Source organism: Micromonospora sp. WMMD1102 (assembly GCF_029626265.1).
In the GTDB taxonomy this organism is placed as follows: Bacteria; Actinomycetota; Actinomycetes; order Mycobacteriales; family Micromonosporaceae; genus Plantactinospora.
This window is the reverse complement of sequence record NZ_JARUBN010000001.1, coordinates 1,892,409-1,950,079: the sequence shown is the minus strand read 5'-3', so window position 1 is coordinate 1,950,079 and position 57,671 is coordinate 1,892,409. Positions and strand designations below refer to the sequence as shown.

The following is a 57,671-nucleotide window of genomic DNA, read 5'->3' as shown; positions in this document are numbered from 1 at the left end:
CGCGACGGTCGGCGAGCCGTCCGGCGGCCAACGTCGCCGCACCGCCGACGGCCAGCTGTTCGGGCCAGCGCCGACTGTGTTCGAGGTACCCGGTCAGGACCCAGGCGAGCTGCCAGGCGTGCCGGTCGTACCCGGCAGCGGCGGCCAACTCCACCGCCGCGAGCAGCACCGGAAGTTCGGCGGCGAGCCAGTCCCGGGCCGCGGCCGGACTGCCCAGCGGTTCCAGCGCGGCGCCCGGCCGGGGCGGTTCGAGGGTGACCGCGTCCCGGTTCGGATGCAGCAGCCGGTCGGCGACGGCGGCGGTGTGCAGGTAGTGGTCGAGGATGCGGCCTGTCCCGGCCTCGCGGTCCGGCTCGGACTCCAGGGCGCCGGCCAGGTGGGTGGCGTAGCCGCGCAGCAGGTCGTGGCAGGCGTACCGACCGGGGGCGGGTTCGCCGAGCAGGTTGGCGCGGGTCAGTTCGGCCAGCAGCGGCGGCACGTCCGGCAACGGCAGTGCGGCGAGGCTGGCGACGGCGGGCGCGGTGGTGTCCGGCCCGGGATGCAGGCCCAGCAGCCGGAACACCCGCGCCGCGGCCGGGGCCAGCGCCCGGTACGACCAGGCGAACACCGCGTGCACGTCGGTGCCCGGATCGCCGGTGTTGAGCAGCCCGACCGCGTACCTGCCGTCGCGGAGCTGTCCGGCCAGCTCGGCCAGTGGAACCCGGCGGGTCGCGGCGTGCGCGGCGACGATCGCCAGTGGCAGCGGCAGCCGGGCGCAGCGTGTGATGATCTCGTCCACCGCGTGCGGCTCGGCGGCGATCCGCGCACTGCCGAGCCGGCGGGCCAGCAACTGCCCGGCCTCGTCGCGGCTGAGCAGGTCGACGGTGACGGGTTGGGCGCCCTCGGCGGCGACCAGGCCGGTGAGCGGATCGCGGCTGGTGACCAGGACCAGGCAGCCCGCGGCCCCGGGCAGCAACGGCCGGACCTGCGCGCCGTCGCGGGCGTTGTCCAGCAGGATCAGCAGTCGCCGACCGGCGAGTTCGCTCCGGTACACCGTGGCAAGCGCGTCCGGCTCCGGTGGGATCCGCCGGAGCGGCACGCCGAGGGCGTCGAGGAAGCGGCGGATCGCCTCGCCCGGCTCCATCGCCGGCTCGGTCGGCCCGAAGCCGCGCAGGTTGACGTAGAGCTGCCCATCCGGGAAGCGGTCGGCGACCCGGTGCGCCCAGTACACGGCTAGGGCCGTCTTGCCCACGCCGGCGGTACCCCCGATCGCCGAGATCACCGCGGTGTTCGCGGTGGCGGCGTCGGCCAGCAGCGCGTCCAGCGCGGCGAGCGGACCGGCCCGCCCGGCGAAGTGCCGGGTGGCGGCCGGCAACTGCCGGGGTACCGGCGCCGGCCGCGTCGGCGGTGCCGGCGCCGCTGGCCGCTGCCGCGGGGCCTGCTGCAACGCGTGCTCCACCAGGGCGTACCTCGGGCGCCAGAACTCCTCGATGCCGGTGGCCACCGACAGCCGGTCCAACCGGCCGTGGTCCTGGGCGTACTGGCGGCAGCCGTCGACGACACCCCGGACGACCTCCCAGTCGGGCAGCCGTCCGATCCGGCCGTTGAAGATCGAACCCACCTGGCTCTTGCCCAGGCGTACCCGCGCCGCCAGGCCGCGCAGGCTCGGGCCGCCCGCCTGGAGTCGGAGCAGCCGCAGGTCGTCGCAGAGCTGCCGCAGCAGCAGGCGGCCGTCGTCAGCGCTCACCCGGTGATCCCCGGTCTTGTCCGGCGCTGCGCAAACCCCGGCGTTGTCCGGCGCTGTCCAGCGCACCGGACGGCTGCACCGTCGCTACCTGCCACGTCGGCCCCGGTCGTCCGCACCTGTCCGCACCATCCGCCGCCCACGCTATCCATTGAGGAGGATGCCCTCAAGCACCCGACCGGAGTGCCCCGAGAAAGGACGGTCGCGCGTTGACGGCTACTGGAAGACTGCGGCGAATCACGGCCACCCTCGGCCTGCTGGCGACGACCACGGTGGCGGCGCTATCCGTCGCGCCGCCGCCGGCCGCGGCCGACGCTACCCGGATCATCAGCGGGAGTACGACCTGCAGCACGTCCGGGGTCCCCCCGGTCGGGCCGTACGTGAGCCTGGGCGCCGGAGGTTGGCCCGGCTCACCCGGCTCCGGATGGCTTCCGGTGGACACCGTCTCCCCGTTCAATCCCGCCTCCTCGACCAGGCTGTGGACCAAGGCGATCCCCGCCAGCGCGACCACCATCGCGCTGGACGTGCGCTGCTACCAGAGCTGGAGCGAGTACTACGGGTACGTCTTCTTCCCGGAGGGGACCTGGCAGGGGTCGTACCACAGCCTGACCCCGGGCACCTCGACGGTCAGCTCGACCTGGTCCTGTGCCCGCCAGCCGGTCGCCCCCGGCCCCTGGATCCGCACCTGCAACCTGACCTCGATGTCGACCGGCTGACAGGTCGCGACCCGTCAGCCGGCGGCTCGGCAGACCGTGGGGGTCACGGCTTTCCCGCCGGGCGGGGCTGGTTCGCGTGCCGGGGAAGCCACCCGGGCGAACCGGCCACCGCCCGGCGGGGAAGCCGGGCCGGCGTCAGGTGCGGGACAGGGCACGGTCGGCGACGAAGGACTGCAGGCCGAACTGGCGGGCCCGGCGTTCGGCGAAGTCGGCCAGTCCCGGGCTGTCGGCGTAGTCGAGACTGTAGAGGTCCAGTTCCAGTTGCAGCAGCTGCTCGGCGATCTGGGCGTGGAACTCCAGCACGTCGGGCGGCCACGGGGCGTAGTAGCCGTCCTCGGTCCACCGGGCCGAGAACGACTCGAAGACGATCCCGTCGACGATCTCGGCCAGCCGGGGCAGCATGCCGAAGCCCCGGTTGGCCAGCAGGTACGCGGGGTTCGCCTCCTCGCGTACCGCCGCGACCAGGGTGAGCAGGTGCGGCACGTCCTCGGGAAAGGTCAGCTCGACGTTGAGGGTGTCCAGGAAGAGCCCGGCGAAGCCGCGGGCGATCGCCTCCTTCGCCGCCCCGACCACGTGCGCCACCCAGAGCGGGTGGTCGACGTGCACGAACGCGCCACCCCAGTCCGGGTTGCGTTCCCGGCGCTGCCAGGGGGCGGGTGGACCCTGGTCCTCCGACAACGACAGGTAGCCGAGGGTCTGGACGTTCCGCTCCGCCAGGTAGCGCAGCTCGGCGGGCTGGTAGAAGTCCGGCTGGAGCACCACCCGCAGATATCCGGTGAGCTCGTCCAGCCGCCCGTCACCGTAGTAGAAGCAGATCGGCCGGCGGCTCATCGCGGCCACCCGTGCTCGCGGTACCAGGAGAACGTGCCGCGTACGCCCTCCTCCAGGCTGACGGTGGGTTCGTAGCCGGTCAGTTCGCGCAGCCGGGACAGGTCCGGGCAGCGGCGGGCGACCGAACCTGGCGGCGCCGCCTCCGCCTCGATGGCGGGGCTCGCCCCGGCCACCCGCAGGACCAGCTTGGCCAGGTCGCCGATGTTCGTCTCCTCGCGGTCGTTGCCGATGTGCACGATCTGCCCGGTGGCGGCCGGGGTGGCCATCAGCCGCAGCATGGCCTCGACCGCGTCGTCGACGTGGCAGAACGCCCGGAACTGGTCGGCACCGGGCACCCGGAACGGGTCGACTCCGCTGATGGCGCGCAGGGACATCTCCGGGATGACGTGGTCGGCACCCATCCGCGGCCCGTACACGTTGTGGAAGCGGCCGACCACCGTCTCGAAGCCCCGGGCGCGGGCCGTGTGCAGGAGGGCGGCCTCGCCGAGCAGCTTGCTGACCGCGTACGCGAACCGGGGCTCGGTGATGTCGGAGATCATGGTCGGCACGGTCTCGGGCGTCGGCACCGGGACCACCCCGGCCGTCACGCCGCCGGCGTAGACCTCGCTGGTGGAGGCGAAGAAGACCCGCTCGCCGGGGCTGACCCAGTCGAGCAGGTGCAGTGCGGCGAGGGTGTTGACCCGGACCACCCGGGCCGGGTCCTGCTGCACGTTGCGGACGCCGACGACGGCTGCAAGCAGGTAGACCTGGTCCCAACCCGACGGCAGGGCGGCCCAGGTCGACGGTGCGGTCAGGTCTCCGGAGACCACCCGCACCGCCGGGTCGCTCCGGAGCCGGTCGAGGTCGGCGTCGTCGCGGCCGCGCGAGAAGTCGTCCACGATCGTCACCTGGTGGCCGTCGTCCACCAGCCGGCGGGCGAGATGCAGGCCGATGAAACCGGCCCCGCCGAGCAGCAGCGCCCTCATGCCGGCACCACCCCTCCGGCGGAAGCGGGCGACCCGGCGGAAGCGGGCGACGAGTTGGCGGGGGCTGGCGACGAGTTGGCGGGGGCCGGTGACGCGGCGCCCGGTTCGGGGGCCGGCGGCAGGTAGCCGAGGCCCGCGTAGCGGATGCCGGCACCGGTCACCGCGTCGGCGTCCAGCACCCGCCACGAGTCGTAGACGAAGGCCGGTCGGACCGTGTCGAGTACCTCCGAGATCCGGATCGCCCGGTAGTCCGGGTGGTCGTTGATGATCAGTACGCCGTCGACGTCGGTGAACGCCTTGTCCAGGCTGATCGGCTCGCCGCCGTACTGCCGGATCACGTCGTCGGTGACCATCGGGTCGTGCCCGAGCACGATGACCCCGGCGGCGGAGAAGACCCGCATCATGGTGGCGATCGGGGTGCCCCGCATATCGTCGGTGGGCGGCCAGCCCTTGTACGCCCAGCCGAGCACCGCCAGGCGGCTGCCCAGACTGCCGCCGCGCGCCTCGGCGAGCATCCGGACCACGGTCTCCCCCACGTGGATCGGCAGGTACTCGTTGAGTTCCCGGGCCTTGCCGACCAGGAACGGCCGCCGGTCCCCGGCGCTGTCGACCATGATGTACGGGTCCTTGGAGAGGCAGCCGCCGCCGACGTACCCGGGCTTGGCGAGGTCCGGCCGCGGATAGTCGACGTTCGCCGCCCTGATCACCTCCAGCGGGTCGAGGCCGTGCCGCTCGGCGATCAGCGCGATCTCGTTGCCGAAGGAGTAGATCAGGTCGGTGTGGCAGTTGTTGGAGAGCTTCACCAACTCGGCGGTCTCCAGCCCGCTGACCGGCACGATGGTCTGGGCCAGCCCGGTGAAGAACTCGACCCCGGCGGCCAGGCTCTCGGCGTCCAGCCCGCCGACCACCTGGGGCAGCTCGACCAGTTCGCGCAGCGCCTGGCCCTGGATGGTCCGTTCCGGCGCCATCACCAGCCGTACCCGGCCGCCCCAGGCGGCCCGTAGCTCGGGCAGTACCACCCGGCGGCTGGCGCCGACCGGCACGGTGCTGCGGACCACGACCAGGGTGTCCGGGCGGCAGGTGGCGGCGACCGCCCGGGCGGCGGCGGCCAGGTTCGCCAGGTTCGGCCGGCGGGTGATGTCGTCGACCGGCGTCGACACGCTGATCACCGCCACGTCGACGGTGTCCCGGGGCAGTTCGGCGCCCACCTGGATGTCGCGGCCGATCCGGGCGGCGAAGATCTCCTCGACGCCGGGCTCGAAGATGTGCGGCCGACCACGGGACAGCGACGCCAGAACCGTCGGCGACACGTCCGCGCCGTACACCGTGAAGCCCTTGTCGGCGAGCGCCGCGCTAAGTGTGAGCCCCACGTAGCCCATCCCCACGACCCCGACTTTGCAGCCCATGCTGTTTCCTTTCCGTGCCACGGATGTCCTGTCCGGAGGGCGGAGGGTCCGCTGGGCGGACCGCCCGATGCCTGGTGCTCGCCGTCGCGACGGTGCGACCGCGCCGAAGGGGGTACGACTCAGCCGCAGGGCGCGGTGAGCCGGTCGAGTTCCCGGACGGTGACCGTGCCGGCGAACCGTTCCGCGCGATAGCGGTCGCAGGCCGCCCGCACGTGGTCGGCCCGTACGGCGTAGTCGACGGCGAGCACGAACTTGCCCGCGTCCCGCAGCGCCCGGGTGTGTGCCAGGTTCTCCGCGCACCAGTCCCGGGTGCACGGCTCGTCCATGGCGAGATAAAAGAGTTCCTCCATCGCGATGCCGTCGATGGCGGCGGTGTAACCCGACTGCCTGCGCAGTTCCGGGGAGTTCTGCGGGACGATCAGGAAGCCGGGCCGGCGGGCCTTGGCGTACGCACTGATCCGGACGACCAGGGCGGCCATCTCGACGGCGAGCCGCGCCCGGTCCCGGCCCCCGGCGGCGTCGAGGGCGATCTCCTCGTACGCCAGCGGCGTGTCCAGGTAGACCCCGTCGAAGCCGGCCCGCAGCGCCCGGTCCACCCGGGGCCGCACCACCCGCTCCCACCAGCGGCCGTCCCAGTAGTGCACGAAGTACTCGCCGGGCCAGTCCGGCCACTCGTTGGCCAACAGGTCGGGGGCGTCGCGCCGGAGCACCGGGTACTCCGGACGAAAGTCCTCGATGCTGCCGATCTCGAAGTACGCCAGCACCCGCTTGCCGCTGCGCCGCAGCGCGCCGATCTCGGCCCGGCTGAAGTAGCCGGTGTGTGCGTCCCGGGCCAGGTCGACGACGGCGAGCTGGTACCGGCCCCGGGTCAGCGCGTCGAGACCGCCGCCGGAGTACCCCTGGAGTTGGTACGCCCAGTTCTTGATCGTCCGGGGTGCGGGCGGCCTGGCCGGGGCGGCGCCGGGTGTGCTGGTGGCCGGTCGGTCCGGCCGCGGCGTGGGGCTGGCGGTGCCGCTCGGCGCGGGGCGGTCACCGCCCGGCCCCGGCGTCGTGCCGGTGGCGTCTGCCGGCGCCGACGTCGGTGTGGGACCGGACCGGCCGGTGACCAGCGCCCAGCCGGCGGCCACCGCCAGCACCGTCACCCCGGCGAGGCCGGCCACCAGCCATCGCCGCCGGCCCGTGCCGAGCCACCGCCGCCGGCCGGCCACGAGCCGTCGCCGCCCGGTGCCGAGCCACCGGCGCCGGCCGGTGCCGGCGTGCGCCGCCTCGCCCGGCCGGCCGCCCGGGTTCCGGTGGCTCACCTCGCCTCCCCGGCGGCCCAGACGTCCTTGACCGACGTCGCCAGGTCGCGCACCGGCGACCAGCCCAGTTCGCGACCCGCCCGGCTGACGTCGGCCCTGATCCAGCCGACCGCCGTCGAGCGCGGCGGCCCGGCACCGGCCTCCCGGATCCGGCCGTGGTAGCCGGCCGTGGCGGCCAGCAGCTCGACCGCCTCCCGAGCGGTGACCGACCGGCCGCTGCCCGCGTTGAAGACCCGGTGCCGCAGCTCGGGCGCGAGCACCAGGGCGACGATCAGCGCGGCGAGGTCCCGCACGTCGACGAAGTCCCGGTACGCGGAGAGCGGCCCCAGGGTGATCTCGGGTGCACCGCCGGCCAGCGCGGCGCGGATCCGGGCGGCGGCCCGGCCCAGCAGGTTCTCCTCCGACATGCCGGGGCCGATCGGGTTGAAGACCCGCACCGACACCGCGTCGGCCTGCCCGGATTCGCCGGCGAGCTGGAACAGCCGGGTCCCGGCCAGGTGGCTGACGCCGTACTCGCTGACCGGGTGCGCCGGATCGGTCTCGCTGACCGAAACACCGGACGGCACGACGCCGTACTCGCCGGCCGAGCCCAGCCGGACCAGCCGGGCCCGCGGCGCCGCCGTGCCGACGGCTTCGAGCAGCTTCACCGCGACAAGCGTATTCGCCCTGAGCAGCTGGTTGGCGGAACCGGTGAGCGCGCCGACACAGTTGACCACCGCGTCCGGGGCGACCTCGCGCAGCTTCCCCACCAGCAGCTCCGGTGCGCCGTCGAGCAGGTCGTAGGTCGTCCGGTCCGGACAGATCACCTCGGTGATCCTCGGGTCCGACTCCAGCGCGGCACGGGTGTGCCGGCCGATGAAGCCGGACGCCCCAAAGAGGAGTACCCGGGTCACCCGCGCTCCCCCGAGCGCACGGCCTCGACCCGCTCGCCGACGGCCGGCCCCGGCACGACGGGCGCCGGCACGGCCGACCCCGACCCGACCGGCGCCGGCACGGCCGACCCGGGCACCGCCGGACCGGGTTCCGGACGGCCCGGCAGCAACAGTGGCTTGAGCTGTGCGAACGTCAGGTTCGCCTCGTCGTAGTCCTCCGGCCGGCCGATGTCCAGCCAGAAGCCGTCGAACGGGTACGTCGCCGGGTGCTCGCCGGCCGCGAGCAGGTCCAGCACCAACTGGTCGAAGCCGAGCGGAAGTCCCGGCGGGTACGGCCCGAGCGTCTTCCGCGACATCCCGTACACGCCCATGCTGACCGGGTAGCGCAGTGCCGGCTTCTCCCGGAACCCGACGATCCGGCCGGCGTCCACGTCCAGCACGCCGAAGTCGATCTGGTGCACCCGCTCGGAGGTCGCCAGCGTCAGCCCGGCGCCGGAGACCCGGTGGGTGTGCAGCAGGTCGGCGTAGTCCAGGTCGGTGAGGATGTCTCCGTTCATCACCAGGAACTCGTCGGGCAGCCGGTCCTTCAACGCGAAGAGCGGGCCGACCGTGGAGAGCGGACGGTCCTCCTCCACGTAGTCGATGTCCAGCCCCCACCGGCGGCCGTCCCCGACGAACGCCTGGATCAACGGGCCGAGATAGTTGATCGCCAGGGTCACCGAGGTGAACCCGCGCGACGCGAGCTGGTCGAGCACGATCTGCAGGATCGAGTGGCTGTCGCCGATCGGCATCAGGGGTTTGGGTAGCGTCGTCGTATACGGCCGCAACCGCACTCCCTTGCCGCCTGCGAGAATCACCGCATGCAACCTGACCTCCCCATAGGCCGAGTGAACTACCGGTAGTGCCGGACCTGCCCGATCACCGGAAGCAGACCGAGCGCGAACAGCGCCTGGAGCAGCACGATGCTGCCCAGGTAGAGCGAGGTGTCGACGAACACGGAGCCGTGCTGGCCGAGCAGCGGAGCGGCACCGAGCAGCGCTCCGACCCCGACGTGCAGGGCCACCACGAGCGCGATGGACAGGCACAGCCAGCCGTACCGCCCCCGGCCGGTCAGCAGGAACGCCAGGTAGTAGGCGCCGGCGAGCGCGACGTGCGCGACCGTCATCACCGTGCCGGCCGCCGACAGCATCTTCGCGTGGGCGAGGCCGGCCAGCAGTGCCGCCCCGAGCACCGCCGGCACCGCGAGGCAGGCCGCGACGTCCCGGCCGACCGTGCGCCAGACCTCGGCGACGAACTCGTCCGGCCGGCGCGCCCGCCGGGTCGCCGCGATCGCCGCCGCCGGGAACCGGCTGGTCCGCCACTCCACGAATCCCATCGAGAGGAACAGCGGTACGGCACCCACCACGACGTCCAACCGGTCCAGGTACGGCGCCTGTGCGTGGAAGAGCAGCCCGGCCGAGCAGAGCCCGTAGCCGGCGACGCCGAGCAGCATGGACGCCTCCGGCCACAGCGGGTGCCGGGGCGCCGGTTCCTCGGCACCGGCGGCGGGCCGGGCGGCCCACAGGGCGGCGGCGAGCGTCGCCAGTACGCAGACCGCCGCCACCGTCACCGCCGACCGGCGCAGGGCCGGGCCGCCGACGACCAGGTAGGCCACGCCGGACAGCAGGGCGGGCAGCATCGCCACGGCCAGCCACGACTCGCGCCGGTAGAAGACCAGCAGCGTACTGGCCATCTGGTACGCGAGCTGGCAGACCATCATCACGGCCAGCGGCAGGCCGTGGTGCGGCAACATCACCGCGCCGAGGAGTACGCCGAGCAGTGGACCGGTCAGCGCCGCCATCCGGAGTACCCGGCTCGCCGAGCCCGGCCGGCGCAGGCCGAGCAGCCGGTACGCCGAGTACGCGGCCACGCCCGAGTAGACCCAGCCGAGCGTTCCGGCCATGACCAGTCCGAGTACCAGACCCGGCCGCCCGACGACCGCCAGCACGGCCGGGAACGCCGCGCCCGGCAGCAGGTAGAGCGGCCCGTGTGCGATCGTGCGCAGGCCGTCCCACCGGTGCGTGCCGGTCGCCTCCGAGGGGCCTGCCTGGTCGTCGACCGGTGACGGCGGCCCCATCCGCCAGAACACCTCGGAGGCGAGCCGGAAGACGTCCGAGTAGCCGTACTCGACCTGCGCCGTCCGGTCTGTGTGCCCGTCGGCCTCCAGCGCGGCGGCGACCTGCAACGCGTCCACCGCCCGGCCCAGCCGGGGCCGGACCCGTTCGACCAGGTCGTCGACCGGGTCGGTGGAGATCCTCGGCAGCAGGATCGTGCGTTCGGTCTCGCCCGGCTGGTCGGCATCCTGCTCCGGTGCCGCCTCGGCGGTCACCGTGCCGCCGCGCTGCCGTGCCGGCTCGGCGTCGTCGTCCGGGGAGGGCGGCACGCTGCGGTCGCCGGGGGTCATCGCGGCTCGCCGACGAGTCGCGGAGTCTCGTCCGTCGGTCCGTCGGCCGGGCCGGCCGGCGCCGCCCGCCGCAGCCAGCCGGACGGGTTCGGTTCACGACGCGGCACCTGCGCCGCGTTGGACCGGGCGTACTCCTCCGGGTCGCGCTGCCGGGGTATCCGGGTGTTGACGGCGGCCACCCCGGGCTGGATCTTGTGGTCCGGCACCCTGACCCGGCCCTGCGCCTGGCCGCGCGGCTGGATCTGCGGCACCGACACCGTCGGTCGCGCGACGAGCCCCTGGTAGATGTCGCGGTACGCCTGGAGCGAGCGCCGCAGCGTGAACCGCTCCAGGACCCGGGCCCGGGCGACGGCACCGAGCCGCAGCCGCAGTTCCCGGTCCCGCAGCAGCTTCACGCAGGCGGCGGCGACGGCGGGCACGTCCCGGGGCGCGACGACGATTCCGGTGTCGCCGACCGCCTCGGCGACGCCACCGACGTTCGTGCACACGGTCGGGCGCCCGCACGCCATCGCCTCCACCACCGTGTACGGGAAGCCCTCGGAGATGCTCGTCAGCGCGACCAGGTTGCCGGCGTGGTACGCCTCGACCGCGCTGCCGACCCGCCCCTCCAGGGTGGCCTGCCCGGTCAGCCCGAGTTCGTCGATCAGTGCCTGGCAGCTGGCGTGGTAGACCTGGTTGGCGGCCGGCGTACCGCCGAAGACGCGCAGCCGGGCGTTCGGGATCTCCGCGCGGACCAGCGCGAACGCCCGGATCAGGGTGTGCAGGTCCTTCAGCGGGTCGATGCGGCCCATGAACGAGATGGTCGGCGTCTCCGGTTCGCTGGCCGCCGGCGGGAACTCGTCCGGGTCGACGCCGTTGTACATCGTCCACATCCGCTCGGGGTCGGCCCCGTTGTGCAACTGCCAGCGCCGGTTGTACTGCGAGTGCGGCGCCAGCGCGTGGCTGATCAGGTAGGCCGCGCCGGCCAGCGACCGGAAGAAGCTCAGCACCAGTACCCGGACCGGGTGCGGCGCCTTGTCGTTCAGGTACGAGATGTAGCGTTCGCGCAGGTAGATGCCGTGTTCGGAGAGGACCAGCGGGGTTCCGTGTGCCCAGGTCGAGGCCATTCCGACGAGCATCGCGAGGCCGTTCATCGACGAGTGCACGATGTCGGCCCGGACCGGCGGCGCGCTCAGCGGCCGCATCATGTGCGAGATGAGCCAGGCCGCCTCCAGGGCGTCGGCGACGGTGAGCGCGGGTTCGGCCTCGTCGACCCGGAGGGAACGCCAGGCGTCCAGCATCATCCCCAGGGCCTGGTTGGAGAGCAGGCCCGCGCTCAGGTCGCCGCCGTCGGCGGCGTACTCGAACATGCCGCGCAGGGCGAGCAGGAAGGTGCTCCGGTTGACCGCGCCCGCCTGGGAGCGGGTCGACTCCAGCGGGGTGACGAGCGCACGCAGGAACACCTCGTAGGACTCGATGAACCCGACGCCGGGCCGGCCGGCCCGGACCGGCAACCCCCGCTGGGGGCGGCGGCCCGGCGGCCGTCCGCCCCACAGCGGTATCGAGTGCACCCGGTCCAGGTTCGCCGGCCGGTCGAACACCGGCTGCTCGGTCCCGTCCACGGTGAGTGCCACGACCTCCCAGCGGTGGTCCGGCATGCCCCGGATGAGCTGCTCGCACCAGACGCTCACGCCGCCCATGGCGTACGGGTACGTGCCTTCCGAGACCAGTGCGATCCTCACCGAGTGCTCCCGTTGGAGTTGCGCGTCACCGGATTTCCCGCTCCGTTGTCAGGGGCGGGGGGCGGCGTTGAACGTCACGGCGGTGTTGGCCGTGAGGGTCACCGGGACGGTGACGTCGGTGCCATAGCTGGTGGCGCCCGCGGTGGCCGCGGTCACCCCGCCCAGTTGGACCGTGCCGGCGGCCGGCGAGGTCACCGTGATGGTGCCGGTGCTCCGGTCGTAGACCGCGCCGGCCCCGGCGTCGAGCGCGGCGAAGTGCGCCGTCCGCGCCCGGCCGTAGGCGGCGATGTCCACCCACGACGAGTTCAGCAGGGGCACCGAGTAGTAGGAGTCGTACTTGGTCAGTACCGCGTCGACCCAGTCGGTGAGCAGGGTGTCCCCGGCCCCGTAGTCGCGCACGTTGGCGATGTGGAACGTGTGCGCGTAGATCGAGCCGGACGCCACGTGCTGGAGCGCCATCCCGGCCTCGTAGTCCAGGAGCTGGGCGTAGGTGCGGTCGGAGGGCCAGTACGGGAAGTGTCCGTTCGGGCCGTAGAAGGAGTTGTAGAAGACCGTCTGCTCGGCCGGGGTGGTGGTGTGGTAGGCGATGTCCGTCGGCCAGGCCGGCACCATCAGGATGCTCGGCTCCAGCGGGTGCACGATGCCGGCGTTGAAGTTCGCCGGCTTGTGGCTGGTGAACGACATGTTGCCCACCACGGTGGTGACGCCGAGATCCTCCGCGGCCTGTAGCAGCGCCGGGTTGGACCCTTCGAGCCCGTGGTCGGTCGGCGGGCCGGTGTCGTTCTCCGGGTCGTCGTTGTAGACGCCGAGGCCGGAGTATTCGGGAGTCTTCAGCACGCTGTCCGGTGCGTTGAGCCCGATCGCGTTGCCCGCGGTCCGGTTGTCGTTGATCTCGGCGTACGAGGTGGCGTAGTTCGTCGCGTTCAGTTCGGGGTGGTTCAACGTGTGGTTGATCCACCGGAAGTTGCCCTTGAGGCACTTGGTGGTGGCGGTCAGCGTGCTGGCGTCGCCGTTGGGGCTGCACGTGCTGCCGGCGAACGGGTCGATGTCGGCGCCGTTGTACGCGATGTTGAAGGTGAACCCGGCCGCCAGCGGGTGCGCGGTGCGCAGCGCGGTCTGCTGCGCGTCGAGGTTGACCGTGTCGTGTCCGGTGACCTGGAATCCGGGGGTGTACTCGACGGTCCCGTTCTCCAGGTAGTGGTCGGAGGTGTTGAACCAGTCGTCGACGTCGACGTTCAGGTGGTGCTTCTGCTCGCCGAAGTACAGCCCCTTGGTCGCCCACCGGACCAGGCCGTAGACCAGCAGGTCGGAGTGGAGCAGGAACTGGTTCGAGGTGAACGTCAGCGCGATCCGCTCCCGGCCGTCGGTCGAGGTGGTGAGCACGCCGAGCACGTCGGAACCGTTCGTCATCAGGGCCTGGGCGGCGCAGCCGGGCCGGATGGCGGTGCGGTAGACGTACGACTGGGTCAGGGGGATCTGGGCGGCGCTGTCGAGGTAGTCGAAGACCGCGGCGCCGCTGGTGGTCAGCGAGGCCGGCAGGGGTGTGTCGCCGACCCCGCCCTCGCTGACGCCGGTGAGGCAGTGGTCCTCGGGCCAGGTCCCGTAGCTGGTGTACAGGGACGCCTGCCGGACCCCGAAGTTGCGCTCGTACGCCCAGAGGGTGTTCCACTCGGTGCTGGTCAGCCCGCTCAGGTAGCTGCCGCCCGACTCGTACAGCAGCATGCTGTTGGTGAGCAGGATCGCGTTGTAGTTGCCGACCCCGTCGGGCCGGACCAGCGTGCTCGGCGAGAGCGGGTCGGTGGCGGAGTAGAGGACGTCGTAGGAGGCACCGAGCCGGTCGAGGGTGGTGGTGAGGGTGGGTACGCCGAAGTCGGCGGTGTTGGTCGCCACGATCAGCGCGCGGAGCGCGACCTGGTCGTTGAGCCCCTGGACGCCGATACCGCGGCTTTGGGCGGCCGCCTTGGACGGGTCGTTCCGGACCGTGCCGGACTTCCTGGGCAGCGGGCCGGGGCGGGCCGGCTTCGGGCTCGCGACCTCGCCGAAGCCGGGAACGGAGGGCGGCTGGGCTGGCGTGGTCGTCGGTCGGGCGAACCCGGGAGTCTGGCCGCCGAGGACTACCGCGAGCGCGGTCATCCCGGCGAGGGCGAGTCGTGTCAGGCGCTGGCGACTAGGCCCGGTGTGGACCATGTACTGACCTCCGATGAGGAGAAGACCGGTGAGCAGTCCATCGAGGACTATTGAGGTGCCAGCGAAGGCTATCAATGACGGCTGCGACCACCAAGAATTGCGGGTGTCGTCTCTCCAATTGACGCACGCGCGCCCGAATGCTAAAGCCACACCTTTTCAAAGGTCGCTTGCTGCGATATGTCCCAGTAGGAGTTTGAGCGCCTTTCGAGAGCTTCAACCGCAACTATTCAGATCCGATCAGCCAACAGCATGCAGCTGACCTGCTCTTATTCGACGACCACCGAAAGTTGATCCAGATCGGAAGCCCAGTTTGGCGGGATTTTTCCCACGCCCAAGGTCCACATTACAATTGTTAATTGGCGATCAAGCTATGGCCTGCAAAACCTCATCCGTTCGCAGGGCTCCTGATAACCATGAGTTCCCCGATATGCGCTGTCCAGCCTTCGCCGTCACGCGGCAGTTCCGACATATTGAGCCGTTGGGGCTGGGGATCGCGACGTTGTGCGGCCGGGAGGTGGTCCTGCCGGCTGTGCCGGCACCTCTACCTGGTCTACCTGAGCCCTCCGACGGAGAGTCCGCCGCGCCAGTACCGCTGGAGGCTGAAGAACGCGATGATGAGCGGGATCACCGACACCAGCGCGCCGAGGATGATCAGGCTCCAGAGCGAGGTACTGCCCGCGTTGTTCGCGGAGGCGACCCCCTGCCAGAGCCCGAGCCCGACCGTGACCGGGAAGAGGCGGTTGTCGGAGAGCATGGCCAGCGGCAGGAAGTAGTTGTTCCACGACGCCACCGCCGACAGCAGCAGCACGGTCACCACCGCCGGGCGCATCAGCGGTAGTGCGATCTGGAGGAACGTACGCACCTCTCCGGCCCCGTCGACCCGGGCCGCGTCCAGGATCTCGTCGGGTACGGCGTCGCGGGCGTACACGTGCATCAGGTAGACGCCGAACGGGTTGAGCAGGGACGGCAGGATGACCGCCCAGATCGTGTTCGTCATGCCGAGTTCGGAGAACATGATGAACGTCGGGATGACCAGGGCGGTGGCGGGCACCATCAGCGCGCCGAGCACGACGGCGAAGCTGAAGCGGCGGGCGGCGAACCGGTACTTCGCGAAGCCGTAGCCCGCCATCACGGCCAGGACGGTGGCGCCGATTCCACCGGCGAGCGCGTAGAGGGTGGAGTTGAGGATCCACCTGCCGTAGATGCCGCCGTCGTAGGTGAACAGTTGCCGCAGGTTGCCGAGGTAGTCGACCTGGTCGGCGAACCACAGCGTGTTTCCGCCGCCGAAGAGGCCGGGGGCGTCCTTGGAACTGTTGACGATCACCCACCAGAACGGCACCAGGAAGTAGACCACCAGGAAGCCGAGGAGCACCTGTAGCGGCAGGTGGCGTTGCGGCCGGCGCTGTGCGGTGGAGCTGTTGCGGTCGGACATCAGAGGAAGCTCCTCCGCTTGCGGGTGAAGAACAGGAAGGCGTACACGCAGACGAAGACCAGCCCGCCGAGCGCGAAGGAGATCGCCGACCCGTAGTTGAAGTTGGCCAGCGAGAAGGCCTGCTGGTACGCGTACATGTTGGGGGTGAAGTCCGCTCCGATCGTCCCGGCGGCGAGATAGCGGAGGATCTGCGGTTCGTTGAAGAACTGGAGGGTGCCGATGAGCGAGAAGACCAGGATCAGGATCAGCGCCGGAGCGATGAGCGGGATCTTGATCCGGACCGCGACCTGCCACCGTCCGGCGCCGTCCATCCGGGCGGCCTCGTAGAGCGTCGGGTCGATGCCCTGCAATGCCGCGTACAGAATGATCATGTAATAGCCGGCCCACTGCCAGGTGACGATGTTGAGGAGGCCGTAGAAGATCAGGTTACCGCTCAGGAAGTCGGGCGCGGTCGCGCCGAACAGCCCGAAGACGTCGGTGAGCGGCCCGAAGCTCCTGCTGTAGAGGAAGCCCCACATCACCGCACCGATCACCGTCGGGATCGCGTACGGAAGGAAGATCATCAGGCGGGAGAAGCGGGCGAACCGGGTCGTCACCGCGTCCAGGATCAGGGCCATCGCCAGCGCGACGGCGATCTGCAGCGGGATGGAGACCAGCGAGAAGCGGAGCACGAACCACGAGCCGGAGAGGAAGCTCGGGTCGGTGAACGCCTTCACGTAGTTGTCGAGGAAGACGAAGCTGGTGCCGCCGATCAGCTTCTTCTGGAACAGGCTGAGATAGAGCGCGTACCCCAGCGGCGCGATGAGGAACGCGAGGAAGACGATTGCGAACGGCCCGACGAAGAACCACCCCATCAGGTGCTCACGGAGGTGTGCCTTGCCGCGGATCTTCGGCGTCTTCTCTTCGGCGCGCGGTGCGCGCTCTTCGGTCAGGAGGGTCATCTTGGGCTCCGGGACGTGGACGCTGCGGGTCGGGGGTGGGCCGGCCGGGGACGGCGCGGCCCACCCGGCCGGTCACTGAACGGTGAAACCTTGCTCCTTGGCGTACTTCGCCACGTCCTCCTGGAGCCGGTCGGCAGCCTGGGAGCCGGTGATCGAGCCCTTGTGGATCTCGCTGACCTGCTCCGTCATCGCGTCGAAGTAGTACTGGCCGAAGGGGCTGTAGACCATGCCCTTGTAGGCGTTCGCCGCCGGCACGTACACCTCCTTGTTCGCCTGCTGGCCGTTGAAGAACGCCACCTTCAGGTCCTTGAACGCGGGGTCGTCGAGCGCCGTCAGGTTCAGCGGGAAGATGATCTGGTTGGTCCAGCCGTCGGTGAGCGACTCCTTGTCGGCGTAGAGGCCGTACGCGGCCTTCGCCGCCAACTCCTGCTTCTTGGACTGGCTCGTCACCGAGAAGGCCGAACCGCCCCAGTTCACCTGGACCGGGTTGTTCGGGTCCCACTGCGGCAGCGGGGCCACCGCGAACTTGCCGGTGTCCTGGCCCTTGCCGACCCCGGCACCGGTGAGATAGCCGGGTGCCCAGGCCGCCGAGATGTACGTCGCGTACTGCCCGTTGATGACGCCGGCGATGTACTCCGGGGTGAACTGGTCCTGCTTGCCGACCAGCCCCTTCCGGACGAGGCCGCCCCAGTAGTCGAGCACGTCCTTGGATGCCTGGTCGTTCAGCTTCACCCCGATCGTCGTCGGCTGGGCCGAGTCGTAGGCGAACGGGGAGGCGCCCTTCTGGATCTGGAGCGCCATGGTGAGCGCCGAGACGTTCGCGCCGAAGTCGCCGAAGAGCGGGCCGCCGGCATCCTTCACCTTCTGCGCCGCCTGCTCGTACTCGGCCCAGGTCTTCGGCGGCGTGATGCCGTACTTGTCGAAGATGTCCTTCCGGTAGATCATCGCGAGCGGACCGCCGTCGACAGGTACGCCGTAGACCGCGTCACCGATCGAGACGTCCTTCCATGCGCCCTCGCCGTAGTTCGCCTTGACGGCGTCGAAGCCGTACTTCTTGATGTCGACGAGCGCCTTCTGGATCTGGAAGGTCGGGATCCGGTCCATCTCGATCATGACGACGTCGGGTGCCCCGGTACCGGCCGAGATGGCCGTCTGGAACTTGTCGTACTGGTCGCTGCCCTGGCCGACGTTGGTCCAGCAGACCTGCACCTCGCTGCTCTGCTTGTTGAAGTTGTCGACCACGAGCTGCATGTTCGGGTACCAGCCCCACATCGTGACGACCGGCAGCTCCTTCTTGGTGATGGTGTTCGTGCAGTTGCTCGCGTCACTGCCGCCGCCGGAGTCCGAGGAACAGGCGACGAGGCCACTCGCGGCCGCGAGCACGGCTGCGGTGACGAATATGCGTTTCGTCTTCATTGACGTGACTTCCCTTCGGGATCACCGCGCCCGGGGTCGGGCGCCGTCGCTGAGGGCTGACGGCCGGGCGGCGACGGCCGGGGTGGGACGTCCACCGCCGGTCCGCCGTCCGACCGTCCTTGCGCGGATGCGCGACACACTCCCGCGGGCTGCGGAGCGCTGCCCGGGGCGGGGAACTCCCCCGCCCCGGTCACCCCGCCGTCAGCGGGCCCTGCCTAGCGCCGGAACAGCCGCGGCGCCAGGTCGATGAGGTTCTTCTGCCACACGTCCCAACCGTGCGGCCCGGGGGTGACCCCGTCGAACTCGTAACGGATACCGAGGTCGTCCAACGTGGTCAGCGAGGCCATGAAGGACGGGTAGACGAAGTCGGTCCGGTCGCCGACGTACAGCCGCAGCATCCTGGTGCCGGCGTTTATCGCCGCGGCGTCGACGCCCGCGCCGCTGCCGAAGCCGGCCGAGAACGCCGCGACGTAGGCGAACTCGCCAGGGTGTGCCTTGAGCACCCCGAACGCGTGCCCGCCACCCATCGACAGGCCGGCGACGGCCTGTTGCGCCGGGTCGGCCGAGATGTGGTAGCGGGCCCGGGCCGCCGGCACGATGTTCCCCAGCAGTTCCTGGTTGAAGTTCGAGACGTTCCCGTTGCCCATCACGACCACCATGGGCACCAGGTCGCCGTCGAGGAACTGGTGGTCGAGGATCTGCTTGGCCCGCCCCATCTCCAGCCAGTCCGTGTAGCTCTGGCCGCCGCCGTGCTGGAGGTAGAGGACGGGGTACGGCTGCGCGCGCTCCGGGTCGTAGTCGGGCGGTGTCCACACCAGGGCGGTCCGGTCCTGGTTCGCCACGGTGCTCCGGTAGGTCATGCTGGTGACCTCGCCGCCCTGCCCGGCCGGCACGTCGGTGAGCAGCCGGGCCTGCTTGCCCGGCACGAGGAAGGTGCTCCACACCGGCTCGGTGGTCACCTTCGTCGGGTTGGACGCGTCCTTGACCGGGACCCGGTCCACGATGAACCGGTAGTAGTAGAACCACGGGTCCAGCGGACCCACGGTGGCCCGCCACCGGTCGCCGTCCCGGGACAGCGGAACGCGCAGCCAGCTTCCGCCGGGTGCCACGTTCGCCCACACGGTGACGTGCTGGGCGTCGGTGAACTCCGTCGTGGTCTCGAAGGTGACGAATCCGTCCCTGGTCACGAAGGGCGTCGGGGTGGTGCCCGCCGGTGGCGGGGTGAACTCCCGCCGCAACGGTAGGTGGCCGTCGCTCGGACCGTGGTCCGACACCCTGCGGAACAGTCGCGGCACGAAGTCGACGAGGTTCTCCTGCCAGGCGGTCCAGTTCGCGCCGCCGTCCGGGTTGACGCCGTCGAACTCGTACCTGACACCGGCCCGGTCGAGCATCTTCGTCAGCCGGTAGGTGGCGTTGTGGCCGGGGTCGGTGACGTTTCCGGTGTACAGCCGCAGCAGCCTGAGGTTACGGTTGGCCGCCGCCGCACTCTTCCGGTCGACGGTACGGGTCGGCGGACCCGAGAACGAGCCGACGTAGCCGTACCGGGTCGGGTTGGTGAACGCGGCCCGCAGCGCCTGGGTACCGCCCTCGGAAATGCCGGCGATGGCCTGGTGCGCCGGGTCCCGGTGCACGCGGTAGTTGTCGGCGACCGCCCTGCCGAGGTCCTTCAGCTCCCGGTCGTCGCCCGACCCGTTGCCGTCCCCGATCACCACCACCATCGGCTCCATGGCATCCTCGGCCGACAGGTTGTCGAGGATCTGCCTGGTCCGACCGAGGTCGAGCCAGTCGGTGGCGGCCGCGCCGTCGGCGGACCGCAGGAACAGCACCGGATAACGTCCGGCGCCCTTGGCCCGGTAACCCGGCGGCGTCCAGACCAGGGCCGTCCGTTCTTCCCGGCCGCTCCGGTAGGTGAGCGGCGCGACCGCACCGCCCGTTCCCGGTGGTGCGTCCGCCAGCAGGCGCGCCGACTCGCCGGGGACGAAGAAGGTGCTCAGGAGCGGCTCGGACGCCACCCGGGTACCGTTCGTCGGATCCTTGAGGCTCTTGGTGTCGTCGCCGGTGACCTGGTAGTAATACAGCCCCGGTTCGAGTGGACCGAGAACTCCCGACCACGCGTCACCGCGGCGGGTCAGGCCGAATTCCGCCCAGGCGGCGGAGGGGCCGAAGTTTCCCTCGATGACAACCTGTGACACCTGGCCGACCTGTTCCTGGACGTAGGCCGCCGGGACACTGAACGAGGCGTACCGGTCCTCGGAAACATCCAGCCACGGGGTGTCCGCCGCCGCCGGTTGCGGTGCGACCAGGGCCGCCGCGATCGCCAGAAGTCCGGCGGCGAAGACCGCCGACAGTCGACGCGCGCCGATACGGTGCAGGCGCCCGTGATACGGTGTTGTCGTCACGCTCCACTCCTTTCGTGCGTTGGCACGGATGCGAGCCGTTGGCAGCTCGACTCATCGGTGGACATCGCCGAAGTCTCTTCGGCTCACCTCCTTCCGGCTACCTCAGTTGCGCGTTCGAGCTGACTGCTCGGGTGTTCGGACTGGCTGCTCTCGTGTTCGAACTGACTGCGCGGGTCAGCCCGGAACTCGTCACCACTGGGCCTGGTTTCACAGATCCGGGATGCTCTTCGGTGCCGCGGTGGAACCGCGGACCTGGAGACTGGTCGGAAGCACTATCTGGCGCGGGCCCTCCCAATCACCGATCACCAGGGACTTCAGCATGCGCGCCGCCTCGTATCCGAGCTGGCACATCGACTGGTCCACCGTGGTCAGCGCCGGCTCGGCCAGCGCCGACTCCGGGATGTTGTCGAATCCGACGACCGACAGATCGCCGGGGACCTCCAACCCCAGCTTTCTCGCGACCTCCAGGACCTTCAGGGCCATCCCGTCGCTGGCCGCGAAGATCGCCGTCGGCGGGTCGGCTCGTTCCAGCAGGTCCCGCGCCAACGGAGCCGCGGACTCGGGGTTGAAACTCCCCCGGCAGACCAGTGTCGGGTCGACCGGTACGCCGGCCGCGGCCAGCGCCTTCCGGTAGCCCTCCTCCCGCGACCAGGCAGCCGCCAGCCTGGACCGGCCCCCGATGAACCCGATCCGCCGGTGGCCGAGCCGCAACAGGTGTTCGACCGCCGTGATGGCACCCGAGAGGTTGTCCGCGGTCACCGACGGCGTCGTCGAGTCCCTGGCCGGATCGATGACCACGACCGGGGCACGACTCGCCACCTCGCCCCAGGGGGTGACGACGATGCACCCGTCGGTGAGCGTGCCGGACAGCCGGTTCAGGTGCCGCTGCTCCCAACCCTCCGAGTACGTCTCGTAGAGATCGCTGTTGGCGTAGACGATCAGGTCGAAGCCCGAGCGGCCGAGGGCCCGCATCACGCCCTTGAGGACCTCGGCGGTGTAGGACTGGAAGCTGTGGGTCACCAGGCCCAGCACGTTGGTGCGGTTGCGGCGCAGGCTGCTGGCGACCAGGCTCGACTCGTAGCCGAGCCGCTCGATGGCCGAACGGACCTGGGCCGTGGTGCTGGCACTGACGCCGTATTGCCCGTTGACAACCCTCGACACGGTGGCGGTGGAGACGCCCGCCGCACGAGCGACGTCACTCATGGTGATTGGCGCGCTGCCCTCGACCATGTCGCCTCTCGGACTGCAATCGTTATCGGTTACGTTTCCAAGGTGTTGCCAAAGTAGTTCACGAAGATCACGAGGACAAGAGTCCGGGACGCCCCGACCGGGACGCGGCATCCAGACAGGGGCTTCCGCAGGCCACACCGCCTTTGGTGGCAGCGCCGCCCGGATCACGCGGGCCGACACGGCGCGGGTGGGTGCGGTCGCGGCCCACCGTGCACCGGTGACCGCGACGGATTCCGGGACCGGTCAGGCCGGGCCGGTGACCAGCGGGTCGTGGACCCGGCCGAGGAACAGCGGTACGCCGGTGAACCGGTCGTGGATGACGTACAGGAACGGCCGGTTGACGAAGAACTGCGGCCCCTGCGGGATCGACGGCGGCCGGACGATGACGGCCGACGCGGCTGCCGCCTCGGTGCCCTTCTCGTCCACCGCGATGAACGTCTCGTGCACCACGTCGTCGATGCGCAGGGCCGGTTCGGTGCTCATCGCGGCGAAGTCGGCACGCGAGCTGAACGCGGTGGGCATACCGAGGTCAGTCAGCAGGGCGCCCAGTTCGGCCGGCAGCCGGAACGTCCACTTGGGCAGGCGCAGCTGGACGTCGGTGAAGCGGAACCCGGTCAACAGCGCACCCAGCCACGTCGCGTCGAGATTCGCCTCGACCGCGGCGAGGTCGGCCCGGGTCGGCATGACGACGGCCATGGACAGCCCGCCGCCCGCGTACGGCACGTCGACCGCACGCCACCCGTCCCCTTCGAGGTAGCCCATCGGGTCGAACGGCCCGCGCATCGTCGGCACGTCGACGACACTGCCGTCGTCCCGGATGAACGGTGCCGCCGCCGTGGCCGTCGCGCTGAAGGGGTAGGTCCAGGCGGCCTTCAGGTAGGTCGTGTTGGTCAGCATCAGGCTGGTGTCGGGACTCAGGACGCCGGACCGCAACAGCTCCGGGATCTTCGCGTTGGTCCGATCGGAGACCCAGGTGTTGATCTCCTGACGGGCCGCCTCGGTCGCGCCCCGGAAGTCGACCGGGTGCGGGGCGGCACCGTAGTAGCCGGCCAGGGTGTCCCGGAACCCGGGTCGCAGGTCCAGATCGAGTCGGGTCCACAGGGCGTTGGCGGTGGTCAGCCGGGGCTGCTTGATGCCGTCGCCGTCCCGGTAGCGGGTGGCGAGCATCTGGTCGACGGTGTTCAGTCCGGCGTCGAGCGCGCCGGGGCGCGGATGCGGCGCGTGCAGCACGGCATCCATCTCGTCAGCGGTGGTCGAGCCGGCGCCCGCCCTGGTCATCGCGAGCGCGAGCCCGACCGAGTACGGCGCGCACACCACGTTGCCGCCCGGCTGGGTCGACGCCAGCGTGCGGTAGAGGTCGGCCGTGAAGCCGCGCACCGCGGTCGCGGCGGCCTGCGTCGTGGCCGGATCGGGCGGGATGCGCACCGGATCGGCGGACGTGGACGACCCGCCGGGCGAACGGAAGCCTCCGGGGCCGGCGGTGAAGGCAGCGGCCGTGAGCGGCACCGCCCGCAGGACAGATCGACGCGAGACCATGTTCCGACGTTAGAGCAGTCCCACCCGGACACGCCAGGTCGAGTGGTCGAATTGATTGAAGTTCGACAATACTTATTCGGTCACGGCTGCGGGCCGTCGGTCACGACTGCGGAACGTCGGTCACGGCCAGCCGGACCGCCAGTGGACCTCGACGTCCCAGCGCCCACACGGTGAGCGCGCAGCAGCAGAGCGACACCCCCGCGAGCGTCACCGCCGTCCAGCCGGCCGCGGACCAGAGCACCGTCGCGGTGCCGGACCCCACCGCACCGCCGGCGAAGTTGGCGGTGCCCAGCGCCGTGTTGAGCCGGCTCCGCGCCTCGGACGAGAGGGCGAACAGCCGCGCCCGGTTCAGCAGGGCCTGCCCCTGTACGGCGATGTCGACCATGACGATCACGACGACGACGAGTACGACGGACCGGCCGACGAACGCCGCGCCGACGAAGGCGCCGAGCGCCAGTAGCCAGGCCGCGCCGGTGGCCGGAACCGACCAACCGCGGTCGTGCAACCGACCGGCGTGCTGGACGACCAGGGCACCGGCCAGGCCGGCCAACCCGAACAGCCCGATCACCGACACCGGATATCCGAACGGCGGCCCGCTGAGCAGAAACGTCAACGCCGTCCAGAACAACGAGAACACGGCGAATCCGATGGCCGCGAGGACAAGCGTCCAACGGACCGCCCGCTCGCGTACGACCACCACGCCGACCGAACCGATCAGCGCCGGGTACGACATTTTCGTTCGCGGGGCCAGCGGCGGGATCGCGCGGTGCAGCAGGACCGCGAGCAGCACCGCGACGACCGCGGCGAGGACGAATACCGCACGCCATCCGGCGGCACCGGCGACGAATCCACTTATGGTGCGGGAGGCGAGGATACCGGTCAGGGTCCCGGACCCGACGGCGCCGACGACCCGGCCACGGTGGGCGTCGCCGGCCAGGTCCCCGGCCAGCGGTGTGAGCGCCTGCCCGGAAACCGTCGTCACGCCGAGCGCGCCGAGCGCGAGGAGAAGCGGTCCGATCGACGGCGCGAACGCGCACAGCAGCAGCGCGACGGCCGAGGCCGACAGCAGCACCGGGACGAACAACCGGCGGTCGAGGACGTCGCCGAGCGGGACCAGCAGGAGTACGCCGAGGGCGTACCCGAGCTGGGTCGCGGTGACGAGCCAACCGGCTGTCCCGGTGCCGACACGCAGGTCGGCCGCGATGAAACCGAGTATCGGCTGCGCCCAGTACAGGTTGCCGATCGACGCTCCCGCGGCGACCGCGAACAGGAACGTCAGCCGGGGGCTCAGCTCCGGCAGCGGCGCCACACGGGGTGCTGTCACCCGGTCACGCTAGGACGCGGACGCAAGGTGCCCAGACCACGGACGAACCACGGCGGGGGCGCCGTGCGGGCATGTCCGGCACAAGCCGCCTGCCTGTCAGGTACAACTCGCGGGCATGTCGGGTACAAATGGACGGGTGCTCATGCGCTTCGACCTTCTCGGCCCGCTGGTGGTCCGGCGTGCGGGCCGACCGGTCCCGCTGGGCTCGGTGAAGCAGCGCCTGCTGCTGGCCGCCCTGCTGATGCGCCCGAACGAGGTCGTCGGCACCGACGAGCTGGCCGCAGTGTTGTGGGTCGACGAGTCACCGCCGTCGGCGGCGGCCAACCTGCGTACCTACGTGCGGGGATTGCGGCGGTCGCTCGGCGGCGGCGAGTCGTGGCCGGGGATCTCCGCCGCGGCCGGCGGCTACCGGCTCCGGGTGGAGCCCGACGAGCGGGATCTGGACCGGTTCGACGCGGCCGCGGCCCGGGGCAGGGACGCCCTGACCGCCGGAGACGCGGCCCGGGCCGAGCGTGAACTCTCCACCGCCGTCGGCATTTGGCGCGGGGCGGCGCTGTCCGACCTGCCGGCACATCCCCTGCTGGCCCGGCGGGTCCGGCAGCTCGAGGAGCGGCGGATGGTCGCCGAGGAGGACCTGGCCGAGGCGATGTTGGCGCTCGGCTCTTCGGCCGAGGTGGTCCAGCGGCTACGGACCCTGCTCGACCGGCATCCACTGCGGCAGCGCGCGTGGGGCCAGCTGATGCTCGGTCTGTACCGCATCGGCGACGTGGCCGCCGCACTCGACGCGTTCCGGCAGGCCCGGGAGGTACTCGCCGAGCAGACCGGTCTGGACCCGGCGCCGCAGCTGACCCGGTTGCACGACGACATCCTGCACCACCGCCCGCACCTGGCCGCCGAGCCGGGCACCGGCCCGAGCCGGCCGGTGCCCGACGTCGCACCGCGCGACCCGCTCAGCGGCCGCCCCGAGCAACTGCCGCTCGCGGTGTCCGGATTCGTCGGCCGCAGCACCGAACTCGCCAGCCTCGACGCGCTCCTCGACGCAGCGGCGCAGGGGTCGACGACGGTGGCCATCTCCGCGCTCTACCGAGGCCTGCTGGCCTCCCGCCGGATGCTCGTGATCCTCGACAACGCACGCGACTCCGTCCAGGTACGTCCCCTGCTGCCCGGCGCCGGCAGCTGCGTGGTGGTGGTCACCAGCCGCGACCAGCTCGGCGGCCTGGTCGCCGCCGAGTGCGCCGTGCCGCTGACGCTTGACGTACTCACCCCCGAGGAGTCGATGAGCCTGCTGGCCAGCCGACTCGGCGCCAACCGGCTCGTCGCCGAGCCGGCCGCGGCCGCCGGCATCATCGCCGCCACCGGCCGGCTTCCCCTCGCCCTGTCGATGGTGGCCGCCCGCATCGCCACGCACCCCTCGTTCCCGCTCGACGCCTTCGCCGCCGAACTGCACGGGGCCGAGGCGAGACTCGACGCCCTGGCCAACGGGGACGCCCGGCGCGTCTTCTCGTGGTCGTACCTGGCGCTGAGCCGCGACTCCGCACGACTGTTCAGGCTGCTCGGGTTGCATCCCGGCCCCGACCTGACGGCCGACACCGCCGCGGCCCTCGCCGGAGTGCCCGTACCGGCCGTCGTACCGGCACTGCGTGAGCTGACCCGGCTCCACCTGCTTACCGAACACGTGCCGGGCCGGTACGCCTTCCACGATCTCCTGCGCGGCTACGCGGCCGAACTCGCGGAGTCGTCGGAGCACACCGACGAGCGGGTGGCCACCAGACACCGGTTGTACGACCACTACCTGCACAACGCCTATCCCGCCGCCCTGCTGTTCCAGCCGCAGTGGGCGGCCATCGAGCCGGTGCCACCGCTGCCGACGTACGCGGGCCGGCCCGCGACCGAGCACGACACCGCGCTCGCCTGGTTCGCGGCGGAGCAACACGTGCTGTTCCGCCTGGTCGGCCAGGCCGCCGAGACGGGATTCGAGGCGTACGCCTGGCAGCTCGCCTGGACGCTCAACACGTTCCTCGCCCCGCGCGGCCTCTGGCAGGAGCAACTCGCCACCCAGCAGGTCGCGCTGGTGGCGCGGAGAAGATCGACGACGTCGCCGGGCAGGCCGCGACCAACCGGCTGCTGGCCCGCGCGTTCACCCGGCTCGGTCAGCACGACACCGCCGAGTACCGGCTCCAGCGCGCCCTCGAACTGCACGAACGCCTCGGCGATCCGACCGGCCAGGCGCAGACCCTGCACAACTACTGCGAACTCTGCTATCTGTGCGGTCGACCGGACGAGGCACTCGCGCACGGTCGCGAGGCGCTGCGGCTCTACCGGCTGGCCGGCAACACGGCCGGGGAGGCGCGCACCCTCAACGCGATCGGCTGGTTGCACGCCAGCGCGGGCGACTATGCCCAGGCCATCGCGAGCTGCACGGAGGCGCTCGCCCAGCAGCGGCGCAGTGGCGACCGTAACGGCCAGGCGGCGACGCTGGACAGTCTCGGCTTCGCGTACGACCGGCTCGGCGAACACGACCGGGCGGTGAGCTGCTACGAACAGGCGGTGCAGCTCTTCCGCGACTCCGCGGACCGGTACCACGAGGCCGAGACCCTCATCCGGCTCGGCGAGACCCGGGAGGCGTTGGCCGACCTGCCCGGGGCGGCGGCCGCCTGGCGGCGAGCGGCGCAAATTTACGACGATCTGGGCGACCCGGCCGCCGAGGAGACCCGCCGCCGTCTCGAACGCACCGGCTGATCCTCCGGCCAGCCGTGCACGGGCGGGTGACCGGCCGCCCTGTACGCCAGTTGTGCCCGGGATGTACGCACCGCACCGTACGGTTGCCCAGGCCGCACCGCCCCACCGGAGGGCACTCTGTGCACTGGTGACACGACGACGCGCAGAGCTCGGCCGGCGGGGCGCCCGGCGGCCCGACCCTCACCATGCAGGACCAGCCCTACCTGGAGGAACTTCACCCATGCGTAAATCCATCGTGGCCACCGCGACAGCGCTGAGCGTTGTCGCGACCGGTCTCGCCGTGGCCGGAGTCGTCGGGCCTGTCGGGCCGGCGACCGCGGCCCTCAGCGACGTTCCGGCGGACTGCGGTGTCTCCACGGCGGCGTACCGATCCGACGGTCAGCGGCTCAGCTACGCCTACCGGGACAGGACGACCAGCACCAGTGCCTACGTCAACGACAATCTCGGCTGGGTGCCGTCGGCGCACCAGCAGATCGGCGGTTCCGGCGACGACAGATTCTTCCGCAGCACCGAATACGCGGCGCACCCGACCGACGGCTGGGTCTACAAGGTGAGCCGTCAGGGCGAGCTGGTCGACGGCACCTGGGAGATCACGGCGCAGACCGCAAGCCGGCTCAAGAGCGGGTTCGCCAACACCCGCGTCCTCGCCACGGCGTCGCCGTACCTCTACCGGGTGGCGGGCACATCGCTCTACCGTTACACCGAAACCTACGTGGACGACGTGTTCACCCTGTCGTCGCCGGTGAAGCTGGCCGGCACCGGCTGGGACACGGTCAACACACTGACCTACGAGCGCAGCGAGGGCACCGGCAGTGCCGCCGTGGACGTGCTGATCGGCACCAAGACCAACGGGCAGCTCAAGGAGTGGCGGATCAACCGGGCCACCCCGACGACGATCAGCTCGAAGGTGCTGCGGTCGAGCGGCTGGGCAGGCTTCACCAGCCTCAGCACGGGCTACTGCTCCGCGCATCCCGACGGTCGGGTGCTGCTCGGGATCAAGGCGACGTCCGGCGCGGCCTCCGTGCACTTCGACGCGAATGCGAAGGACGGGGTCGGCACGGACATCGCGGGCGGCTCTCTCGGCTCGCTCGGCTGGACCGCAAAGGCCTACGGTCAGTAAGGGCCCACGGTCAGTAATGCCTAGGCGCAGTTGAGCCTACGGTCGGTAAGTAGCGAGAGCACCCGACGAGTCCGGCCCGACACTGTCAGGCCCACGGACTCGTCGGGTGCTTCTCTGATCCGATGCCGTCCCTGCCGCTAGTCGAACACCTCGAACCGGTCCAGGAGTACGCCGGTCTCGTCGGAGAGGACGGCGGCCTCCAGTTCGAGCAGCGGGATCGCGTCGTTCCCGTCGTCCTGTTCGACGAACGGCCGGCCCACGTACGGGTTCCTGCTGGTGCCGGTGGGGTCGGGGGTGTACCGCCAGCGCGCGCCGCGGTGGCGCCTGGCGATCTCGCCGAGGTACCAGATCGCTCCCTGGACGAAGTCGTCGTGCACCGGCTCGTGCAGCGCCTCCCTGGCCGGGATCCGACGTCGCACGATCTGCTCCAGGGTCAGCAACGACTCAGGGCTGAAGTCCAGGTCGTCGGCCCGGCCGGTGGCCGCGGACCACTCGGGGAACCCGTGCGCACGGCTCGCCAGCCAGTTCGTGAGCCACGGATCCGCTGGCGCGGCAGCGGTGCGGAACGCCGACCGGCCGGTGCGGCGCGGTTGCCACGAGGAATCCTCGGACCGACGCTCCGCGAGCATCGGCTCCCGCCGCCCGAGCCGGTCGTCGAGCCTGGCCTCGTACCCGTCGTGCATGAGCGACACCGTAGCGACGAATCCTCCGCACGGTCGTCGCGGCCCCGCCCCGGCTGACCGGCTGCCCCGGCCGAGCAGCTGCCCCGGCCGAGCAGCCGCCCCGGCTGACCGGCTGACCCGGGGGCCGGAAAAATCCGCCGCTGGCCGTCAACGTTTCCGCCCCCGCCAGGGTCGTGTTGGTTAGCCGACAGAGGTGGAGAGCAGATGGCATCGGACGACGGCGGCTTCCGGGAGTTCGTCGAAGCGCGCTACCCGGACCTGCTGCGGGTGGCCTATCACCTGACCGGGTCGGCGGACGATGCGGAGGACCTTGTCCAGGGCGCCCTGGTGAAGGTGCTGCGCCGGTGGCGGCGGGTCGACGAGCCGATGGCGTACCTGCGGCGGGTCATGGTCAACCAGCACATCACCGGGTGGCGTCGCCACCGGGCCCGGGAGGTGGTGACCGCCCTGCTGCCGGAACGGCAGGTCCGGGACGTGGCGGACCGGGTCACCGAACGGGAGGCGCTCTGGCAAGCGATGCGGACGCTGGCGCCGCGGACCAGGGCGGTGATCGTACTCCGGTATGTCGCGGACCTGCCCGAGGCGGAGGTCGCCGAGACCCTGGGCTGCTCGGTCGGCTCGGTGAAGAGCCGCGCCTCCCGGGGACTGGCCCGGCTGCGGACGGCCCTGGAATCCCGACCACGATCGGCCGCGCCCGGCGCGGTGACACCGGCAAGGGGGCACCATGCGTTCTGACGAGCGGATCGGCCAGATCCTGGCCGAACTGACCGAGGACCTGCGACCGCGGCCCGACCCGTACGGCCGGGTGCTCGCCCGGCGGCGGCGGGGCCGGCGGCGGGCACTCACCGCGACCCTGTGTGCGATCGCCCTGCTGGCCGCCGTCGGGGTCGGCGTCAGCGCTCTCCGGCCGGGTGGCGGGGCCGTTCCGGAACCGGCGGCCAGCCGGGAGGCCGGAGCGGCGATGCTGGCCTGGGCGGACCGACTGGCCCGGTCCGAACCACGCGGCCGGATCGGCGCCGACCACGGGTACGTGACCTCCCTGGCCGATGCCCTGCTGGCCGATGCACAGGCCGGCCGGCTGCCGAGGCTGACCACACCGGTCCGGGAGGTACGGGTGTTGTTCGTCGACGACCTGGGCCCGCACCGGATCGCGTTCGCCGCGTTCGTACTCACCGGACGCGACTCCCGGGGCTGGCCGAACGCCCGGGCCTGGATGGTGGCGGACAAGGGGGCCGGTCCGCAGGAGCTGGCCCGTACCGCCGTCGACGGGTTCGGCGACGGGTTGGAGCCGTACGACAGCCTGACCGTAGGGTCCCTCGACGAGCCGCACCAGCTCGGCTACGTCGGCATCGCTCCGGATGGCTGCGAGTTCAGCACCGCCGCGATGCCCGTGCCGCAGGTCTGGACGCCGGAACCGACCGGCTCCTACCTGCTCCGCCCGCCGGGCGCCCTGCGGCCACAGTGGTTCCAGGTGAGCTGCGCGGGTGAGGTGCGGAAGCGGCTGCCCGGCCCCGGTTCGTGGGCGCCCGAGGGTGTCACGGACGCCCAGTTCGACGCCGCGATGGCGCAGGCAAGGGGTCGGTCGCAGCCGACCGAGTCCCGCCGCGCGGTCAACACCGCGGCCGGCGGCTGGGGATACACCGTGACCGAACTGCCGACGGTGCTCTGGAGCGGCGAGACGACCGGCACGGGTGTCGGATTCGACGGACTGGCCACCGTGCTCACCGCACCGGCCGTCGACGGCGGATGGCTGGGCGAGGTGGCGGTCACCTACCCCGGGCAACGGGCCGACGGGACCGTGGGGACGGCGAGTCAGTTCCTGACCCGTACCGACCCGGCGGCACCGGAGCGGCTGCTGGCGATCCCGCTCGGCCCGGTCGACGGCGCCGCCAGCCCACCGAGCCACCCGCTGCTGGTGGTCGCCCCCGCCGGTGCCGTCCAGGTGCGCGCGCTGCTCGGCGACCGTCCGGTGGCCCAGGGACAGGTCCGGGACTCCGCTCTCGTGCTGACGGTGCCGGCCACCGAGGACCTGCGCCTGCAGGCACTGGACCCGACGGGCGCGGTGCTCGCGACCGACAGGGTCGCCGAGCGCGTCGGAGCCGGCTATCAGCTCGACTCCTGGGACGTGGACTGACGAGAACGCCCGGGTCCGGCCGGCGCGGCCGTACCGCGCCGGCCGGCGCGACGCCTCACCCGTCGCTGTCGGCCCGGTTCCGTCCGGGGTTCCGGGGGGCCACTACCGTGGCCACGCGCAGTGGATGTGCGTGGCGTGGTCGGCATCGTCTCCCGGGCCGAGCACCTCGGTCGCCCCGTACGCCCGGCAGGCGTCCTTGAACGCCTGGTTGAACGGGTTGCTCGAGTTGACCCGGGCGCCGTTGACGGTGTCGACGTCGAACGCCTTCCCGACGTAGTGCCGGGAGGTCGCACCGTGCCTGCTGCCGGCGATCGCGGTCACCCGGAAGTTGAAGCCGTTCTGCAGGTGCAAACTGAGGATGCCGCGCAACATGTCGAGGTCGAGGTTCACGCTGGTCCGGCCCACGTGGCTGAAGTCGCTGGTCTGGGCGGGCAGCCCGGCCGCGGTGTCCACGATGTTCTGCCGGGCCGTCGACGCCGGGTCGGACTGGCCACCCACGTGGAAGGTGAGCAGGTCGATGGCCGGAATGTCCCGGATCGCCGCCGCCGGGTTGTACGCCGGCAGCCCGGTGCTGAACACTCCCGACCCGATCGAGACGGACAGGTACGAGGTGCCCAGGCCGTAACACGGGGTCAGGTAACGCTGCGGGGCGGGCAGCGCGAAGCAGCCGCCCCACGGCGTCCCGTTCAGGGTCTGCAACGCCAGGTCGAACCCGATCTCCAACTGGCGACCGCCGTCGTAGACGCGACCGTCGATGAGCACCGCACCGATGCTGTACCCGTAGTAGTGGGAGGAGAAGTAGAAGGGGGCGGCCGCGGCGATGACGGCACCGTTGTACCGGGAACCGCCCGTCCGCTCGATCAGGTACGCCTGGCCGGCGCCCGCGAGATAGAAGTTGCACACGATCTCGGCCAGGTAGTCGACCCGGGCCAGCGCGGTACCGTTCCGGGTCACCTGACCGCTGATGTACGGCACGCAGGTCGGCGGATCGTTCGGATCCTCGACCATCCGGGGCGCCGGGCCGGCCTTCGGCTTGCCCAACGTGATCCCGGTGCCCGGCGGCACGGACGCCGTCCGGCGGCCTTCGGCGGGGCGCAGACCGGCATCCGGTGCCAGCCCGGACACGCCGGTCACGGCCTCGGCCGCCCGGCCGGGCAGGCTCGGCGTGGGCTCCTTCGACACCTCCGCCTGCGCCGGCACCGCCTGCCCCAGCACCCCGACCAGCGCCAGCGCCGACGCCAGTACCCCGGCCGTCAACCGCCGGCGACGTGCTCCGACCGACCCCCGTCGGCGTGATCCCACCGGCCTCCGCCCGGCACTGTCGGTCCCGTCCCCCGGACCGGCGGGCGCGGCCAGCCCGGACGTCGAGGCCGGCGACGGAGCGACCGAAAGCATGCCCTCCGGCATCGGCAACTCGTCGCGGGCCCTGCCTGTTCCTGTCATGTTCCCCTCCATCGGCGAGGCAGCTGTGCGGCCACGTTTTCAATCCGGACTGAACGGCAACTGGACGCTCGTTGGACGCGCCCGGCCGGTACGGTTCCGGGTCTCGCCGGAGGCTCGCGACCCGCTCGACCTCTCGGCCCCGGTGCGGGGCCGCAGGGAACGGATCGAGTTACTTCAGGGCTGCCAGACCATCGTCTGCTGGTGCAGCGGCCTGCCGCCCCGCCTGGCACCGGGGACCAGCGGCGTCGGACCGTGTCTGGTGAAGCCGACGCGTTCGAAGAACCGCACCGCGCGGGTGTTCTCGGCCAGGGTCTGCAGATAGCACCCGGGTGAACCGGTCTCGACGAGCCGGTCGAACCATCGCCGCATCAGGCCGTCGGCGGCGCCGGTCCCCCGTGCCCGGGGCGTCACGTTGATGTGCAGGTGGGCCGGCCAACGGGCATCGTCGAAGCCGCCCGCGGTCGGCTTTCGCCGGACCGCGGCCGTCGCCATGTCGACCATGCCACGGGCAAGGAAGGCCGCGGGCCTGGGCCGGAAAACCAGCCGATACCTCGCGATCGCCCGCTCCATGCGCTCTCGTTCGGTGGGAAAGGTCGAGCTGTCCGGGCACCCCGCCAGGTAGCCGACGACCTGGCCACCTGCGACGGCCAGGAACAACGAGTCCGGTTCCTGGCTCATGTACGGCTCCAGGTACATGGCCGCCTCCGACTCCTGGTGCCCCCAGAGCAGGGAGGACGGCGAGCCCTCTCCCGCCCGGCGGAACAGCTCACGCAGGGCGGCACGGTCGGTCTCCGCGAAGCTACGGATTTCCGTGATCATCCTGCGCCACTCTCCCGACACCCTCCCCCCCAGCCGACCCGACCAGTCTGCCACGCCCCTGACCAGGGAATTCCGGAGAGGCGACCGTGCCGGTGGCGGGACGTTCGCATGCTGCCCCCGGCGGCATGGCCTGAAACTCAGGCACATGCCCGGATTGCCCATCTGACTCCCGCTACCGGTCCGCTGGCCCAGACCTTCGGCCGGACATCCGGTCCGTTCGCGCGATGGGCGGTTTTTGATCTACGGTCCACTTCCATGGTGGTGAGCGGTACGCAGGTCACTCTGCTGGGACCGGTCGGGCTGACCGTGGCGGGACGGCCGGTCGAGTTGACCGGCCGGCAGCAGGCGTTGCTCGGCGTACTGGTGTTGGAGGCCAATCACGTCGTCTCCGTACAACGGATCACCGACCGGATCTGGGGAGATGATCCGCCCGTCTCCGCCGCCGCCAGGGTGCGAGCCCTGGTGGCGGAGCTTCGTCGGGCCTGTGGGCCGCAGGGTGCGACGTTGGTCGAGACCAGAAGCCCGGGTTACCTGTTGCGGGTGGGTGACGGGGAGTTGGACGCGGCGTTGTTCGTCGAACGGGTGGAGTCGGCCCGCCGGGCGGCGTTCGAGGGTCGTCCGGCGGAGGCCGTCGCCGACTACGACGCGGCGTTGACCCTGTGGCGGGGTGCGCCGCTGGCCGGCCTGCGGGGGCCGCATGTCGAGGCCGAGGCGGTACGGCTCACCGAACACCGGACGGCGGCCCTGGAGGGACGCGCCGAGGCCATGCTGGCACTGGGTCGGCTGCACGAGGCAGTGGCCGAGCTGACCCGGCTGGTCGCGGAGGACCCGCTCCGGGAGAGATCCCAGCGGCTGCTGATGCTCGCGCTGTATTCGGGTGGCCGGGCGGCCGAGGCGTTGGAGGTGTACCGCGACTTCCGTACCCGCCTGATCGCGGAGCTCGGGTTGGAGCCCAGCGAGGAGTTGCGGAGTCTGCACCAACGCGTACTGGCGGGCACGCTGGAACCGGCCGGTCCGTTTCCGCCGGAATCGGCGAGGATTCCTCGGCAGTTGCCCGCCGACATCGGACGGTTCGTCGGCCGGGAGGCGGAGCTGAAGCAGCTCGACTGGTTGGCCTCGGGGGCGGCGCGGATCGTGCTGGTGGTCGGTCCCGCCGGCGTGGGGAAGACCGCCCTGGCCGTGCGCTGGGCCCACCGGGCCGCCGACGACTTCCCCGACGGCCAACTGTTCCTCGGCATGCGCGGCTTCGACCCGGGGCAGCTGATGTCCCCCACCGAGGCACTGCCGCTGCTGCTCCAGGCCCTCGGGCAGGCCCCCCGGGACATCCCGGCGGACCTTCAGGCCCAGGTGGCGCTCTACCGGTCACTGCTCGCGGACCGACGCGTCCTGTTGGTGCTCGACAACGTCGCGACCGCAGAACAGGTCCGGCCGGTCCTGCCCGGCGGTGCCGGCTGCCTGGTCGTGGTGACCAGCCGGGACCGCCTCGGCGGCCTGGTGGCGCGGGAGGGAGCGAGCCGGCTCGGCGTGGCGGCGCTCGAGCCGCAGGAGGCGCAGGCACTGCTCGCGCACGGGGCCGGTACCGCCCGACTGCGGGCGGAGCCGGAGGCCGCGGCGCGGCTGGCGGCGCAGTGCGGTCACATGCCGTTGGCCCTCTCGATCGCCGGGGCGCGACTGGCCGAGCAGCGTTACCACACGGTCGGCGACTACGTCGCGGAGCTGGCCGACCGGGGCAGGCTGGCCCGGCTCCGGGTCGACGGCGACGAACACACGGCGGTGCGCTCCACACTGGACCTCTCCTACCAGGCGCTGCCCGCGCCGGCCCGCCGGATGTTCCGGCTGATGTCGCTGGCTCCGAGCGGTGGTCTGGCCAGCGCCTCGGCGGCGGCGCTGGCCGGGGTGGACCGCGGCGAGGCGGAGGAGTTGTTGGACAGCGTCGCCCGGGTGCACCTGGTGACCGAGGTCGGCGTCAACCGGTTCGCCGCCCACGACCTGCTGCTCGAGTACGCCGCGGAGCGGGTTGCCGAGGAGGACTCCCCGACCGAGCGGCGACAGGCCGTACGGCGGCTGATGGCGTACTACCTCTACTCGGCTGTGGGAACGGCACGAGCGGGCGGCTTCTATCTGATCTCGTCCCCGCCGGACACGATCCCGCCCCACGTCACCCCGGAGTCCTTCCGGGACAGGTCCCACGCGCTGGCCTGGCTCGACGAGACGTGGGAGGAGATCACCGCCGCGGTACACCTCTCCGCCGACCTCGACGCCAGGCCGATGGCCTGCCTGCTGGTGATCGCCCTGCAGGACTATCTCCACCACTTCCGGCCCCTGGCCGAGTCGGTGCGGATGGCGAACATCGGGTTGGCTGCGGCCCAACGCGCCGGCGACCTGGGCGGCCAGGCCGCGATGAGACTGTCGCTCGGCCACGCCAACTGGCGGATGACCAGGCTGGTCGCGGGCCGGGCCGAGTACGAACGGGCCTTGGCGCTCGCCCGCCGGGCCAACTGGCGGCGCGGCGAGGCGGACGCGCTGCGCGGCATCGGCGTCACCCTGAAGCAGTTGGGCAGGCCACGGCAGGCTCTGGCCCGGTACCGCAGGTCGATCCGGATCGACAATGCGTTGGACAACGCACGTGGTGAGTCGTCGGGGCTGAACAACCTCGCCTCGGCCCATCTCGCCCTCGGCCGGCTCGGCCCGGCCCAACGGTGCCTCACCGCCTCCCTTCCGTTGGCCGAACGGATCGGAGACCTGAACATGCAGTCGATCGTCCTGGTGAACCTCGGGCTCGTCCGGCAGGAGCGGGGACACCTGGCGGCGGCGCTGCACTGGCTGGAGCGCGCCCTGGCCGTCGCCCGGGGCGCCGGTCTGCCCTACGGCGAGGCGATCAGCTTCGAGACGATCGGCCGGGTGCACAACGACGCGGGCCGCTGGTCGCTGGCGGCCGACGCACACCGCGCGGCGCTACGCCTCGCCTGCCAGGCGGAGAACCTGAACTGCCAGGTCGATGCGCTGATCGGACTCGCGGAGTCGGCGACCGGAGAGGGCCGGATCGAGGCCGCGCTGGGGCGGCTGGCGGCCGCCGTCACCATCACCGACCGCACCGGCCACCACGCCGGCCGGGTCGAGTCGCTGGTCGGGCTGGCCCGGGTGACCCTGGCCGGCGGTCGGCCGGACCAGGCGCGCGAACACGCGACCGAGGCGCTCCGCCTCGCCGCTGCGGGCAGCCCTCTGGTGTTGGGCAAGGCGTACGCGACCCTGGGGCCCGCTCTCGTGGCGCTGGGCGACGGACCCGCGGCCGTCGCCGCGTGCCGACACGCCCTGCGGGTCTTCCGGCGGACCGGGCAGTCGCTCGGGTACGCCAACGCGCTGGTCCCGCTCGGGCGGGCGTACCGGCTCACCGGTGCCGAGCGGGCCGCCCGCTCGGCGTGGCGCCGGGCGCACCGACACTTCGTCGAACTCGACATTCCACGTCAGGCGGAGACCGCCGCGCTGCTCGGCTGACACGAGAACCGGGCGTCCTGTCGAGAACTCCTGACAGTGCCATGCGCGATCGGAGCGGAGATCATGCGGCAGGGTGCGACGTTGTGGCCTGGCATGTTCGCATCTCGTCGCGAGGAGCAGAGGTGGAATTCCAGCTGTTGGGCGCGGTGGCAATCGTCAGCGGGGGCAGGCAGGTCCGTCCGTCCTCCGGCCGGGTCCGGAGTCTGCTCGCCTCCGTGGCCTGGTCGCCGCGCGAGTTCGTTCCCGACGAGCGGCTGATCTCGCGGATCTGGGGCGAGGAGATGCCCGTCGACCCGAGAGACGCGCTCTACACCTGCGCCAAGCGGTTGCGGCGTACCCTCGCGGAGGCCGGTGGGGCCGAACGCGAGCTGGTGCGGTTGCGGGGCGGCTATCTGCTGGACGTGGATCCCGAGCGGATCGACCTGCACCGGTTCAGACAACTGGTCCGGCAGGCGCGGCTGGCGATCGACGACAACGCCGCCGCCTGCCTCTACGACCGCGCCCTGCGGTTGCCCGCCGGGGTACCCCTGGCCGACGTGGACTCCCCGTGGGCGGACGGGGCCCGCGCGACACTGTGTCGGGAGCAGCTGTCGGCCCGGACGGCCGCGGCCGCCGCCTGGCTCGCGGCGGGGCGGCACGCGGAGCTGGTGCCGGACCTGGTGCACCTGGCCGAGGAGCATCCGCTGGACGAGGCGATCACGGGATTGCTGATGGAGGCGCTGCACCGGTGCGGTCACCAGGCCGAGGCGCTGGAACGCTATGCCGGCATCCGTGCCCGACTGGTGGAGCAGCTCGGCGACGAGCCGGGACCGGCCCTGCGGCAGACGCACCAGCGACTGCTCCAGCGCAACCCGGGGCTCTCCCGAGCCGTGTTCTGACCCGCCGCTCGGTACCACTTCGTCGCGGTATCCGAGGGAGCCGTCGTCCGGAAACCGCCAGGCCGGGCCACCGGCTGCGGCCCGGCCGGCTAGGCCATCGGCTGCGGCCACGGGTTCAGTTTCGCCGGGGGCAGGACACGATAGCCCATCCGGGCCGGTGCCTCGTACAGCCTCGGATGTGCGGTGAACCGGATCAGGTGCTCGACGCTCATCGGCTGGAGGTCGGGGACGACGACGTTCACCGCGGTGAGCCCGACGTCGGCCAGTTCCCGGGTGGTGCGGTCGACGACGACCGGCCGCATCCCGGCCCCGGCGAGCCGGCCGACGACCTCGGCCAGCGCCTCGGACGGGTCGGCGGGCAGCGACGGCCGAGCCGTGGACGTACGGCGATCCGCACCGTCCAGCAGGAAGTCGAACGCGTACGCGTGTTCCGTCCGACCCATGTAACGTGTGGTGTCTCCCACGGCCCGCAGCCGCGCCCGTGTCGCCGGCTCCGCCGTCGGATCCACGAAGTGGATGAACTGCGGGACGCCCAGCGCCTCCAGGAGTGCCTTGTGCGCGGCCCCGGTCAGATCCCGGGCGGAGCTGGCACCGACCACCCGGTGCGCCCGCGGGTCGTATTCGGCGGCGACCACGCAGTAGACCGTCGGCACGCCCAGGTCGGAGGTGGCGTCGAAGAGGTGGACCTCCTTGAACCGGTCACGGCACCACCCGACCAGTCGGCGCAGCCGTTCGTCGAGGCAGCCGGGATCCACCAGCGGCAGGGCGAGCCGCTGGAGCCAGACGACCGCGTTGGCGTCCCGCTCGACGACCTCGAACAGCCCCCGGACGACGGCTTCCACCGGGTCGGTGTGGACCGCGAAGCCCGTCGACATCCGACAGCTGAAGTGCTCCGCCGGCACGGTCCCGGTGAGTCCGTAACAGGCCAGCACAGCCGGTACCCAGACCGGTTCGCCGCTGAACAGGTCGAGCCCGGATGTCCAGCGGATCGCCGCGCGGGGGTCGAAGGGGACGATCGGGCAGTCCGGATGCGCGTACTCGGCCTCCGTGCAACGCGGGTACCGCTCGGGTTCCAGACAATCGTCGCCCAGTTCCTCGGCGGTCGCCCAGATCCGTTCCTCGGCGAGGACGTCGCGACCCGCGTACCGTTCGGCGACCTCGGCGATGGCGACGAACCGCGCGAGACCCGGATCGTCCCACGCCTGGCCGGAGCCGACGAGAATCTCCTGGTGACCGAGCCGGCGGGCCGGACCGGGCGCACCCGCCTCCGACTTCCAGTAGCAGAAGTAGGCGGGCAGGCCCGGGGTGGCCAGCGCCCCGACCCGGGAGACCAGCCCGTAGGGCGAGACCAGGCCGTCGAGCGATGTCAGGTCCCTCGGTCTCTCCCGGTGGCGCACGTCCAGTCCCCTCTCCGGCCCCGCCCGCTCGCGTTCGTCGGGCCCACAGCCTGGCAGTGCCTCCGGTCCGCGCCCGGTCGCCGGACGACCGGCCGCCGACCGCCCGGCGACGGACGGTGTCGACAGGGTGGTCCACGCCCTTTTCCACCGGAAGGAGTACGAGATGGCGGCTGAAATCAGCACCACCGAACTGGACCTCGACGTCGAGGACTACGAGGAGTACGGCACGTTCGACGAGGCGCCGATGTGCGGCGTGGCGCAGAGCTCGAACGTCCAGTGCAACTACCCGATGTGCGCCTGAGCCACCGGCGCGGGTAGTTCGACGGAGTGCGACCGCCCGCCCGTCGTGCCGCGAGCACGGCGGGCGGGCCCGGGGAGGCATGGTGAATCCGGAGTCTCTCGACGAGTTGGTGTCCCCCTACGGCGTGGTGTCGGCCGTCTCCGACGCACGGCCGTCACGGATCTGCGACCGGCTCTACTCGTGCGGGGCCGAGGTGGGCACGCCGGGTCCGGCGAACACCCGTCGCCGTACCGGCCGGCTGGGCGGTGGTGGGCGGAGCTGGGCCGACCCGCGACTGGCCCGGTTCGTCGCCATCGCCGAGGGTGCCGAGCGGTACGCGATGGCACTGGCCCCGCACCGTCGGGAGATCCTGCGGGCGACCGCCGACGAGCTGGCCGGCGAGTGCCTCGAACCCTCCCGCTATCCGCGCTGCTCGGCACGGGAACTGGCCACCCCCGGCTGCCCGGTCCGCCCGTTCGACCCGGCCGCGCCGATCAGGTGGGTCATCGGACTCGACCTGTGCAGTGCCGCGCCGGTCCGGGTGCCGGCGGTGATGGCCTGCCGGGACCTGGCACCGGTCGACGACGCGGAACGCTTCGTACACCGGCTCTCCACCGGCCACGCGGTGCACACCGATCCGGTGGAGGCGGTCGTCCGCGGCGCCCTGGAGGTGATCGAGCGGGACGCCGTCGCCATCCTCTGGCTGCAACGGCTGCCCCTGCCCACCGTTGCGCCCGACGAGCTGGCCGGGTCGACGCGCCACCTCGTCGACTGCTGCCGGCGCCGCTTCGTCGACGTACGCCTGCTCGACGCGACGACCGACCTCGGTGTGCCGACCGTCTACTGCCTGTTGAGCGCCGTGCACGACCCGCGACTGCGGAACTGGACGGCGGCGAGCACCGGGCGGACCCTGTCGGGTGCGGCGGCCAAGGCTCTGGAGGAGGCGGTCGCCCTGACCGGACTGCTGAGCGAGGGCGCCGGCCCGCCGGGCGGTCCCGTGGGGTCCGCGGCGGTGCACGACGGTGCCCGGTTCATGGGGGCACCGGAGCGGGCGGGCGCATTCGACTTCCTGCTGACCGATGCCGTCGCGCGGCCGTCGCCCCGACGCCCGGAACTGCCGGCCGATCCGGACCTGGCCCTCGCGGCGCTGGTCGAGCGGCTGGCCGGCGCCGGAGCCCGGCCCGTCGTGGTCGACCGGACGACGCGGGAGCTGGCTGACGTGGGGCTGACCGCGGTGCACGTCGTCATCCCCGACCTCCAGCCGCTGAGCCTCCATCCGCTGGCCCAGTTCACCGCACATCCACGGCTGTCCGAGGCACCCGCCCGGATGGGCCACCGCGTGCTGCCCGAAGAGGAGCTGAATCCATGGCCACAGCCGTTCGCCTGACCACCCCCGCCGCGATCGTCCCGGAGCGGACGGCCCTGCTCGGAATCGGTCCGTTCGGTCGCCGGGTCACCGGGCTACTGGCCCGGATGACGGACGGCACGCAGGTCCCGCCCGACGACGCCCCGGAGACCGCGTTCGCCGGTATGCCGAGCGCGCTGGTGGTGGCCCTGTGGCGTCCGTCGCCCGCGTTCTGCGACCAGATCGACGAACGCGCCCACGCGACCGGTGTCCCCTGGCTGCCGGTCGTGCTGGAGCCCTCGCACCTGCGGATCGGACCGCTGGTCGTGCCGGGAGCCGGGCCGTGTCACGGCTGCTTCGAGGAACGCCGGGCCCAACACGATCCGCACTGGCCGGGGTCCGCGGCCCTGTACGTCGCCTACGACCGGGACCCGGCCTGCGGTCCGGCCGGTTTCCTGCCGCAGCACGCGCGGACCGCGGCCGGGTTGGCTCTCCGCGTCCTGGCCCGCCCCGACGTGACGGCCGGTCGGGTGATCTCCGTACCGCTGCGCGGGGTCGCCGTCCGGCAGGACCCGGTGCTCGCCTGCCACGGCTGCCCCCGCTGCGGCCGGCCGCTGCCCGAACGCGATCTGCGTACCCTGCTGCGCCTGAGGAAGAGGGAGGACGCCGGTGTCCGATGACGTCCGGGTACGGCTGTGCCGTGGTCTCGCGGTGGTGCCGACCGAGGAGTCCCTCGTCGTGCAGGGCTCGGGGCCGCGCCACGTGTTCCGGGGTCGGGCCGCCAGCACGCTGCTGCCGCGACTTCTTCCCCTCCTCGACGGCTCCCGGGACCGCCAGGAGATCGCCGCCGAGCTGGGCCTGCCGCCGGAGCGCCTGGACCGGCCACTGGCCCTGCTCGACCAACGTGGACTGCTGGAATCCGCCGCGCCGCCCCGCCGGGGTGGGGCCCCCGAGCACGTCGTCGACTACCACTCACGCAGCCTGGGCGGCAACGGCGGCCATGCCGGCACCGGCGCCCTGCTCGACGCGCTCGCGGTGGTCGCCTTGCACGTCGTCGGGCCGACCGAGGTGACCAGGGCGGTCGCCGCGGACCTGCGCGAGTGCGGCGTGGGCGAGATCACCTGCGGGCCACTTGCCGAAGCCGGAGTCGAGGCCCTCGCCGGAGCCGGGCGGTCCCTGGTGGTGGTGGTCGAGGAGAGCCGGGACCCGTCGGCGGTCGAGCGGGTGGCCGGACTGTGTGCGCCGCACGCCGTGCCCGTGCTACGGGTTGCCGCCGATCGCACCCACCTCGAGATCGGGCCCTGCTTCGTTCCCGGTCTCACCGCCTGCCCCGGATGCCTGCGCCGTGGCCGGGCCGAGGCGGGCTGGCTGGGTGCGGAGACCTCCGATGCCACGGCCGGGAAGACGGCGAAGACCTCCGATGCCACGGCCGGGTTCGCTGATGCCACGGTCGGGGAGACGCTCGCCGGGCTGGCCGCGGCCGAGGTGCTGGGCATCGTCTCCGGGGCATCCCTGCGGGCTCCGACGACGTTGACCAGGATCGACCTCGACGCCTGGGGCACCGGCCAGCACGTCGTCGTGCCGTACCCGGACTGCCCGTGCGACGACGCCGGCGGCGACGGGCCGGAGCCGGACCTGGTGGACATCGGCCTCTGGATGACCGAGCGGGTGGTTCCCGCCGCTCTGCGGGCCGGCCCCCCGTCGCGGGCCGTTCGGCGCAGGTGGCGGGAGTTGGCGGACGAGCGTCCGACCCACCACGCCCACCCCCGGCGCGGGCTGCCGGCGGAACGGTTGCCGCTGCCGGGGACGTTCGGCGACGGCGTACGCCGGGCCGCACCCGGAAGCCTGCACCAGGCGCTGGTCGCCGACCTGCTCGCCCGGGTGGCGGGCCGACGGCGGGGCGAGGCCGACGGCCCGGCGCAGCGCTGGGTGCCGTCCGGCGGGCAGCTCGGGTCGGTGGAACTCCACCTCGTCACCGAGACCGGCGTCGCCGACCTACCCGGAACGATCTTCCGCTACGACGACCTGGACCACGCGCTGATCGCCCTGCGCGCCGACGCCGTGCCGCTGGCCAACGCGCTGGCCGGCACCGACCTGCCCGCCGACCGTCTCGACGCCGCGCTGGTGTTCACCGCCGCACACGACCGGGTGGCGGCAAAGTACCAGGACTTCGCGTACCGGCTCACCCACCTGGACGCGGGCTGCGCCGTCACCCAGCTCGCCGCCGTCGCCGCCGCGCACGGGCTCCGCACGGAATTCGCGACCCGCTGGGACGAGAGCCTGGCCGAGCTGCTCGACCTGCAACCGACCGGCCGGTACGTGACCGTGGTAGCCGGCCTACACCGAGGTGAGAGATGCCACTGATCCCCGTGGACGTACCGGCCGAGGCGCTGGCAGACCTGGTACGCCGTCGCGCCCCGTTCCCCCGCAGCGTCGAAAGGTACGCGCCGGACGACGGGGCGGCCGAGCCCGTGACCGACGGCGTACCACTTGCGGCGGTCCTCGAAGGCCGTAGGTCGGTGCGGGAGTTCACCGAGACGCCGGTGACCGAGGCGACGCTGCGCGCGGTGCTGCACCGGGCGACCCGGGCTCAGCGTGACCAGTGGCCGGTCGACCGGCATCCGGACCCGGGCGTGCGGCTGCTGCTGGCGGTCCGCCGCGCCGACGGTCGGGGTAGGGGCCTGTTCACGCCAGCTCCCGCCGGCAATCTTCTTCCGCTCGGCGTTCCGGACTGGCTCGACGATCTGGCGGACGTCTACGCCGACGCGCCGGTGTTCGCGCTCGTCTGCGGCTCGCCGGCGGGGACGGGACGGGAGGCCGCCGGAGGCCTGCTGGTCCGGATCGGCGCGCTCGGCTACGCCATCTGGCTGGCCGCGCGCACCCACGGTCTGGAGGGCGTGGTCTTCGGCGCCGGCCACTACCTGGTGCGGCGGGCGGCGGCCGGGCTCCTGCCGGGGGCGCGGCACCTGTTCACAGTCGCGCTCGGACACCCCGTCGCGCCCGGACACCCGGCCCCGTCGCCAGTGTTCCGGACGGCCTGAGCGAGCCCTACGAACCGCGAGGAGAGGTCATGCCCACTACCACCATCTCCGCCCCGCCCGACCTGGGCGTCGGGCTCGGCTACCGCGAGGAGCTGCACGACGGGATCCTCGCCCACCCGGCCGCGATCGACTGGCTGGAGATCGTCACGGACCGCTACCTGGTGGATCCGGCGCAGAACAAGCTGCTGCGCGCTCTCCGGGACCGCTTCGTCGTGGTCGCCCACGGCCTGGAGATGTCGATCGGCTCGGACGCCCCGGTGGATCCGGACTACCTGGACGCCGTCGCGGCGGTGGCGGACGTCGTCGACGCACCCTGGGTCAGCGACCACCTCTGCTTCACCCGGGAGGACGGCGTCGAGCTGCACAACCTGACGCCGGTGCTCCGCACGGAAGAGAAGGTCAGGACGATAGCCGCGAACGCGCAGCGGGTGCAGGACGGGCTGGGGCGGCCGTTCCTGCTGGAGAACATCAGCTACTATCTCGACCTGCCGGGCGGCATGACCGAGGCCGAGTTCATCACCGCCGTCCTCGACCGCTGCGACTGCGGCCTGCTGCTGGACCTGAACAACGTCGTGGTCAACGCGGCCAACCACGGGTTCGACCCCTACGACTTCCTCGACGCGCTGCCGCTCGACCGTGTCGTCCAGGTGCACCTGGCGGGCAACCTGGGCCAGGGTGGCGTACCACTCGTCGACGGCCACGACGCCCCGGTGGGAGACGACGTGTTCGCACTGCTCGAACACCTGGAGAGCCGCCAGCACGTCCGGGCCGCCATGATCGAGCGGGACGGCCATTTCCCCGACGACTTCACCGAACTCGTCGACGAGCTGGACCGGGTCCGCGCCACCCTCACGGCGGGCGGCGTCTCCCGGGGTGCCCGATGAGCACGGAGCACACCTTTCCGGCTGGCGGGCAGGCGCTGCTGGCCAGGCTCCTGATCGACGGGTCACTCGCCGAGGAGCTGCACGCCGACCCCGACAGGTTCGCCCGGCGGCACGGCACCGACCCCGAGCTGGCCCGGCGACTGGCCGCCGTGCCACTGCCCGGCCTTCGGCTCACCGCCTCGATCACCAGCCTCAAACGCAAGGCCAGGTTCACCGCCGCCTTCCCCGGCAGCGCAGCCCTGCTCCGCGGCACCGCCGAGGAGGAGACCGTGCTGCGCCCCGTACTGGGACGTCGGACGTTGAGCCGGCCCGAGGACAGCCTGGCGGTCGGGAGCGAGCTCGCCGCGGCCGTTGCCACGCTGCCCAGTACCGCCCGGATCCGGCTGCTCCGCGAGATGGTGGCGTTCGAAACCCTCTGGTACGAGGCACGGGTCGGCACCGTTGGGGTGGAACCGCCGGCCGGCCCGCCCGCGCTGCGGCCGGGCGTCCTGCTCGCGACGTTCGACCGCCCGATCGCGGAGATCCAACGGATCGTCGTCGCCGGACGGGCGGCCGGCAGCCTGCCGAGCGGTACCACCCACTACCTGCTGCACGCCACGAGCCGTTCCGGTCCGGTGCGGACGTACCGGCTGCCGTCGAGGCTGGCGGACCTGCTCGCCGCCTGCGACGGTGTTCGGACGACCCGTGCGGTCGCGCACCGGGCCGGGCTGGACACGGAGACCGCCGAGCGCGGCCTACGCGGCATGGTCGCCAAGGGTTTCCTGGGCGGGCTGGACGCCAACGGCTCCGGAACTGAGCTGGCCCGGTAGGACGAGACTGCCCGGTCGTCGAGGTACCCAGGTGGTCCAGCTCAGCACCGGCAGGATCGGCAACAGTGCGGCTGGCTCTGGCAGCTCGCTGGGCACCGACCGGCCCGGACGGACGGGTGGTAGGTTGCCCGCCCGGCCGGTCGTGATCCCAACTAGTGACCTGGCTCGCCCACCAGGACCGCGAATCCGTCCAAATGCCGGGCGAGGCTGTATTCGAACAGCTCTTCGAGATCTGGTGCGGCTTCCTCGTGCACCTTCGCCAGCAGTGGGAACAGACCGCTGGCGAGCAGCTCGTCGGTCCGGGCCCGCCGCGTCTGTAGCCACCTGGCCAGGGTCACTCCCGTCTCCTGCTCGGCCTCGACCTCGTCCGCCGTGGACACCGCGGCGTTGATCACGAGCGAGTGCAGCGCCAGTGCCTCCTGCATCCGCGTCCGCAGCGGGAGGCCGAGACCGTCGAGCGCCCGCAGGGTCCACTCGGTGTGCACCATCATGTTCGGCGCGAGCGCGGGCCGCGTGAACGAGATCGCCTTGGGCAACCAGAGGTGCCGCCAGCACAGCGCCCACTGCCGCCGCGCGACCAGTTCGAGCTTGGCCCGCCAGCCCTCGGGCCCCGGATCAGGCAGTTCCTCGTCTCCGAAGACCAGGTCGGCCATCTGCGTCACCAGGTCATCCTTGTTCGTGATGTGGCGATAGAGCGACATGGTCCCCACACCGAGTTCGGCGGCGACCCGTCGCATGGACACGGCCTCGACGCCTTCGACGTCGGCGATGGCGATGGCCGTCCGCAGCAGGTGATCGCGGTTGAGCGCCTGCTTCGCACCGCCCACCGGACGCAGGGGCAGTCGGGAGGCGGACGCCTTCGCCCGGTTGGACAGGCGCGGACTTCCAGGGGAAGCGCGGACCACCGTGCCCGAACCGACCTTCGCTTCGACCAACCCGTCCTCGCGCAATGTGGCGAGCACCCTGGTCGCGGTCGCGATCGCGATCCCCCAGCGGTCCGCGATCTGCCGGATGGACGGCAGCCGGTCCCCCGGCTGTAGATCACCGGACCGGATCCTGGCTTCGAACTCCCCGGCGATCCGCCGGTAGAGCGGCTCGGGCTGGGCGTCTCCAGTCATGCGCACCTCCTGATGTGCTCGCGACACCGCGACACCGGAACTAAGTGTACTAGTTCATTGCAGCCGAATCAGGACACTTTCTTCAGGTGGAATTGCTGGGCACGTGGATCGAAAGGCCGATCGCAATACACTGTACGCGTCAGATCGATACGGCGTACGCAAGCTGTTGGGAGATCGAGGTCGGCGTCCCGTACCACGCGACGAGCCTGCTGTATCCCCATCGGCACCTCCACCTTGCCGCGCCTCGCTGGCGCCGCCGACCGGACCGGATAGGAGAGCACGGTGCCCGAACTCACCGTTGCCGAAGAAGTCGTCCTGATCGCCCTCGACGACAGAACCGGCCGGGGCAGCACGCGCCTGGGCCTCGACTGGGCGGTGGCCGGGGCGGTCATCGTCGAACTGGCCCTCGCCCAGCGGATCACCGTGAGCGACAACGACATCGTCACCGTGCTCGACCCGACTCCGACCGGGGCGGCACACCTGGACGCCGTGCTCACCGAGGCGGGAGGCGGGGTGAAGGTCTCGAAACTGCTGCGCCGCACCCGCGCTGGAGCACCCGGCCGCACCATCACCGCGCTCGTCGAACGAGGCGTGCTCCAGCGGAAACAAGCCTGGCTGCTCGGCGTCGTCCCGGCCCGCCGCTACCCGGCAGCCGACACCACGGCCCGCGCCGAAGGTCGCGCCAGGCTCGCCGAAACCATCCTCGACGGACACGATCCGAGCGAGCGGACGGCCGCGCTGATCGGCGTGCTGCACGCCGCGAAGCTCTGGCGCCGGGCGGTGCCCACCGGCGCACGCAAGCAGGTCCGGAAGCGAATGGGCGAGGTCGCCAAGGACCAGTCCATCAGCCCCGCGGTCCGCAAGGCCATCGTCCGGACCCACGGCGCCATCGCCGCGATGACCGCATCGAGCTGAACCGGCCACCCAGCCAGACAGGAGACCGTGATGGTTACCCACATCGACACCGACTACCTCGTGATCGGCGCGGGCGCGACGGCGATGGCCTTCGTGGACACGCTGCTGACCGAGTCGCAGTCGACCGTGACGCTGGTCGACCGCTACCACCAGCCGGGCGGGCACTGGACCGTCGCCTACCCCTACGTGCGGCTGCACCAGCCCTCCACCATGTACGGCGTGAACTCCCGCCCGCTGGGCGAGGACAAGGTCGACCGACTGGGCTGGAACGCCGGGCTGTACGAGTTGGCCGGCGTGTCCGAGATCTGCGGCTACTTCGACCAGGTGATGCGCCAGACGTTCCTGCCGTCCGGGCGGGTCTCCTACTTCCCGATGGCCGAATACCGGGGCGGCGGCCGCTTCCAGCTGACCGCCTCCGCCAAGGAGTACCAGGTGACCGTACGCCGCAGGGTCGTGGACACCACCTACCAGGGCGTGACGGTACCCGCCATGCGACCGCCCGAGTTCCCGGTCGCCACCGGCGTTACCGTCGTCCCTCCGAACGAACTGCCCGCCGTTCGGAAGTCCTATGACCGTTACGTCATCGTCGGCGCGGGCAAGACCGGGATCGACGCCTGCCTCTGGCTGCTGGAACAGGGCGTCGAACCGGCCGACCTGACCTGGATCATGCCCCGGGCGCCGTGGCTCATCGATCGGGCCGCGGTGCAACCGATGCCCCTCCGCCAAGCCGACGACATCGCGAAGGAGCACGCCGCCAAGCACGAAGCCATCATGGGCGCGCAATCCGTACCCGACCTCTTCGACCGGCTCGAGGCCGTGGGCGCGCTACTGAGGATCTCCCCGGACGAGCGGCCGACGGCGTTCCGCTGCGCCACCGTCTCGCAGGCGGAGCTGCAGCAGCTGCGCAGGATCGAGCACGTCGTTCGCCTCGGCCGGGTCAAACGGATCAACGAAGCCGACATCGAACTCGACGGCGGCACGCTCGCGACCGGCCCGCACGTCCTGCACGTGGACTGCACCGCCGACGCCGTGAAGCAACTGCCCGTCGTGCCGATCTTCCAGGACGGACTGATCACCCTGCAGTCGGTCCGCGCGTGCCAGCCGGTGTTCAGCGCCGCCCTCATCGCGCACGTGGAGGCGACCTGTCCCGATGACAGGGCGAAGAACGAGCTCTGCCCCGTCACACCCAACCCGAGGACCGACGTGGACTGGCTCCGGTTCACCCTCTCCGCGAACTCCGAGCAGCTGCGCTGGGCGGACAACCCGGGCATCGGCGCCTGGCTGCACACCTCACGGCTGCACCCCGACATCGCCCCGCCGTGGCCGGCCGACCCAGCCGAACGGGCGACCTTCGAGCAGCAGGCCAAGGCCGTTGCCCAGGCACAGAACGCAAAGCTCGAAGAACTCCTGCACGCACACGAAGCCCGCTGATCCCCACCGCGCTTCGCGGATCTCGGACCGGAAGGAACGAGCGTACCGATGAACATAACCAGGAACCGGCGCAGGAATCGAGCGCCCTGGGTGCTCGCACTGCTGACCACGCTCTGCGCCGAGCTGACCTTCACCGCGGTCGCGGTGCCGTTCACCTGGCTGCTCCTGCCCTTGCTCATGGTGATGTACGGCGCCGGGGTCCTCGTACTCCGCGAGGCGGTCGTGCGGGTCGGCGGTGGCTGGCCGAGCCTGGTGCTCATGGGCGTGGCCTACCAGATCGCGGAGGACGGCCTGGGCCTGCAAGCCCTGACCAGCCCCCGGATGTACGGCGCCGCCGACTGGGGATTCAGGGCGTTCGGGGCGAACTGGACGTACTGGGAGTCACAGATCGGCGTCCACGTCGTGCTCAGCGTCCTGTTGCCCATCGCCATCACCAATCTCCTCTTCCCGGCACAGCAGGCCCGGCCCTACCTGAGCAACAAGGGCTTGGCCGGGGCCGGCGCCCTGGCGATCGTGGGCGTGATCGGGATCCGCTACCTCATCTCCGCCACGGAGGACCCGGGGTATCAGACCCCGATGGGCCCGACGATGGTGTTCCTCGCGCTCATCATGGCGCTCGCCGTGGTCGCGCTGGCGGTTGTTCCGCGCCGTCGCCGCACCACAAGCTACCGAGCGCCCCGGACCGCAACCGCGCCACGCCCGGGAGTGGTCGGTTTCGTGTCCATGTACCTGACCATGGCGCTCCTCAGCACGCTGCTCCCGCTCGGCCTCGGCTCCACGCTGCTGCTCGACGACCTGATGTCCCCGGTACAGCGGCTGATCATCGCGGCACTGACCGCCGTCGCCTTCGCCTGGCTGGTGGTGCGCTGGCAGGCAGCAGCCAACTGGGACGACCAGCGCCGAATCTGGCTCTTCGGCGGGATCCTCGTGTCACACACCGCATTCATGATGCCCGCTTCCCTGACCGCCGCACTCACCGGATCGCTGACGCTCGCGGCAGAGGTGTACCTGCTGAGCCGCCTGGCCAGGCATCTCAGGCAGCGGGAAACCGTGACCTACCCGGTCGGCGGTGCGCGCACACCGCCCCAGCCCGAATGACCACCGTCAGCTCAACTCCCGCGGAGCCCCTCGGCGGGCACTCCGGCGAGCCGGGGCGCTGGGCCGCCCCAGTCGGCAGGTGACGACCAGCATCCCCACCGGCGAACCGTCTCTTGTGTACTGGCAGCGGTGCACGCCGTCCTGACCGCCAGCCGCTCGATAGCGCCGGTAACACGGTCTTGATAGCGCCTTGCTTACATCGGGGATACCAAATACAGTGGTATCATCGCTACCAGGACGTGAAGGAGCATCGGTTCGATGTCTGTCGTCCCCGTCACCGGAATCGGCGGCCACCATGGACGCCCTCGCCGTCACGACCGCCCACGAGGCCAACGCGTTCGGCATCGAGACGGTCATCGTCATGCCGGGCGCCATCACCGAGGGCACCGGCAGCTGAGGTGCCACAACCGGAGGAGGCCCAACATGCTCAGCAACAACCGGAGCCGGGTAGCCGTCGTCACCGGAGGATCCCGCGGGATCGGCCGCGCCGTCGCGTTGAGGCTCGCCGCGGACGGCCAGGACGTGGTCGTCTGCTACGCCGGCAACCAGACGGAGGCGGAAGCCACGGCGACGGCGACCAGGACCACCGGCGGTCGCGCCGTGACAGCCCAGGTGGACGTGGCCGACGAGAACGGAGTGAGAGCACTGTTCGACACCGCGGAGCGGTCGTTCGGCCGGGTGGACGTCGTCGTGAACGCGGCGGGCGTCATGATCCTCCGGCCGGTCGCCCACCTTGACCTCGACGAGTTCGACCGGATGCAGCGCACCAACCTCCGTGGCACCTTCGTCGTCGCCCGCGAAGCCATCCGGCGGCTGTGTCCGGGCGGCGCGATCATCAACTTCGCTACCTCGATCACCCGCCTCAACCTGCCCAGCTACGCCGCGTACGCGGCAAGTAAGGCAGCCGTGGGTGCCCTCAGCCCCATCCTGGCCAAGGAGCTGCGCGGCCGGAACATCACCGTCAACGCCGTCGCTCCTGGGCCCACGGCGACCGCCCTGTTTCTCGAGGGCAAGAGCGACGACCTCGTCCAGAGCATCGCGAAGCAGAACCCGATGGAACGGCTCGGCCGCCCGGACGACATCGCCGAAGTGGTGTCCCTGCTCGCCGGCCACGGCCGATGGATCAACGGGCAGACCATCTTCGTCAACGGCGGCGCCGCCTGACGAACGTGAGCGGGCTGCCCACGCTGGTCGCGGTCAGCGCCGCCGGCTCGGGCCCGGCCTGCACCTGCCAGCTCCCGCAGTGGCGATCCGCCGCTCTGGGTCGGACGCCAAGACCTTTCGAAGGAGGCAAAGCCGTGTCCCACAGACCGCTTCGACGCGCCGCGAGGGGCCCCAGCCTGATCGCAGCGCTCGCCCTGACGGCCTGCTCGCCGGATCACCAGCCGACGACCAACACCGGCGACGGGCAGCCGAGCGCCGCGCGCGGTGACGGCCCGGTCGCGACGCTCGGCGAACCCGCCGAGATCGCGGACGGCCTCGACACCCCGTGGGGGTTGACCTTCCTTCCCGACGGATCCGCGCTGGTATCGCAGCGGATCAGCGGTGACATCGTCCGAGTCCCGGCTGGTGGCGGCACGCCACAGACAGTCGGCGTGGTACCCGGTGTGGTGGCCAGCTCCGAGGGCGGCCTGCTCGGCATCACCGCCTCCCACGACTTCGCCACCGACCGCACGATCTACGCCTCGGTCTCCGGCGCACGGGAGAACGCCATCGTCGCCCTGAGGGTCGCCGACGACTTCCGGTCGCTGCGGCAGGATCGAGTGCTGCTCGACGGCATCCAAACCGCCGACCGCCACCACGGCGGACGCATCGTCACCGGCCCGGACGGCAACCTGTGGATCGGCACCGGTGACGCGTTCGAGCCGGAGAACGCCGCCGACGACGCCACGCTCAACGGCAAGATCCTGCGCATCCGCCCGGACGGCTCCATCCCGCGGGACAACCCCTCGCCCGACTCCCCGATCTACTCGTCCGGGCACCGCAACGTCCAGGGGATCGCCTTCGGGCCCGACGGCACGGCCTATGCATCCGAACTGGGCCACCGCAGCTGGGACGAGGTGAACGTGCTCCGGGCGGGGCAGGACTACGGCTGGCCGGAAACCGAGGGTGTGCGGGGCAGCACCGGAGTGCCGCCGATCTTCACCGTGCACCCCGACGACGCCTCACCTTCGGGTGTCGCCTACGCCGCCGGATCACTCTGGATGGGCGCGCTCGGCGGTCAACGTCTCTGGCAACTACCGGTCGCCGGCGACGCCCTGGCCGGAGACGCGGTCGCGCACTTCGAAGGCGACCACGGACGCATCCGGACCGTCGAGGTGGCCCCCGACGGGGCGCTCTGGCTGGTCACCTCCAACACCGACCGCGCCACCTGGGGCGGAACCGACGCACGCCCGGGTGACGACCGCATCCTGCGCGTCGAGGTGCGACCTGGCTGAGCGCGGGTACCCGGCCCGTCGGACCATCGGTGTCGGTCGGTGACGAACCCACCTCCGCCGGTGGGGCACACCACGGTCCCGGCGAACTCTGCGGCTCGTCGACAGAAGGAGGTGACGGCCGATGTACATTACGGCCATGCCGGCCAAGGCTCCCCGTGAACGCATCATCGAGGCCACGGCGAGGCTGCTGTCCGAAGGCGGACGTGACGCCGTCTCCACGCGGACCGTCTGCGCGGCGGCCCGGGTGCAGGCACCGGCCATCTACCGGCTGTTCGGCGACATGCAGGGTTTGCTCGACGCCGTCGGCAGCCACGGTCTCGTCACCTACCTGGCCCAGAAGACCGCGCTCGAGGAGAGCGACGATCCCGTCGAGGATCTCCGTGCCGGATGGGACCTCCACGTCGAGTTCGGCCTCGCGCACCCGGCGTTGTACGCCCTCATCTTCGGCGACGTGCGTCCGGGCCGAGAACCCTCGGCCGCGGGGCAGGCTGCCGCCGTCCTCGCCCACCGGGTCAACCGCATCGCCCAGGCCGGCCGGCTGCGCGTCACCGAGGAACGCGCAGCCCAGCTCGTGCACTCCACCGGCAAGGGCGTGACGCTCACGCTCATCGCCACCCCACCGGAAGAACGCGACCTGGCTCTTTCCGCGATCGCCCGCGAGTCGATCCTGGCCGCCGTCACCACCGACACCGTCGTCGAGGTCGCCTCCACCGGCCTGCTCAACGCCGCGGTCTCGCTACGGGCGCACCTCGACGAGGCCACCGTCCTCAGCGAAGGTGAACGCCTGCTGCTCGGCGAATGGTTACACCGCATCGGCAGGCACTGACTCACCGCCCGGCCAGCATCCGACGTAACCTCCGCGAACCTCCCCGGACCACCGGGCATGGTCCGCGCCCGCTCGGTCGTCGTCCGCGACCGGCTTGCCGCCACGCGTCCACGACCCGGTGTACGGCGTCCCGTCCACCGCGAGTCGTTCGACAACCGCAGCCCCACCGCAGAGGAGTCGCCATGTCCCCCGGCTCGACGCCGATTCTGCTCCTGCACGGCTCCTGGCACGCTGCCTGGTGCTGGAACGAGGTCATCGCCCACCTCGTGCCGTACGACCGTCAGACCCTGGCGGTCGACATGGTCGGGCACGGGTTGCGCGCCCGACGGCCCGAGTGTCTGACCATGCGTCCGTTCGACCCGGCGCGACTGGCCACCGAGGTATCTCCGGTGGCGGACGTGGACCTCGACCGGGCGGCCGAGCTACTGGTCCGCCAGATCGAACGGCTCGGCCGAGGCAGCCGGGTCACGGTACTGGCACACAGCATGGGCGGTGTCGTCCTGACCCGGGCGGCGCAGCAGGCTCCCGAACTGGTGGCACACGCGGTGTACCTGGCCGCGGTGATGCCCGGCTCCGGCGAGGCGGCCGACCGGTACTTCGCGCTGCCGGAGAACGCCGACGCGCTGGTCCTGCCCGCCCTGCGGGGCGATCCCACCGTGACCGGGGCGCTGCGGCTCGACCTCGCCTCCAACGACCCCGCCTACCGCCAGCAGCTTCGCGCCGCGTTCTACGGCGACGTCGGCCCGATCGTCGCGGACGCCGCCCTGGGACTGCTGAGCCCGGACGCCCCGGTCAGCATGATGCGCGGCATCACCCGGCTGACCCGCGACGGCTGGGGCTCCGTCCCCCGCACGTACGTCGTCTGTACGCGGGACATGGCGATCCGCCCGGCCCTCCAGCGGCTGTTCGTCGCCGAAGCCGACGCCGCCTTTCCGGAGAACCCCACCTCCGTCGCGACGCTGGACTCCTCACACGCGCCGTTCCTGTCCATGCCCGGTGAGATAGCGAAGATCCTCGGAGAGCTGGACTGAGTCAGGCGTCCGCCGGAGCCCGCATCCAAAGCGGCCCGGCATGCGCGCCCGCTCCCCTGCCGGGCAAGCTCTCCTGGGACCTCGCACGGGCGCCACCTGCCCAGGCCAGATCACTTGGTGTCGTCCTACGGCCGGTCGGGCCCGGACGGCGGCTCGGAGCCGATCGAGGTCTGCACGGCCGTCGGAGCGGTACGCGGAGGCGCCGGCTCGCGGGGAGCGGGCAGCGCCGGGTCGACCGGCGACCCAACCGGCACCGTCAACGGTGGAAAGGCCGTCATCTGGACAACGACCACCAGGCCGGGAAGCATGACTGACAGCAGGGCGGCGGCGACGAACACGCCTGGCGGGACACCATCCAGCCAGTAGCTCCGGTCGGCGGCGGTCAACAGACCGAAGATGAGGGCACAGCTGAGGACGTAGGAGATCCCGAGGTAGGCCGCGTGGCGCACCGCGCGATGCGCCCCGTAGCGAGATCGGCGAGCAACCGCGTGCCCGACGACGACGAGCGCGACAAGTACCGACCATGCCCGGACCAGCCAGTCGAGCCAGGGGTAGGCGCCCTCGGGACGGACATCCCGCAGATAGTCGTGCGCGGTCACCGTCAACTGCCCGACCGTCACCAGGGACAGGCCGTACGCGACCACCCGAATGAGCCGGAGCGGGGACTCGAACTCGCTGCGCCCGGCGATCAGCCACGCCAGGCCGGTGAACAGGGTGAGCGAGCCGACCCCGAGCATCCCGGCCGCCACCGTCGTCTGCGTCCAGACCCGGGGACAGGTCCGTTCACCCGCAATGACGCCGAAGAAGAAACTGTCCAGAGCGAACGTGACCAGGCCGGCGATGAACATGGTCAGCGCTTCGGCCGACGGCCGTCTGGGCGTCCCCCGGTCTATCAGCATAACTATGCCGGCGAAGACGAGACCGGCGACCACGCCGGCCAACTGCGAGTGCGCCCCGGCCGAGCCGAGCGGATTCCAGTCGACCGACTCGCACGCCTCACCCACCGGGACCTCGTTCAGGCCCACGGCGGTCGAACCACGCCCGCCACGCTATCGGCACGGGTTCCACTCTAGAGGGCGGAGGCCAGCACCTCCGGACACCTGACCGCCGGTCCCGGGTACGACAGTCGCCTCTCCGGCAACGGTCACCCGGGCGGTTCCAGGTCCGCGACCACACCGAAGTGGTCGCTGGCCCAGACACCTCCCGCGGGCTGGTCAACACCAGGGCGCACCCGGTCAGGCCGAGCGTCGGCCCCTACCGGTCAGCTCGGACGAAGACGTAGTAGATACGTCGGCCGATCTCGAATCGGATCTGGCCACCTGCCCGGAGCGGGTTCTCCGCGGTGAAGGTCCCGCGGCTGGTGGGAGCCATCGGCGCGTAGCGGTGTGGTGCTCGCTGCAGGATGGCCGCGCTGTTCCTGGGCGCGCTGGGCGTCGACGAGCGGTCGATCCCGTCCGGGATCTCGGATCGCGCTAGTCTGTACCGCAGCCGGATCGCCGGGCGCAAAGTGTTAGTGGTGCTCGACCACGCCGCCGACGAACGGGCGGTCCTTCCGCTGCTTCCCGGAAATTCGTCCGCCGTCGTGTTGGTGACCAGCAGGTCGCGGCTGGCGGGTCTGCCCGGGGCCGAACGGTGCTTCGTTGAACGGCCCGACCTGCGGGACAAGTTGTCGATGCTGGCCGGCATGCTCGGGCCGGATGCAGCGGCCAGCGAACCGGCTGCCGCAGACTCGGTAGTGACCCTGTGCGACCACCTGCCGCTCGCGCTGCGGATCGCGGCGACCCGGCTCGCCGCACGTCCGCATGGGGACCTCGGCCGGCTCGCCGACGAGGATCGTCGCCTCGACGAACTCGCCCACGGTGCGTTGAGCGTCCACCGTCGCCGACCGCGTGGATCTGCCGCGAGGTGCAGCCACCGCCGGCCGGGCCAACCAGGTCCTCGTGGCGCACGCCACACCGCTTCGGGTGGTTGAGTAGCCACAGCCCCTTCGGAACTGGTCGGCGGCCGGGAAGTACGGATCCTGGAGGGCGTAGTCGATCTTCCAGTCGGCGGATCCGCCAGAGTCGTTTTCGGTCCCAACGCGGGCGGGTGGGTGTTCCAGTCCCTGCCGAAGATCCTGGACGAAATCGAGGCAGCCGGTCTGCGCCTCGTGGAGATGGTGCTGGCGGACCATGACGCCTTCGGCCAGTTGGTCACGGCGAAATGGTGGAGCATCGACCGCTGGCTGGCCGGCCACTCCGACGATCCACGCGCGCCGGCCATGCGCGACTACCTGGTCGAATCGCAACGCCGCTACCTACGCTACCAGCGCCGGTATCTCGGTTGGGGAATCTTCGTCCTGCGCGCGGCTTGAGCCGACGGCGGTACGGGTGGAGCAGCAGGAGGGGCACCACGCCCCCGCTGCTCCGCTCTCGCTGGTGGCCGAAAGTGTGCCGCCGCGTCCAAGCGGTGGCGGTTGCCTCGGCGATGACCCGACGGGCGTTGTCGTCGCTCGCCGGCGCTGAGCTGCAGACAGCGATCGAGTACCGCGGCGTGTCGCGTAGGTCCGGGGGTGGGGCGTCGGGCGCGGCTGCTGGACTTGGCGTTCCTGCGTCGTGCCACGCGTACCACGCTTCACTCCGCTACGCGCCAAGACCCCTACCCGACAGCGCTGTCGCGTGGAGCGTCGGCTACCGCCGCTCCCGTGCGTTTCCGGTTGGACACCCATGTGGTCACCTGGCGGGCGAAGAGCCCCACGGTGAGCAACCGGGGCAGCAGCGTGAGCAGGGCGAGTAGGACGGTGCACCAGAACCGAGGGCTGGCAAGCCCGTGAACAACCGCCTGCTGCGTCGTCCAGTCGATGACCTTCCACAACGCCGGCACGATGACTACCGCGGCGAACCAGGTTGCCACCGCGAACCCGGCCAGACAGAGCCACCCGTACCAGCGCGCCACCCTAAGGTCCACCGCTGCCGCAGAGGCAAGTTCCCGCCGGCCGGCCGTGCCGAGGACGTGGAACCTGCGGGCGAGTGTCAGCATCGTCACCCGCCACAGGTTGGTGCAGTTGAGCGCGGTGGCCACCACCGCGTAGATGTCGGTGCGCATGAAAAAGCAGAGCTGCCAACACAGCCCGAGGAACAGCACCGCGGCGATGGCTTCGAGAAAGCGGGCGACTCCGGGCGCCGCCACGAGCCCAGCATCGATTGTGGCCCGACCCCCTAAGGTGACCGCGAGCAGCACGGAGTCCAGCGCCATCCCGGCCAGCATCGGCCCGTAGCGGCGCCCCGGCGGTAGCGACCAGAGCTGGGTGAGATCGGTCTCGAAG

47 protein-coding genes and 1 pseudogene (2 of these 48 cut by a window edge) are annotated in these 57,671 nt (G+C 71.6%); 23 read left to right on the top strand and 25 right to left on the bottom strand.

What is annotated here, in order from left to right:
• Nucleotides 1-1,726: the 5' portion of a tetratricopeptide repeat protein gene (locus tag O7626_RS08825; RefSeq protein WP_278060660.1), read on the bottom strand. The gene continues 662 nt to the left of window position 1, outside the view; the window shows 1,726 of its 2,388 coding nt (coding positions 1-1,726); the start codon lies at nt 1,724-1,726; its stop codon lies off the left edge, out of view.
• 431 nt (nt 1,727-2,157) lie between these two features.
• Between O7626_RS08825 and O7626_RS08820 the strand changes: the two genes are divergently transcribed.
• On the top strand, nt 2,158-2,439 hold the full coding sequence (locus O7626_RS08820; RefSeq protein ID WP_278060659.1) for a hypothetical protein: 282 nt from the start codon (nt 2,158-2,160) through the stop codon (nt 2,437-2,439).
• 135 nt (nt 2,440-2,574) lie between these two features.
• Here the strand turns inward: O7626_RS08820 and O7626_RS08815 are convergent, their stop codons facing one another.
• The 16 genes from O7626_RS08815 to O7626_RS08740 all read right to left on the bottom strand — a co-directional run bounded on the left by O7626_RS08815 (nt 2,575) and on the right by O7626_RS08740 (nt 24,443).
• The gene (locus tag O7626_RS08815) at nt 2,575-3,270 is read right to left on the bottom strand and encodes a hypothetical protein (protein ID WP_278060658.1); all 696 of its coding nucleotides are present in this window, start codon (nt 3,268-3,270) and stop codon (nt 2,575-2,577) included.
• Complete coding sequence (locus O7626_RS08810) at nt 3,267-4,235, bottom strand: NAD-dependent epimerase/dehydratase family protein (RefSeq protein WP_278060657.1); 969 nt, start codon at nt 4,233-4,235, stop codon at nt 3,267-3,269. Before O7626_RS08810 ends, O7626_RS08815 begins: the two co-directional genes overlap by 4 nt.
• Nucleotides 4,232-5,641 (bottom strand): nucleotide sugar dehydrogenase, encoded by a 1,410-nt coding sequence (locus tag O7626_RS08805; protein ID WP_278060656.1) that lies wholly within the window; start codon nt 5,639-5,641, stop codon nt 4,232-4,234. Before O7626_RS08805 ends, O7626_RS08810 begins: the two co-directional genes overlap by 4 nt.
• 119 nt (nt 5,642-5,760) lie before the next feature.
• Nucleotides 5,761-6,942, bottom strand: coding sequence for an endo alpha-1,4 polygalactosaminidase (locus O7626_RS08800; RefSeq protein ID WP_278060655.1), 1,182 nt, complete (start codon nt 6,940-6,942; stop codon nt 5,761-5,763).
• Nucleotides 6,939-7,835: an NAD(P)-dependent oxidoreductase gene (locus O7626_RS08795; protein WP_278060654.1), complete on the bottom strand. Its 897-nt coding sequence runs from the start codon at nt 7,833-7,835 to the stop codon at nt 6,939-6,941. The genes O7626_RS08800 and O7626_RS08795 overlap by 4 nt, the downstream gene beginning before the upstream one ends.
• Nucleotides 7,832-8,671 (bottom strand): sugar phosphate nucleotidyltransferase, encoded by an 840-nt coding sequence (locus tag O7626_RS08790; RefSeq protein ID WP_278060653.1) that lies wholly within the window; start codon nt 8,669-8,671, stop codon nt 7,832-7,834. Before O7626_RS08790 ends, O7626_RS08795 begins: the two co-directional genes overlap by 4 nt.
• Nucleotides 8,672-8,706: 35 nt before the next feature.
• Nucleotides 8,707-10,257 carry a hypothetical protein gene (locus tag O7626_RS08785; RefSeq protein WP_278060652.1) on the bottom strand — a complete coding sequence of 517 codons (1,551 nt, stop codon included), beginning with the start codon at nt 10,255-10,257 and terminating at the stop codon, nt 8,707-8,709.
• Complete coding sequence (pelF, locus tag O7626_RS08780; protein ID WP_278060651.1) at nt 10,254-11,978, bottom strand: GT4 family glycosyltransferase PelF; 1,725 nt, start codon at nt 11,976-11,978, stop codon at nt 10,254-10,256. The genes O7626_RS08785 and pelF overlap by 4 nt, the downstream gene beginning before the upstream one ends.
• Nucleotides 11,979-12,026: 48 nt before the next feature.
• Nucleotides 12,027-14,111 carry a hypothetical protein gene (locus O7626_RS08775; RefSeq protein ID WP_278060650.1) on the bottom strand — a complete coding sequence of 695 codons (2,085 nt, stop codon included), beginning with the start codon at nt 14,109-14,111 and terminating at the stop codon, nt 12,027-12,029.
• Between the two features lie 604 nt (nt 14,112-14,715).
• Nucleotides 14,716-15,597 carry a carbohydrate ABC transporter permease gene (locus O7626_RS08770; RefSeq protein WP_278060649.1) on the bottom strand — a complete coding sequence of 294 codons (882 nt, stop codon included), beginning with the start codon at nt 15,595-15,597 and terminating at the stop codon, nt 14,716-14,718.
• Nucleotides 15,597-16,538: a sugar ABC transporter permease gene (locus O7626_RS08765; RefSeq protein ID WP_278060648.1), complete on the bottom strand. Its 942-nt coding sequence runs from the start codon at nt 16,536-16,538 to the stop codon at nt 15,597-15,599. Before O7626_RS08765 ends, O7626_RS08770 begins: the two co-directional genes overlap by 1 nt.
• Before the next feature lie 72 nt (nt 16,539-16,610).
• Nucleotides 16,611-17,954 carry an extracellular solute-binding protein gene (locus tag O7626_RS08760; RefSeq protein WP_278060647.1) on the bottom strand — a complete coding sequence of 448 codons (1,344 nt, stop codon included), beginning with the start codon at nt 17,952-17,954 and terminating at the stop codon, nt 16,611-16,613.
• Nucleotides 17,955-18,169: 215 nt separating this feature from the next.
• Nucleotides 18,170-20,353, bottom strand: coding sequence for an alpha/beta hydrolase-fold protein (locus tag O7626_RS08755; protein WP_278060646.1), 2,184 nt, complete (start codon nt 20,351-20,353; stop codon nt 18,170-18,172).
• A 207-nt stretch (nt 20,354-20,560) separates the two neighbouring features.
• Entirely contained in the window at nt 20,561-21,556 is a 996-nt protein-coding gene (locus O7626_RS08750) for a LacI family DNA-binding transcriptional regulator (protein WP_278060645.1), read from the bottom strand.
• A 270-nt stretch (nt 21,557-21,826) separates the two neighbouring features.
• Nucleotides 21,827-23,119, bottom strand: coding sequence for a serpin family protein (locus O7626_RS08745; protein WP_278060644.1), 1,293 nt, complete (start codon nt 23,117-23,119; stop codon nt 21,827-21,829).
• Nucleotides 23,120-23,219: 100 nt separating this feature from the next.
• Nucleotides 23,220-24,443, bottom strand: coding sequence for an MFS transporter (locus O7626_RS08740; protein WP_278060643.1), 1,224 nt, complete (start codon nt 24,441-24,443; stop codon nt 23,220-23,222).
• A 115-nt stretch (nt 24,444-24,558) separates the two neighbouring features.
• On the opposite strand from O7626_RS08740, the pseudogene O7626_RS08735 reads away from it, so the two are divergent.
• From O7626_RS08735 to O7626_RS08720, 3 genes and pseudogenes are all read left to right on the top strand, one after another.
• Nucleotides 24,559-25,791 (top strand): annotated as a pseudogene (locus tag O7626_RS08735) (AfsR/SARP family transcriptional regulator); the annotation flags it as partial.
• Nucleotides 25,792-26,276: 485 nt separating this feature from the next.
• Nucleotides 26,277-27,182 (top strand): tetratricopeptide repeat protein, encoded by a 906-nt coding sequence (locus tag O7626_RS08730; RefSeq protein WP_347404852.1) that lies wholly within the window; start codon nt 26,277-26,279, stop codon nt 27,180-27,182.
• Nucleotides 27,183-27,402: 220 nt separating this feature from the next.
• Nucleotides 27,403-28,302: a hypothetical protein gene (locus O7626_RS08720; RefSeq protein WP_278060642.1), complete on the top strand. Its 900-nt coding sequence runs from the start codon at nt 27,403-27,405 to the stop codon at nt 28,300-28,302.
• A gap of 137 nt (nt 28,303-28,439) precedes the next feature.
• Here O7626_RS08720 and O7626_RS08715 read toward each other — a convergent pair whose 3' ends face one another.
• Entirely contained in the window at nt 28,440-28,985 is a 546-nt protein-coding gene (locus tag O7626_RS08715) for a hypothetical protein (protein ID WP_278060641.1), read from the bottom strand.
• 204 nt (nt 28,986-29,189) lie between these two features.
• On the opposite strand from O7626_RS08715, the gene O7626_RS08710 reads away from it, so the two are divergent.
• Together O7626_RS08710 and O7626_RS08705 are read left to right on the top strand one after the other, a co-directional pair.
• On the top strand, nt 29,190-29,720 hold the full coding sequence (locus O7626_RS08710) for a SigE family RNA polymerase sigma factor (protein ID WP_278060640.1): 531 nt from the start codon (nt 29,190-29,192) through the stop codon (nt 29,718-29,720).
• On the top strand, nt 29,710-31,119 hold the full coding sequence (locus O7626_RS08705) for a hypothetical protein (protein WP_278060639.1): 1,410 nt from the start codon (nt 29,710-29,712) through the stop codon (nt 31,117-31,119). Before O7626_RS08710 ends, O7626_RS08705 begins: the two co-directional genes overlap by 11 nt.
• Nucleotides 31,120-31,221: 102 nt before the next feature.
• Here O7626_RS08705 and O7626_RS08700 read toward each other — a convergent pair whose 3' ends face one another.
• Together O7626_RS08700 and O7626_RS08695 are read right to left on the bottom strand one after the other, a co-directional pair.
• Nucleotides 31,222-32,421, bottom strand: a complete 1,200-nt coding sequence (locus O7626_RS08700; RefSeq protein ID WP_278060638.1) for a hypothetical protein — start codon at nt 32,419-32,421, stop codon at nt 31,222-31,224.
• 315 nt (nt 32,422-32,736) lie between these two features.
• Entirely contained in the window at nt 32,737-33,381 is a 645-nt protein-coding gene (locus O7626_RS08695; protein WP_278060637.1) for a GNAT family N-acetyltransferase, read from the bottom strand.
• Between the two features lie 255 nt (nt 33,382-33,636).
• Here O7626_RS08695 and O7626_RS08690 point away from each other — a divergent pair, with 255 nt between their 5' ends.
• Both O7626_RS08690 and O7626_RS08685 read left to right on the top strand, forming a co-directional pair.
• Entirely contained in the window at nt 33,637-36,876 is a 3,240-nt protein-coding gene (locus O7626_RS08690) for a BTAD domain-containing putative transcriptional regulator (protein WP_278060636.1), read from the top strand.
• A 122-nt stretch (nt 36,877-36,998) separates the two neighbouring features.
• Nucleotides 36,999-37,754 (top strand): AfsR/SARP family transcriptional regulator, encoded by a 756-nt coding sequence (locus tag O7626_RS08685; RefSeq protein WP_278060635.1) that lies wholly within the window; start codon nt 36,999-37,001, stop codon nt 37,752-37,754.
• A gap of 89 nt (nt 37,755-37,843) precedes the next feature.
• On the opposite strand, the gene O7626_RS08680 is transcribed toward O7626_RS08685, so the two are convergent.
• On the bottom strand, nt 37,844-39,151 hold the full coding sequence (locus O7626_RS08680; protein WP_278060634.1) for a YcaO-like family protein: 1,308 nt from the start codon (nt 39,149-39,151) through the stop codon (nt 37,844-37,846).
• A gap of 163 nt (nt 39,152-39,314) precedes the next feature.
• On the opposite strand from O7626_RS08680, the gene O7626_RS08675 reads away from it, so the two are divergent.
• From O7626_RS08675 to O7626_RS08645, 7 genes are all read left to right on the top strand, one after another.
• Nucleotides 39,315-39,452 carry a hypothetical protein gene (locus O7626_RS08675; RefSeq protein WP_278060633.1) on the top strand — a complete coding sequence of 46 codons (138 nt, stop codon included), beginning with the start codon at nt 39,315-39,317 and terminating at the stop codon, nt 39,450-39,452.
• An 82-nt stretch (nt 39,453-39,534) separates the two neighbouring features.
• The gene (locus O7626_RS08670) at nt 39,535-40,818 is read left to right on the top strand and encodes a YcaO-like family protein (RefSeq protein WP_278060632.1); all 1,284 of its coding nucleotides are present in this window, start codon (nt 39,535-39,537) and stop codon (nt 40,816-40,818) included.
• The gene (locus O7626_RS08665) at nt 40,797-41,456 is read left to right on the top strand and encodes a TOMM precursor leader peptide-binding protein (RefSeq protein ID WP_278060631.1); all 660 of its coding nucleotides are present in this window, start codon (nt 40,797-40,799) and stop codon (nt 41,454-41,456) included. The genes O7626_RS08670 and O7626_RS08665 overlap by 22 nt, the downstream gene beginning before the upstream one ends.
• A complete protein-coding gene (locus O7626_RS08660) occupies nt 41,446-43,140 on the top strand; it encodes a TOMM precursor leader peptide-binding protein (protein ID WP_278060630.1) in 1,695 nt (564 codons plus the stop codon). Before O7626_RS08665 ends, O7626_RS08660 begins: the two co-directional genes overlap by 11 nt.
• Nucleotides 43,131-43,817 (top strand): nitroreductase family protein, encoded by a 687-nt coding sequence (locus O7626_RS08655; protein ID WP_278060629.1) that lies wholly within the window; start codon nt 43,131-43,133, stop codon nt 43,815-43,817. Before O7626_RS08660 ends, O7626_RS08655 begins: the two co-directional genes overlap by 10 nt.
• Before the next feature lie 29 nt (nt 43,818-43,846).
• Complete coding sequence (locus O7626_RS08650) at nt 43,847-44,701, top strand: DUF692 domain-containing protein (protein WP_278060628.1); 855 nt, start codon at nt 43,847-43,849, stop codon at nt 44,699-44,701.
• Nucleotides 44,698-45,510 carry a hypothetical protein gene (locus O7626_RS08645; protein WP_278060627.1) on the top strand — a complete coding sequence of 271 codons (813 nt, stop codon included), beginning with the start codon at nt 44,698-44,700 and terminating at the stop codon, nt 45,508-45,510. The genes O7626_RS08650 and O7626_RS08645 overlap by 4 nt, the downstream gene beginning before the upstream one ends.
• A 152-nt stretch (nt 45,511-45,662) precedes the next feature.
• Here the strand turns inward: O7626_RS08645 and O7626_RS08640 are convergent, their stop codons facing one another.
• Nucleotides 45,663-46,628, bottom strand: coding sequence for a GntR family transcriptional regulator (locus O7626_RS08640; protein ID WP_278060626.1), 966 nt, complete (start codon nt 46,626-46,628; stop codon nt 45,663-45,665).
• Between the two features lie 282 nt (nt 46,629-46,910).
• Here O7626_RS08640 and O7626_RS08635 point away from each other — a divergent pair, with 282 nt between their 5' ends.
• The 7 genes from O7626_RS08635 to O7626_RS08605 all read left to right on the top strand — a co-directional run bounded on the left by O7626_RS08635 (nt 46,911) and on the right by O7626_RS08605 (nt 54,367).
• Complete coding sequence (locus tag O7626_RS08635; RefSeq protein WP_278060625.1) at nt 46,911-47,543, top strand: GPP34 family phosphoprotein; 633 nt, start codon at nt 46,911-46,913, stop codon at nt 47,541-47,543.
• 30 nt (nt 47,544-47,573) lie between these two features.
• Complete coding sequence (locus O7626_RS08630; protein ID WP_278060624.1) at nt 47,574-48,974, top strand: hypothetical protein; 1,401 nt, start codon at nt 47,574-47,576, stop codon at nt 48,972-48,974.
• Between the two features lie 48 nt (nt 48,975-49,022).
• A complete protein-coding gene (locus tag O7626_RS08625) occupies nt 49,023-50,072 on the top strand; it encodes a hypothetical protein (protein ID WP_278060623.1) in 1,050 nt (349 codons plus the stop codon).
• A gap of 423 nt (nt 50,073-50,495) precedes the next feature.
• The gene (locus O7626_RS08620) at nt 50,496-51,236 is read left to right on the top strand and encodes an SDR family oxidoreductase (protein ID WP_278060622.1); all 741 of its coding nucleotides are present in this window, start codon (nt 50,496-50,498) and stop codon (nt 51,234-51,236) included.
• A gap of 134 nt (nt 51,237-51,370) precedes the next feature.
• Nucleotides 51,371-52,510 carry a PQQ-dependent sugar dehydrogenase gene (locus tag O7626_RS08615; RefSeq protein ID WP_278060621.1) on the top strand — a complete coding sequence of 380 codons (1,140 nt, stop codon included), beginning with the start codon at nt 51,371-51,373 and terminating at the stop codon, nt 52,508-52,510.
• Nucleotides 52,511-52,631: 121 nt separating this feature from the next.
• Nucleotides 52,632-53,336 carry a TetR/AcrR family transcriptional regulator gene (locus O7626_RS08610; protein ID WP_278060620.1) on the top strand — a complete coding sequence of 235 codons (705 nt, stop codon included), beginning with the start codon at nt 52,632-52,634 and terminating at the stop codon, nt 53,334-53,336.
• A 182-nt stretch (nt 53,337-53,518) separates the two neighbouring features.
• A complete protein-coding gene (locus O7626_RS08605; protein WP_278060619.1) occupies nt 53,519-54,367 on the top strand; it encodes an alpha/beta fold hydrolase in 849 nt (282 codons plus the stop codon).
• A gap of 125 nt (nt 54,368-54,492) precedes the next feature.
• Here the strand turns inward: O7626_RS08605 and O7626_RS08600 are convergent, their stop codons facing one another.
• Both O7626_RS08600 and O7626_RS08595 read right to left on the bottom strand, forming a co-directional pair.
• Nucleotides 54,493-55,371: a hypothetical protein gene (locus O7626_RS08600; protein WP_278060618.1), complete on the bottom strand. Its 879-nt coding sequence runs from the start codon at nt 55,369-55,371 to the stop codon at nt 54,493-54,495.
• Between the two features lie 506 nt (nt 55,372-55,877).
• The gene (locus O7626_RS08595; protein ID WP_278060617.1) at nt 55,878-56,243 is read right to left on the bottom strand and encodes a hypothetical protein; all 366 of its coding nucleotides are present in this window, start codon (nt 56,241-56,243) and stop codon (nt 55,878-55,880) included.
• Between the two features lie 216 nt (nt 56,244-56,459).
• Here O7626_RS08595 and O7626_RS08590 point away from each other — a divergent pair, with 216 nt between their 5' ends.
• A complete protein-coding gene (locus tag O7626_RS08590) occupies nt 56,460-56,720 on the top strand; it encodes a hypothetical protein (protein ID WP_278060616.1) in 261 nt (86 codons plus the stop codon).
• A gap of 284 nt (nt 56,721-57,004) precedes the next feature.
• Here O7626_RS08590 and O7626_RS08585 read toward each other — a convergent pair whose 3' ends face one another.
• Nucleotides 57,005-57,671, bottom strand: the 3' portion of a protein-coding gene (locus O7626_RS08585) for a hypothetical protein (protein WP_278060615.1). The gene runs 713 nt beyond the window's last position; 667 of the gene's 1,380 nt are visible here — the last part of the coding sequence; its start codon lies beyond the right edge, outside the window — the gene reads right to left on this strand; its stop codon occupies nt 57,005-57,007.

Bases quoted from the DNA above. Each gene is read 5' to 3' on its own strand.
- O7626_RS08705 (WP_278060639.1), top strand. From the start codon at position 29,710: ATGCGTTCTGACGAGCGGATCGGCCAGATCCTGGCCGAACTGACCGAG.
- O7626_RS08650 (WP_278060628.1), top strand. From the start codon at position 43,847: ATGCCCACTACCACCATCTCCGCCCCGCCCGACCTGGGCGTCGGGCTC.
- O7626_RS08805 (WP_278060656.1), bottom strand. From the start codon at position 5,641: ATGGGCTGCAAAGTCGGGGTCGTGGGGATGGGCTACGTGGGGCTCACA.
- O7626_RS08785 (WP_278060652.1), bottom strand. From the start codon at position 10,257: ATGACCCCCGGCGACCGCAGCGTGCCGCCCTCCCCGGACGACGACGCC.
- O7626_RS08605 (WP_278060619.1), top strand. From the start codon at position 53,519: ATGTCCCCCGGCTCGACGCCGATTCTGCTCCTGCACGGCTCCTGGCAC.
- O7626_RS08815 (WP_278060658.1), bottom strand. From the start codon at position 3,270: ATGAGCCGCCGGCCGATCTGCTTCTACTACGGTGACGGGCGGCTGGAC.
- O7626_RS08625 (WP_278060623.1), top strand. From the start codon at position 49,023: ATGAACATAACCAGGAACCGGCGCAGGAATCGAGCGCCCTGGGTGCTC.
- O7626_RS08640 (WP_278060626.1), bottom strand. From the start codon at position 46,628: ATGACTGGAGACGCCCAGCCCGAGCCGCTCTACCGGCGGATCGCCGGG.
- O7626_RS08610 (WP_278060620.1), top strand. From the start codon at position 52,632: ATGTACATTACGGCCATGCCGGCCAAGGCTCCCCGTGAACGCATCATC.
- O7626_RS08620 (WP_278060622.1), top strand. From the start codon at position 50,496: ATGCTCAGCAACAACCGGAGCCGGGTAGCCGTCGTCACCGGAGGATCC.
- O7626_RS08810 (WP_278060657.1), bottom strand. From the start codon at position 4,235: ATGAGGGCGCTGCTGCTCGGCGGGGCCGGTTTCATCGGCCTGCATCTC.
- O7626_RS08695 (WP_278060637.1), bottom strand. From the start codon at position 33,381: ATGATCACGGAAATCCGTAGCTTCGCGGAGACCGACCGTGCCGCCCTG.
- O7626_RS08710 (WP_278060640.1), top strand. From the start codon at position 29,190: ATGGCATCGGACGACGGCGGCTTCCGGGAGTTCGTCGAAGCGCGCTAC.
- O7626_RS08750 (WP_278060645.1), bottom strand. From the start codon at position 21,556: ATGAGTGACGTCGCTCGTGCGGCGGGCGTCTCCACCGCCACCGTGTCG.
- O7626_RS08655 (WP_278060629.1), top strand. From the start codon at position 43,131: ATGCCACTGATCCCCGTGGACGTACCGGCCGAGGCGCTGGCAGACCTG.
- O7626_RS08775 (WP_278060650.1), bottom strand. From the start codon at position 14,111: ATGACCGCGCTCGCGGTAGTCCTCGGCGGCCAGACTCCCGGGTTCGCC.
- O7626_RS08665 (WP_278060631.1), top strand. From the start codon at position 40,797: ATGGCCACAGCCGTTCGCCTGACCACCCCCGCCGCGATCGTCCCGGAG.
- O7626_RS08720 (WP_278060642.1), top strand. From the start codon at position 27,403: ATGCGTAAATCCATCGTGGCCACCGCGACAGCGCTGAGCGTTGTCGCG.
- O7626_RS08760 (WP_278060647.1), bottom strand. From the start codon at position 17,954: ATGAAGACGAAACGCATATTCGTCACCGCAGCCGTGCTCGCGGCCGCG.
- O7626_RS08645 (WP_278060627.1), top strand. From the start codon at position 44,698: ATGAGCACGGAGCACACCTTTCCGGCTGGCGGGCAGGCGCTGCTGGCC.
- O7626_RS08770 (WP_278060649.1), bottom strand. From the start codon at position 15,597: ATGTCCGACCGCAACAGCTCCACCGCACAGCGCCGGCCGCAACGCCAC.
- O7626_RS08765 (WP_278060648.1), bottom strand. From the start codon at position 16,538: ATGACCCTCCTGACCGAAGAGCGCGCACCGCGCGCCGAAGAGAAGACG.
- O7626_RS08745 (WP_278060644.1), bottom strand. From the start codon at position 23,119: ATGGTCTCGCGTCGATCTGTCCTGCGGGCGGTGCCGCTCACGGCCGCT.
- O7626_RS08715 (WP_278060641.1), bottom strand. From the start codon at position 28,985: ATGCACGACGGGTACGAGGCCAGGCTCGACGACCGGCTCGGGCGGCGG.
- O7626_RS08630 (WP_278060624.1), top strand. From the start codon at position 47,574: ATGGTTACCCACATCGACACCGACTACCTCGTGATCGGCGCGGGCGCG.
- O7626_RS08675 (WP_278060633.1), top strand. From the start codon at position 39,315: ATGGCGGCTGAAATCAGCACCACCGAACTGGACCTCGACGTCGAGGAC.
- O7626_RS08690 (WP_278060636.1), top strand. From the start codon at position 33,637: ATGGTGGTGAGCGGTACGCAGGTCACTCTGCTGGGACCGGTCGGGCTG.